Origin of the sequence: Roseomonas sp. KE0001 (assembly GCF_016107285.1) — a bacterium.
Classification (GTDB): Bacteria; Pseudomonadota; Alphaproteobacteria; order Acetobacterales; family Acetobacteraceae; genus Pseudoroseomonas.
On the sequence record NZ_RCVQ01000004.1, the window covers coordinates 110,661 to 165,527 of the forward strand.

Here is a 54,867-nt window from a genome sequence, read left to right on the forward strand (position 1 = left end):
GGTCTCGCTCGGCGCCGGCCGGCTGGTGGTGCGCCGCACCGATGGGCGGGGCCGGCTGGAGGTGGCGGAGCTCGACCCCTACTGGAGCCGGGTGGAATGGAGCGAGCGGGAGGGGCTGGCACTTCGGCAGCGCGGCCGCCGGGTGGCGATCGGCCGCTACCTCTCCGAGCCCGAGCAGCGGGACCTGGCCGATGCCCTCGGCGCGGCGCTTGCCGCCTACCGCTCGCCGGTCTTCGACAATCCGCAGCTGCGCGAGCCGGGCTGAGCGCGGGCGCACAACCCGGCGGCGGCCGGCGCGTTACGATTGTTACTTCGCGCATTTCCGGAAAGGCCGCCGATGACCTTCGATCCCAGGAGCGGTCCCCGCGCCCTCCGCCACGCCGGTGCCGTCGTCACGACGCTCGATCAGGCGCGCCGGGTGGTGCAGGCGCGGCTGTCCGCCGAGGCGGCGCAGGGCCGCACGCCGCTCGCCAACGGCCTCGAGGCGGCGCGGATGGTGCCGGAGAAGATGCTGGCCTTCTCGGCCGGCGGCATGGCCCTTGCGCAGGGCGGGGCGGATCTGTCCCGGCGCGCGCTGGAATACTCCCTGACGGAGATGGAGGCGGCCCACCGCGCCATGCTGCGCGCCGCCGCCAGCCGCTCGCCGCTGGGATGGTCGATGGCGCAGATGGAATGGGCGGCGGGGGCGATGGGCCGGGCCGCCGGCTTCGGCACCGCCTGCGTCACGGCGGGCCTCGGCGTGGCGGAGGCCTCGCTGCGCCCGGTCCGCCGGACGGTGGCCGGCAATGTCCGGCGCCTGCGCTGAGAGCACGGCGTCCGGGGCGTCGTCGCGAGATCGGCGGGCGGTCATGGAGAAGGCGCCGGAGGTCTCCCCCCGGCGCCTGTTGCGGTCCTGGGCGGTGGCCTCAACCGAGGCGTTCGCCGTGCAGCGAGACGTCGAGGCCCTCGCGCTCCTCCTCCTCGGTGACGCGCAACCCGATCACCACATCGACCACCTTGAGAAGGATCCAGGTGCCGATGGCGGTGAAGATGAAGGTCGCGACCACCGCGTAGAGCTGCAGCATGAACTGCGCGAAGGAGCCGGCGATGCCTTCCGGCAGGCCCGGCGTGGCCGAGAGTGGGCCATAGGCGAAGATGCCGGTCAGCAGCGCGCCGACGATGCCGCAGATGCCGTGCACGCCGAAGGCGTCCAGGCTGTCGTCATAGCCGCACCAGTGCTTCAGCGCCGTGGCGCCCCAGAAGCCGGCGAGGCCGGCGACGACGCCGATGATCAGCGCCGGGAAGGGCAGCACGAAGCCGGCGGCCGGGGTGATGGCGACGAGGCCCGCCACCGCGCCCGAGATGGCGCCCAGCACCGAGGGCTTGCCCTTCAGCATCCACTCGGCGAACACCCAGGCGAGGGTGGCGGCGGCGGCGGCGATCTGCGTCACCAGCATGGCCATGCCGGCGCGTCCGCCGGCCGCCGCGGCGGAGCCGGCGTTGAAGCCGAACCAGCCCACCCACAGCAGGGCAGCGCCGATCACGGCCAGGGACAGGTTGTAGGGCGACATGTTCTCGGTGCCGAGGCCGATGCGCTTGCCGAGCACCACGGCGCCGACCAGGCCCGCCACGCCGGCATTGATGTGCACCACCGTGCCGCCGGCGAAGTCGAGCGCGCCGAGGCCGAAGATCCAGCCGTTCGGATGCCAGACCCAGTGCGCGACCGGGCTGTAGATCAGCAGCGACCAGAGGATGGTGAAGACCACCACGGCCGAGAACTTGGCGCGGTCCGCCCAGGCGCCCGTGGCCAGCGCCGGGGTGATGATGGCGAAGGTCATCTGGAACATGATGAAGACGGTCTCGGGCACGGTGAAGGCCACCGCGCCGTCGCCGCTGCCCAGGGTGAAGGGCTGGTCCCAGTTCGCCGCGACGCCCGAGAGGAAGACCTTCGACAGGTCGCCGATATAGGCGCCGCCCTCACCGAAGGCGATGCTGTAGCCGGCCACCATCCAGATGACGCTGCACAGCGCCGCCAGGAAGAAGGACTGCATCATGGTGGCCAGCACGTTCTTCTTGCGGACCATGCCCGCGTAGAAGAGCGCCAGGCCCGGGATGGTCATCATCAGCACCAGGGCGGTGCTGGTCAGCATCCAGGCGGTGTCGCCGGCGTTGACCGTGGCCTCCTCCTGCGCGAAGGCCGGCGCGGCCAGCAGCAGGACGGCGAGGGACGCGGATGCGCCGCGTGCCAGGATTCGCATGATCCTCGGTTCCACTTTCTTCTGCTTCTCGGGCTTCTGGGTCTCGGGGCGCGCGGTCACAGCGCCGAATCGTCGGTCTCGCCGGTGCGGATGCGGAGCGCGCGCTCCACATCGAGGACGAAGACCTTGCCATCACCGATCTTGCCGGTGCGGGCGGTGTTGGCGATGGCCTCGACCACCGCGTCCACCATGTCGTCGGGCACCGCCACCTCGATCTTCAGCTTCGGCAGGAAGGACACGTGGTACTCCGCGCCCCGGTAGATCTCGGTCTGACCCTTCTGCCGGCCGAAGCCCTTCACCTCGGTCACGGTCAGCCCCTGCACGCCGAGCGGGGTGAGCGCCTCGCGCACCTCGTCCAGCTTGAAGGGCTTGATGACTGCCATCACCAGCTTCATGCGCTGCGGCCCCCTCTGTTATCCGCGTAGCCGAAGCCGCCAATGCGAGCGGCGTGCCACACTGCGTAACAGGCGCCAGGACCCTCAAGGCCAAGCCAGGTACCTCCGAATGCCCGGAATTTAGGCAGATGCGCCTGCTTGTCGCGCTCGCCGGCCCTTGTTCCCGCCCCGGCCTTCCGGCGCCGGGTCCGAGGCGGCATCATGGGCCATGACCCAGAGCGACCCCGCATCCCCCGAGGCCCCGCCGCGCGCGGTGGATGTCTGCATCATCGGCGCCGGGCCGGTCGGCGCCACGCTGGCCACCGTGCTGGCCTCGCATGGCGTGACGGCCGCGGTGGTGGACAGCGCGCCGCTGCCGCCCATGGAACTGCCGGATTTCGATGGCCGCGCCTATGCCATCGCGCTCACCAGCCGCAACCTGCTGGAGGCGGCTGGGGTCTGGCCGCTGCTGCCCTGGGCGCCGGGGCCGATCGAGCGCATCCGTTGCGCCGATGGCCGGCCGGGGGAGAGCGCGAGCCGGATGGCGCTGCATTTCGACGCCGCCGAGACGGGGGAGGGGCCCTTCGGCTGGATGGTCGAGGCGCGGGCGCTGCGCATGGCGCTGAATGCCCGCATGGCGGCGCTGGCGCATCTGACGGTCCTCGCCCCGGCGCGGGCGGAGGTGTCACGCGGGCCGGCCGGGGTGGAGATCCGCCTCTCGACGGGGCAGCGGCTGCGCGCCCGGCTGGTCGTGGCGGCCGAGGGGCGGCGCTCGCCCCTGCGCCGGCAGGCCGGCATCGGTGCCGCCAGCTTCGACTACCACCAGACCGGGATCGTCGGCGCCATCGCGCATGAGCGGCCGCACGGGGGCACGGCGCTGGAGCAGTTCCTGCCGAACGGCCCCTTCGCCCAGTTGCCGCTGGCGCCGACGCCCGAGCACCCGAACGCCTCGGCCATCGTCTGGTCCGAGAAGCGCCATCTGGCCGAGCGCTTCCTGGCGCTGCCGGATGCCGCCTACGGGCACGAGATCCAGCGCCGCATGGGGGATCACCTCGGCCGCGTCACGCCGATCGGCCGCCGCTGGTCCTATCCGCTGACCGCCATGCAGGCGGCGCGCTATGCCGATACCCGCCTTGCCCTGGTGGGGGACGCGGCGCATGGCATCCATCCGATCGCCGGTCAGGGGCTGAACCTCGGCTTCCGCGACGTCGCCGCCCTGGCCGAGATGGTGATCGAGGCGGTGCGGCTGGGCGGGGACCCGGGCGCCCCCGGGCTGCTGGCCCGCTATCAGGCGGCACGGCGGCCGGATGCCATGCTGATGCTGGGCGCGACCCATGCGCTGGAGCGGCTGTTCGGCAACAGCCTGCCGCCGCTCCGCCTGGCGCGCCGCCTCGGCCTCGCCGCCGTGGAGCGGATGCCGCCGCTGAAGCGGTTCTTCGCCCGCGGCGCCATGGGCTTCGGCCCCGTCACCGGCGCGCTGATGCTGGGGTCCGGCGTGGCGCCGGCGCTGCCCCGGCCGGATGGCTGAGCGCCGGCCTCAGCCGGGGAGCTTCGGTTGCCCCGCGGCGAGCGCCCGGCGGCGCCCGACGCCGAGGCGGGGGAGCAGGCCGCGCAGCCGGGCGGGGATCTTGCGCAGCTTGTCCATCAGCATGGGGCCGAGCGGCTTGACCGGATGCCACAGCATGTCCGGCTGGCGGCCGATGACGAAGCGCGGCGGCGCGGCGACGAAGCTGCCGGCGGTGCCGGCGAGGTCCTGGGGCGCGTTGCTGTACCAGCGGCCCCGGTTGTCGGCCCGCACGAAGTGGCCGTCGCTGCCCAGATCCTCCACCGCCAGCCCGGCCTGGCGCAGGATGGTCGGCAGGGTGACCTCGGCATGGCCGGCCCAGCCCTGGCGATAGGCGAGGTCGATCGCCTGCATGGCGGAGCGGCTGAGCCGGTAGACCGGCAGGAAGCAGCACAGGCGGTCCTCCGGCGCCAGGGGCGGCACGGCCGGCGGCGTGCGCAGCGTGTCCCAGTAGAGCCAGTTCGGGTGCTCCGCGCCGCTGCGCACCGTGGTGGTCAGCAGATCCGCGGCCGAACTCTCGAAATGCTGCAGGAAGCGGGTCCAGGAGCCGGAGATGCGGACGTCGTACTCGATGATCCAGTAGTAATCGTATTCCGGATGCCGGGCGTGGAAATGCAGCGGCATCAGGTCAGAGTGGCCGTCGTCGCGCACGCTCCAGCCGGGCACCATCCGGCCTTCGGCGTCGATGCCGGCCTTGCGCCCATAGGCGGGCAGGCGGCACTCGGCGGTCAGCGCCACATGATGCCGCTCCCGCTCCAGCCGGGCCGGGATGCCCTTGCGGCTCGGCGTGTGCAGCAGCACGAAGGCGTCATAGCCGGGCGGGCACTCGGCCTTCAGCTTGCGGAACACGCGGGCGAGCGAGGGGTTGTAGAAGTGCGTCTGCAACAGGACGGCGCAGCGCCCGGGAGGGGCTGGGGGCGGGGACATGCTGCGCGGGCTCCATCGTCGCGATGGGGGCGTGAGAGTTGCGCCTCCCGAAACCAACCCTCCTATCGCAGATCGGGCCGGCCGCGCATCATTTATGATGCACCGCGAAACGAATCGCCAGAAAGTTAATCTTCAAGCAACAGGCTGTCCAGAAGGCTGCGCATCAGGCTCATGCCCTCCTGCACCCCTTCCAGCCGCAGCGGCCGCCCGGCCTCGCTGCCGGTGGCGCGGCTGAAGCTGCTGCGGTCCTGCGCCAGCTCGGTGGCGGAGAGCTTGCCGTCGCCGTCATAGTCCAGGCTCTCCAGCGTCAGCCGGGCGACGGCCATGCCGGCGATCACGCCGCCGCCTCCGGCCGCCACGAGCGCCTCCGGCGCCGCGTCCTCGGCGGCGGCCAGGACCCAGGCCATGCCGCGCACCAGGCGCGAGATCTCGGCCGGGGAGAGCAGCCGGTCCCCCGAGACGTCCGCCTCGCCCATCAGCGCGGCGATGCAGCCCGCCATGGAGGCGGCCGGACCGCCGCAGGCCGCCTCCAGCACCTCCAGGCTGGAGAGCACGGCCAGACCCTCGCCATGGCGGGCGGCGAAAGCCGGTGGCGGGATGGGGCAGCGCCGCCAGCTGCGGATCGGGGTCTCGCCCGGCAACCGGTCATCGCGCAGCTTGGCGTCCGGCTCGGCGCTCTCGAGGCTGGCGGGATCGCCGCGCAGCATCATCCGCGGCGCCTCCGCCCCCCGGCCGGTGCCGATGCTCCAGCCCTCCGCCTGCCGCATGCCGGTGAAGCGCACCAGCCGGGCCGGGCCATCGGCCGGCAGGCGGGCCACGGCGCGGGCGGTGACCTGGAGCATGGCGCCGGGGGCGGCGCAGTCGCCGGCGAACCAGGCCCCGCGCAGCCCCGCCGGGGTGGCCAGCGGCGGCGCCTCGGCGGCGGGCGCGGCCGGCTGCCCCCGGGCACCCTGGGGCGGGACGAGGCCGGCGAGGCAAAGGCCGAGCAGGAGGGGGCCAAGCAGGATGGGGAGACGAGCGCGGATCATGGCAGGTTCACCTCGGTGCCGGCGCAGAGGTCGAAATCCGGCCGGTCCAGCAGCCGCCCGTCGCGGAACACCCCGCGCAGGTGGACGGTGCAGCCCAGCCCGCCGGGCGGGGCGAAGTCCAGGGTCTCGCCGCGGCCGAGCACCGTGGCGCCCAGCCGGTCCGGCCCGCGGGGCGCCCCCGGCGCATCGGCATAGAGCTCGACCAGCGGCACGCCGCCGGTGTTGCGGAAGCGCACGCTGCCCTCGCGCGGCGGCCCCTGCTCCACCGGCCCGGCGCCCTGGCCGAGCCGCTCCGCCAGGGTCCAGCCCGGGCGCAGCACGATCAGGCTGTTCTCGCAGATGTCGAGGCCGCGCCGCTCCTCGGCGCCGCCATTGGCGAAGACGATGCGCAGATCCGCCTCGCAGGCGCTGCGCAGCACCAGCTCGGTGCGCGCACCGCGCTCCATCGGCCGCCCCTCCAGCCGGTCCTCGCCCCAGTCGCTGTCATTGACCGGCGAGGCGTAGATCTCCTGCACCGCGGCGCCGTGGCGGTTGACCAGGGTGACGGCGCGCTCGGGCGCGCGCGGGATGCCGCCGCCGTCGAAGCGGATGGCGCCGCCATCGCAGAGATCGACGCCGCTCTTCTCCTCGGCCGCGTCGTCCTCATAGACGGCGCGCAGGTCGGCGAGGCAGCTCCGGCTGCGCAGCCGCAGGCGCAGGCTCTCGCCGGAGTCGAGCAGGGTGGCGCCCAGCCGGTCGGGGCCCCAGCGTGGCCCGCCGCCCTCTCGCGCCCCCTCCGGCGCGCCCTCGGGCGCGGTGCCGCGGCCCACGGCGTAGAGATTGCGCATGGCGCGCCCGCTGGCGTTCTCGACCTCCGCCTGGCGCCAGGGGATGGCGGCGTCGCCGAAGCTCACCCGGCTGCGGCGGCAGAGATCGACACGCCGCTTCTCCTCGACCGAATCGTCCTCGAAGACCGCGGTCAGGTCGTAGAGGCACTGCCGGGCGCGCCCCAGGCGCAGCCGGAAGGTGGCCTCGGGGGCCACGATCTCGGCGCCCAGCCGGTCGGGGCCCCGTGCCCCCGCGCCGGCCGGCATGGCATAGAATTCACGGAGCGCCAGGTCGGTGTCGTTCACCACATCGGCTTCGCGCAGGGGCGCCGAGGGATCTCCCAGCGTCAGCCGCGGGTTGCGGCAGAGATCGACGCCACGCCGTTCCTCGACGCTGCCATCGGCCAGCACGCCGCGCACGTCGTGGAGGCAGAGCCGCGCGCGGCCGAGCGGCACGCGCAGGCTGGCGCCGGAGGGCAGGGTGTCGGAGGCGCCCAGCCGGTCCTCGCCCTGCTCGGTGCTGCCGGCCGGCACGACGTACAGCTCGCTCAGCGCCAGGCCCAGCTCATTGGCGATCACCGCCTCCGTCACGGCATCCGGGCGCGCCGGTGGCCGGGCGGGCGGCTGTGCCGGGCGCTGCGCCAGGGCGGGGCGGAAGGCGGGAAGGCTCCAGGGAAGGACGCTGCCGGGAAAACCGTGCCCGGCCGGTTGCGGCAAGGGTGCGGCCAGCAGCGCCAGCACCATTCCCAGACAAAGCCGCATTCAGCACACACCCCCAGACCGCGCGGCGGAGAATGCGGGGCGGGGAGGGGTGGCGCAAGCCGCAACCGGCGGTTTCCAAAACGCATTTTGCGCTTTGCCGGAAGTGTGGTTATCGCGCAACTTCGAACGCCAAGAAATCGTCCTGAGGAAGAGCCATGTTGCGCCGTGATCTCCTGACCCTCGCCGCCGCCGGCGCCGTCCTGCCCTGGCTCGGCGCCTCCCGGGGCGCGCCGGCCCTGGTGCAATCTGCCCTGGCGCAATCCGCCCAGCGCTACGCCTCGATGCACATCTTCATCCCCGGCGGCCCGGGCGGCGGCTGGGACGGACTCGGCCGCGCCATCGAGCAGGTGGCGCGCCAGGCCGGCATGGTCGGCAACTTCCAGTTCGAGAATGTCGGCGGCGCCGGCGGCACGGTGGGCCTGCCGCGCTTCGTCTCGCAGCGCCGCGGCCGCGAAGGCAGCATCATGGTGTCCGGCGGCGTCATGGTCGGCTCGGTGCTGGCCAACAAGTCGCCGGTCGGCCTTAGGGACGTGACGCCGATCGCGCGCATGACCACCGAGCCCGCCGTCATCGTCGTGCCGGCGAGCAGCGACCTGAAGGACCTGCCCGCCTTCCTGGCGGCGCTGAAGAGCAATCCGGGCGGCACCTCGGTGGCCGGCGGCAGCGCCGGCGGCATGGACCACATCATCCTGGGCCTGCTGCTGAAGTCGCAGGGCCGTTCGGCCAAGGAGGCCTCCTACGTCGCCTTCGCCGGCGGCGGCCCGGCCCAGGCGGCGATCCTCGGCGCGCAGGTGAAGGCCGGCATCTCGGGCATCTCGGAGTTCGCCGAGCAGATCAAGGCCGGGCGGATGCGGGCCCTGGCCACCACCGGCGAGACGCGCAGCCTCGAGGGCGTGCCGACGCTGAAGGAGAGCGGCGTCGATATCGTCATGGGCAACTGGCGCGGCGTCTTCGGCCCGCCCGGCATCAAGCCCGAGGCGCGCGAGGGGCTGGTGAAGTTCGTCACGGATCTGCATGCGCTGCCGGCCTGGAAGGAGATGCTGCAGCGCCAGGGCTGGGACGACGCCTTCCTCTCCGGCGACGACTTCGACGCCTTCCTGAAGCGGGACGAGGCCGCCACCGCCGAGGTGCTGCGCGAGATCGGGCTGATCTGACCATGGCACCCTCCAGCGGGACAGCGGAGCGCGGCGCTGACCTCGCCGCCAGCCTCTTCGTGACGCTGCTCGGCCTGCTCTGCATCTGGCAGGCCTGGGCCATCCCGGTCACGCCGCTCTATGCCCAGGTCGGGCCGAAGTTCATGCCCTACCTGATCGGCGGGCTGGTCACGCTGGTCGGCCTCGGGCTGGTCGGGACCGCGTTGCGCGGCGGCTGGTCCGCCTCGCTGGAGGAGGTGCGGGAGGCGCCGCCGGTCAACTGGCGCGCCCTCGGGCTGGTCGGCGCCGGGCTGGTGGCCAACCTGGCGCTGATCGACACGCTGGGCTTCGTCTTCGCCGCCACGGCGCAGTTCGTGCTGGTCGCCATGGGCTTCGGCAGCCGCCATCCGCTGCGCGACCTCGCCATCGGCCTCGCCGTGACGCTCGGCGCCTTCCTGGCCTTCGACAAGCTGCTCGGCGTGAACATCGGCGCCGGCATCCTCGACGGGATCCTCTAAGCCATGGACGTCTGGAGCGGACTGGCCTTCGGCTTCGGCAACGCGCTGACGCTGACCAATCTCGGCTGGGCGCTGCTCGGCTGCTTCCTCGGCACCGCGATCGGCGTGCTGCCGGGCATCGGCCCGGCGCTGACCATCGCCCTGCTGCTGCCGATCACCTTCCAGGTCTCGGCCACCGGCGCCTTCATCCTGTTCTGCGGCGTGTTCTACGGCGCCATGTACGGCGGCTCGACCACCTCGATCCTGCTCAACACGCCGGGCGAGAGCGGCTCCATCATCACCGCGCTGGAAGGCGCCAAGATGGCGCGGAACGGCCGTGCCGGGCCGGCGCTGGTCACCGCCGCCATCGGCAGCTTCGTCGCCGGCACCATCGGCACGCTGGGCATCTCCTTCCTCGGCCCGATCGTCGTCGAGCTGGCCCTGCAGCTCGGCCCGGCCGAGTACTTCGCGCTGATGATCCTCTGCTTCGTCACCGTCTCGGCGGTGCTGGGCGGCTCGGCGCTGCGCGGCCTGGCCTCGCTCGGCCTCGGCCTGACCATCGGGCTGATCGGCATCGACCTGCAGACCGGCCAGCCGCGCCTGACTTTCGGCATCCCCGAGCTTCTGGACGGCGTCGATGTCGTGCTGGTCGCGGTCGCGCTCTTCGCGGTGGGCGAGACGCTCTACCTCGCCTGGCGCCATGTCGAGGGCCGGCAGGAGGTGCGCGAGGTCGGGCGGCTGATGATGTCGAAGGAGGACTGGAAGCGCAGCATCGGCCCCTGGCTGCGCGGTGCCGGCCTCGGCTTTCCCTTCGGCGTGATGCCGACCGGCGGCAGCGAGATGCCGACCATGCTGAGCTACTACGCCGAGAGGAAGCTGGTGAAGCCCGAGCACCGGCACGAGTTCGGCACCACGGGCGCCATCGAGGGCGTGGCCGGGCCGGAGGCCGCCAACAACGCCGCCGCCGCCGGCATCCTGGTGCCGATGCTCACCCTCGGCCTGCCGACCTCGGCCACGGCGGCGATCATGCTCTCCGCCTTCCAGTCCTACGGCATCCAGCCGGGGCCCATGCTCTTCACCACGCAGGGCGAGCTGGTCTGGACGCTGATCGCCTCGCTCTACATCGCCAACATCATGCTCGTGGTGCTGAACCTGCCGCTGGTCGGGCTCTGGGCCCGCATCCTGAAGATCCCGACGCCGCAGCTCTACGCCGGCATCCTGGTCTTCGCCACCATCGGCACCTATGGCATCAGCAACAGCGTGGTCGACCTGATGCTGCTCTACGGCATCGGCATCATCGCCATGTTCATGCGGCGCTTCGACTTTCCCACAGCGCCGGTGGTGATCGGCATGATCCTGGGGCCCATGGCCGAGCAGGCGATGCGCCAGGCGCTGACCATCAGCCAGGGCGACTGGACCACCTTCCTGACCCGTCCGGTCTCGCTCTGCATCCTGATCCTGGCGCTGATCGGGCTGGTCGGGCCGAAGCTCTGGGCACTGGCGGCGCGGCGGCGCGCGGCCTGAGGGTCGGGCGCGGCTTGCCAGGCTAGGGCCTGGCCGTTCTCATGGAGCTGGCCGGACATGGCGGCACGGACCGCGCCGGCCCAAAGGATGATCCAGGAGGATGACGATGCCCAGACCCGCCCGCCGCATGGCCCTGGCCCTGCTGCCGCTCGCGACCCTGCTCCTGACGGCCTGTCAGGCGCCCGCTCCCGTGACCGACGCCACCGCGGCGGCGGCGCCCGACGACCGGGCCGCCATCGCCGCCCGTGTCGAACTGCACCCCTACGCCTCCCGCACGATGAGCGACGCCGACTTCCTGCGCGGCGCCGCGCGGGCCGGCACGCCCGTCACGGTGGCGGGCGAGTTCCGCATCGCCCAGGGGGAGAGCCAGGGGGAGAGCCAGGGGGAAGGGCGGCGGCCGGTCGCGGTGCTGATGCACGGCTCGGGCGGCATCGGGCCGAATATCGAGATGTGGTCGCGGCTGCTGAACGCCCAGGGCGTCTCGACCTTCGCGATCGATGGCTTCACCGGGCGCGGCCTGGTCAGCACCAGCGCCGACCAGGCGAGGCTCGGCCGGCTGAACCTGATCCTCGACATCTATGGCGCGCTCGACATCCTGGCCAGACACCCACGCGTCGATCCCGAGCGCATCATCCTGATCGGCTTCTCGCGCGGCGGGCAGGCCGCCTTCTACGCGGCGATGGAGCGCTTCCACCGCCTGTGGAACCACAGCGGCGCGCAGTTCGCCGCCTACATCCCCTTCTACCCGGATTGCGCCACGCGCTACATCGACGACACGAAGCTGGTGGCGCGGCCGGTGCGGCTGATCCATGGCGAGGCGGACGACTACAACCCGCTCCGCAGCTGCGCCGCCCAGGTGAAGCGGCTGCGCGCGGCCGGCGCGGATGTCACCATCACCAGCTATCCCGGCGCGCATCACGGCTTCGACACGCCGCTCTCCGACACGCACAGCCGCGCCGCGCGGTCGCAGTCGGTGCGGGATTGCAGCATCGAGGAGCGCCGGCCGGGCGTGCTGATCAACACCGCGACCGGGCGGCCCTTCGCCTATACCGACGACTGCGTGGTGCTCGGCCCGCATGTCGGCGGTCATCCCGAGGCCCGCGCGGCGGCGCAGCGGGACGTGCCGGCGATCGTCCGGGAGGCCGTCGGGCGATAGAGCAGATCCCGATCCGGTGGCATCACTGGATCGGGTGAAGATGCTCGCAAGAACAAATGGCCGGAGCGTTTGCCGTGAGCCCGTGCGAACGGAAGATGCTCCAGGGCGGCGCGGGAGGGGGCCCGCCCCCTCCCGGCGGCGGCTCAGCCCGCCAGCTCCCGCTCCACCAGGCGGGCGAAGTAGCCGGCGCCGATCGGCAGCAGGTTGTCGTTGAAGTCATAGGCCGGGTGGTGCACCGAGGTGGCGCCCTTCGCGCCCTCCGCCTGACCGACGAAGAGGAAGGCGCCTGGCCGCTTCTCCAGCATGAAGGAGAAGTCCTCGCCGCCCATCACCGGCGGCGCCTCGCGCAGCAGGTTCCGCGCGCCCACCACCTCGGCCGCCGCCGCGGCCGCGCGCTCGGTCTGCTCGGCATGGTTCGCGGTCGGCGGGTAGCGGCGGTTGTAGCGCAGCTCGGCCACGGCGCCGTGCGCCGCGGCGGTGCCGGTGGCGATCTCGCCGATCAGCCGCTCGGCCATGTCGCGCATCTCCGGCGTCAGCGTGCGCACCGTGCCGCGGATCTCGGCCTCGTCGGGGATCACGTTGTCGGCGCTGCCGGCGTGGAACTGCGTGACCGAGACGACGACGCTGGCCAGCGGATCGGCGCGGCGGCTGGCGATGGCCTGCAGCCCGCCGACGATCTGCGCGCCGATCAGCACCGGGTCGATGGCGAGATGCGGCATGGCGCCATGCCCGCCGCGGCCGCGGACGGTCAGGCCGAAGGAATCCGAGGCCGCCATGACCACGCCGGCGACGGCGCGGACCTGGCCGAGCGGCATGGTCGGGTCGTTGTGGATGCCGTAGACCGCATCGCAGGGGAAGCGGTCGAACAGCCCGTCCTCGATCATGGCGCGGGCGCCGGCCAGCCCCTCCTCGGCGGGCTGGAAGATGAAGTGCACCGTGCCGGCGAAGTTGCGCGTCTCGGCCAGGTACTTGGCGGCGCCGAGCAGCATGGCGGTGTGGCCGTCATGGCCGCAGGCGTGCATGGCGCCGGGGTTGGTGCTGCGGTGGGCGAAGTCGTTGATCTCCGGCATGGGCAGCGCGTCCATGTCGGCGCGCAGCCCGATGCTGCCGCCCCCCGCCTGGCGGCCCTTCAGCACGCCGACGAGGCCGGTCTGGCCGAGGCCGCGATGCACCTCGATCCCCCACCCCTCCAGCAGTCGGGCGACGGCCTCGCTGGTGCGCGTCTCCTGGAAGCCGAGTTCGGGATGGGCGTGGAAGTCGTGCCGCCAAGCGGTCATCTCGGGCACGAAGTCAGCGATACGGTTCGGGATCGGCATGGCAGGAGGGTCCCCGGTCAGGTCGGGCTGAAGGTCATGGGATCGACGGCGCGCAGGACATAGTCGTCGGCCTGCGGGGCGTAGTCGTGCCAGAGGCTGGCGAGGACGCCGATCGGATCGGCATCGCGGTCCACGCGCAGGTCGGCGTAGGGGAAGCTCTCGCGCCCGACGATCAGCAGCGCGGCGGAGAGCAGCGGGCGGCCCTCGCCACCCGCCGCCTCGCCGGCCCGGAGCGCCGCCACCAGCCGGTCGCCCAGCGGCGATTCGGGCGAGGCCAGGAAGGCCGCGACCATGGCGGCGGGCACCCCCTCATCGGCCAGGATATTGCCGATGGCGACGCAATCCGGGCCATGCGCGGCGCCGCGGGCGGGCTTCACCCGGGCGCCGTCGCGGTGGGCGGTGCGGCCGGCGGCGTCGATCACGGCGATCTGCCGCCAGCCGAAATCCGGCGTGCTGGCCTCCAGCGCGGCGGCCGTCTGCCCGGCATCGCAGCCGCTGCGCAGCAGGTCGAGGCCGCGCGGGCCGAGGCGGGGGTCGGTGCGATGCTGGGTCAGTACGCCGCCGAGCCCCGGCGCCAGGAAAGGCACACGGGCGCCGATGGCAAGGCCCGAGGTGGTGGCGACGGCGCCGAACTGGCCGCTGCGGGCGCAGCGACCGAGAAGCGAGAAGGTCATGGGCGGCATTCTTGGGGCGGCCCCCCGGCTTGTCCATCCACGCGCAAGCGATGGCGTCCCAGGCGGCGTCCCGATGGGCTTTCCGATGGCGGGGCGATGCAACCCAGGCTAGAATCACGCCATCGTGAAGATGACTCATCGCCTGTGCCTGGCGGGGCTCCTGCTGGCCGCCGCCGCCGCCCCGGCCAGGGTCGGGCCAGTCCGGGCCGAGGAGGTGCCGCCCAGCGGCGGCGACTGGGGCGGGGTGGGGCTGATCGAGACCCGCAACGCGCGGATGCGCGACGATGGCACCGTCGAACTGGGCGGCGCGCTGCGTCACCAGCGCCGCTTCTGGTTCGTCAATTTCCAGGCGCTGCCCTTCCTGGAGACCACCTTCCGGGTCAGCGAGCGGCTGAACGCCACCACCGGCCAGGGCATGACCACCGACCGCTCCTTCGACCTGAAGCTGCGGTTGGTCGAGGAGAGCGAATGGCTACCGGCCGTCGCGGTCGGCCTGCAGGACTTCATCGGCACCGGCCTCTACGCCGGCGAATACCTCGTCGCCTCGAAGCGGTGGCACGGGCTGGACCTGACCGCCGGGCTGGGTTGGGGGCGGCTCGGCACGGGCGGCGAATGGAACAGTCCGCTGGCCTCGCTGAGCGGCCATTTCCGGGACCGGCCGCGCGATGTCGGGCGCGGCGGCACGGTGCAGCGCAACTGGTTCCGCGGCGAGGAGATGGCGCCCTTCCTCGGCCTCGAATGGTCGGTGCCGCCGTTGCCGACGCCCTGGGGCCCGGTGGCGGGGCTGCGTGCCAAGGCCGAATGGAACGGCGACGCCCTGCGCGACGAGCGCGGCGGCTGGCCGGCGCGGCGGGTGGATTCGCGGGGGGAGGCGGCCTCCCGCGTCAACCTCGGCCTGCAATGGTCGAACGGCTGGATGGATGCCGGGCTGCACTGGGTGCACGGCACGGACCTGCTCTTCCGCCTGTCGCTGCGGATGAACCCGGCCGACCCTCCGCGCCTGCCGCCGCCGCCCATGCCGCCGCTGCCGGCGCGGGGCGCCGCCCTCGGCGCGGCGCCCGCCGGCGAGGCGGAGGTCGCGGCCGCGGTCTTCGCCGGGCTGGATCAGGCCGGGTTCCGCCCGCTCGCCTTCCGCCGGGAGGGGATGCTGGCCGAGATCGCGCTGGAAGGCGGCGATGCCCGCACCCCGGCGCAGATGGCGGCGCTGGCGCTCGGCGCGGTGCAGGCCGCCCTGCCGCCGGAGGTCGCGCTGCTGCGCCTGCGCTGGTGGCAGATGGGCGTCGAGATCGCCGTGCTGGAAGTGCCGCGGGCGGCGCTGGAGGCGGCGCGCGGCCCCGCCGGCAGCCCGGAGGAGGCCTGGCTGGCCAGCCGCCTCCTGCCGCCGGACGCCGCGCTGCCGCCCGGCACCCTGCATCCCGCCGGTCCCTCCCTGGCCAGCCCGGCCCTGGACTGGACCGTCGCGCCGACGCTCGCGCTGCAGCTGGGCGATCCCAGCCGGACGCTGCGCTGGCAGGCCGGCATCGGGGCGGGCGCGCGCCTCTCCCTCGGCGCCGGCTTCGCGCTGGCCGGCGGGGTGCAGCAGGCCCTGCTCGGCAATCTCTCCGGCGGCCTGCCGTCCGACAGCCGCCTGCCGCATGTCCGCAGCGACTACGCGCACTATGCCCGGGAAGGCCAAACGGCGATCACCGCCCTCTATGGCGAGCGGATCTGGAACCTGGCGCCGGATGTCTTCGCCCGCGCCTCGGCAGGCTATCTGGAGCCGATGTTCGGCGGCCTGTCGGGCGAGGTGCTGTGGCGGCCGCAGGAGCACGGCCTCGCCCTCGGCCTCGACCTGAACTGGGTGGCGCAGCGGGCATATGACCAGAAGCTCGGCTTCCTCGGCTACAGCGTCGCCACCGGCCACGCCTCGCTCTATGCCGACCTTCCCTGGTGGAACCTCTATGGCGTGCTGCGCGCCGGCCGCTACCTGGCCGGCGACTGGGGCGGCACGGTGGAGGTGGGGCGCCGCTTCGACAGCGGCATCGAGATCGGCGGCTTCTTCACCCTGACCAACGTCTCCGCCGCGCGCTTCGGCGAGGGCTCCTTCGACAAGGGCCTCTACATCCGCGTACCGCTGGAGCTTTTCGGCCGCCGCAGCCGGGCCGTGGGCGGGGCCGTGATCCGCCCGGTGCAGCGGGACGGCGGCCAGCGCCTGGCGGTGGACAATCCCCTTTGGGAGGTGACGCGGGCGGGGCGGGCGGATGCGCTGCGCCGCGACATCGGCGGCTTCCGCCCCTGAGCGGCGACCCGCTGAGCGGCGACCTGCTTGGCGGCGACCCGCTTGACCGGATGCCCGGCCGACACGATTTGTAGCGGGACCGCGCCCGCCGCCTGCGGGCGCCCCGGAGGATGCTCCCTCGGGGCTGCGATAGGAATCCATCGATGAGCGAACTCACCAAGGCCGTCAGCGACGAGAGCTTCAAGCAGGACGTCCTGGAGGCCTCCGGCCCCGTTCTGGTTGATTTCTGGGCCGAATGGTGCGGCCCCTGCCGCATGGTGGCGCCGATCCTGGACGAGATCGCCCGGGACTACGAAGGCGAGCTGACCATCGCCAAGGTCAATATCGATGAGAACCCCGGCACCCCGAACGAGTACGCGGTGCGCGGCATTCCCACGATGATCCTGTTCAAGGATGGCAAGCCGGTGGACACCAAGGTCGGCGCCCTGCCCAAGAGCGCGCTGAAGGACTGGCTCGCCGGCGCGCTGGGCAAGTAGTGCCTTGACGGCCGCCCGGGGCCTTCGTCGCCGCGGTGCCTTGGTCCTCGCCGGGGCGCTGGCGGCCCTGCTGGCCACCCCGGCCTGCGCCGAGGGTCTGCGCGGTGGCGGCGAGGTGGTGGAGAGCGAGGCCGCGCGCTTCCGCGTCACCACCTTCGCCGCCGGGCTGGAACACCCGTGGGGGGCCGCCTTCCTGCCGGATGGCCGGCTCCTGGTCACCGAGCGGCCGGGCCGGCTGCGGCTGATCGGGCGCGACGGCGCCGTCTCGCCACCGCTCTCCGGCCTGCCGGCGGTGGCGGCCGCCGGGCAGGGCGGGCTGCTGGATGTGCAGGTGGCCCCGGACTTCGCCACAACCCGCGAGATCTATCTCTGCCAGGCGGCGCGGATCCAGGGCGGCAACGTCATGCGCCTGACGCGGGCGCGGCTCGCCGCCGACGGCCGGGCGCTGGACACCGTCCAGCCCCTCCTCGACGCCACGCCGGCGCAGTCCGGCAACGGGCATTACGGCTGCCGCATCGCCTTCGCGCCGGATGGCAAGGTGTTCCTGACCAGCGGCGACCGCCAGTCGGAGCCGGAGCGGGCCCAGCGCCTGGACGACCTCGCCGGCAAGCTGCTGCGGCTGGAGCGCGACGGCCGCCCGGCCGCCGGCAATCCCTTCCAGGGCCGCGCGGGCGTGCGGCCCGAGATCTACGCCTATGGTATCCGCAGCCCGCAGGGCCTGGTCTTCAACCCGGCCACCGGCACGCTGTTCGAGATCGAGATGGGGCCGCGTGGCGGCGATGAGGTCAATATCGTCCGCCCCGGCGCCAATTTCGGCTGGCCCGTGGTCGGCCATGGCCGGGCCTACAGCGGCCTGCCGATCCATGAGGGCAGCTCGCGGCCGGACATGCAGGACCCGCTGGTGCACTGGACGCCCTCCATCAGCCCCTCCGGCGCCGCCTTCTACGAGGGCGCGGCCTTCCCTGGCTGGCGCAGCAACCTCTTCCTGGCGACGCTGAGCAGCGCCGGGCTGATGCGGCTGACGCTGGAGGGCGACCGCATCACCGGGCAGGAGCGCCTGCTCTGGGGCCAGACGCGGCTGCGCCATGTGGTGGCCGGCCCGGATGGCCTGCTCTACCTGCTGACCGATGAATCGCGCGGCCGCGTCCTGCGGCTGGAGCCGGCGCCATGACCGGCCCCGCGACCGGGACGGTGGACCCCTTCGGCCTCGCCCGCTTCCTCGAGGCGCAGGCCCCGGTCATGCCCCAGGTGCTGCGCGAACTGTCCGAGGGGCGCAAGCGCACGCACTGGATGTGGTTCGTCTTTCCGCAGCTGGCCGGCCTCGGGCGCAGCGAGATGGCGCAGCACTACGCCATCGCCTCGCTCGACGAGGCGCGGGCCTATCTGGCGCATCCGGTGCTGGGGCCGCGCCTGCAGGACTGCACCGCCCTGGTGAATGTCGAGCGGGCCCGCACGGCGCACGAGATCTTCGGCAGCCCGGACGACCTGAAGTTCCGCTCCTGCATGACGCTGTTCGACGCGGCGCGGCCGGAGGCGGAGTTCCGCGCCGCGCTGGAGCAGTTCTTCGGCGGCCAGGGCTGCCCGGAGACGCTGCGCCGCCTCGCCGGCTGAGGCGCCGCGTCTCCACGGCGTTCAGGCCCGCGCGGCGCGCGGCCGGCGGCGCCGGGTCAGCAGGAGGTCGGCCCCCAGCATCACCAGCAGCGACAGCCCGACCAGGGGGAAGAGCACGCCCCCCAGGGCCAGCAGCGCCACCACGCCCCGCAGCACCCCGGCCTCCTGCGGCGGGGGCGGCACGCCGAGGCGCCCGGCCGGGCGGCGCTTCCACCACATCACCGCCGCCGCGACGCAGAAGGCTACCGTGGCGAGGCAGACGGCGAGCAGCACGAGCTGGTTGGCCAGCCCCCATTGCTGGCCGAGATGGATGTTGATGCCCCATTCCAGCAGCCGCCCGAGCGGCCCGTAATCGGCGTAGCTCATGTCGAGCAGCGGCTGGCCGGAATACTGGTCGAGGTGGATCACCCTCTGGCGCTCCAGCTCCGCCGGATAGACCGAGCCGGTGAAGACGCCCTGCGGGCCGCCCGGCAGGGCCACCGCGTAGCCCGGCGCCAGGCCCAGCGCGTCGAAACGCGCCACGGCGGCGTCCAGGCCGATCGGCTGGCCCTCGCCGGCCGAGAGCGGCAGGCGCGCCTGTTCCAGGCTCCAGCTGGTCGGGCCGGCATGGGCCAGGTGCTCGTCCGACATCGGCAGCGCCACGCGCAGCCCCGCCGGGTAGCCGAAATTGTGTCCGTTGGCCCATTCATTGGCGTAGCGGCCCCAGACCGACGACCAGGGCATGCCGGTGATCGCCAGGAACAGCAGCACGCCGCCGATGGCGGCACCGGTCACGGCATGCAGGTCGCGCCAGAAGACGCGTTCGCGCGGCCGGCCGCGCAGGGTGACGACGCCGCCGGTTCCGGCGCGCCGCGGCCACCAGAGATAGAAGCCGGTCAGCACCAGCAGGATGGTCCAGCCGGCGGCGACCTCGATCAGCGCATTGGCCAGCGGGCCGGCCACCGCCAGGCTGTGCAGCCGGCGGACGAAGCCCATGGCGGTGCCCTTGTCGGAGAGGCTGCCGAGCACCCGGGCCTCGTGGGGATCGACATAGACGACGGTGCGGGCCCCGTCCGGCGCCTTGATCCCCACCTCGGCGGCGGCATCGGGCGCGGCGGGCGGGATGTAGCGGAAGGCCGTGCCGGGGCTGGCGGCCAGCGCCGCCGCCACCTGCTCGGAGGGCGGGCGGGACGGCGTGGCGCGCGCCTCCACCCGCATGAGATCGGCATGGATCAGCGGGTCGAGCTGGGCGCGGAACAGATAGACCCCGCCCGTCACGGCCAGCAGGATCAGGAAGGGCAGCACCAGCAGGCCGGCATAGAAATGCCAGCGCCAGACGGCGCGGTAGAGGTCGGAGGGCCCGGCGGCGGCGCGCGCGGCCGCGCGGCGCGGGGCGGTGTGCGAAAGGCTCATGGAAGGCCTGGCTCCCAGGGGACGGCGGGGGCGCGCGACAGGCGGCGCCGCCTCGCCGGCCGGATGGCGGAAAGCGGGTTGGGGGCGCGGGGATCAGGCCAGGGCGGGAGGGGCGCGGGCGTATCGCGGCGGCCGCGCGGCAGGCGGAGGCGGGGTGGGGCGGAAGGCGGCGGCGGCCGGCCCGGCGCGCGGCGGCGGCAGGAGATGCGGCGCGCCCGCGGGCAGGGCCGGCAGGGCCAGGCCGGCCTGACAGGCGAGCTGGCAGCAGAGCGCGTGCTGCGGCTCGCCCGCCGGCGCGTCCGGGAGCGGCGCCGTGTCATGCGCCGGGAAGGCGCAGAGCGCGGACATCGGGTCGAAGGCGGCGGGGCCGGCCAGGGTCGCCCTGGCGACGGGCGGGCCCTGCAGCAGGAGCGCGAGCAGCAGCAGGGCGGCGATGAAGTCCCGCCCCGTCTGCCGCCACATCTCCCGCCCGGCCTGTGCCACGCCCACCGTCCTGTCCCGCGTCCCGGAGGCTAGGGCGCGGCGGCGGCGGAAGGCAAGCGGCGCCACCTCCCCGCCGGCTTCTACCCGCCGGCCCGGAAGGTCAGCACCAGCACGTCGCGGTGGCCGGGGCGCGCGGGGTCCAGCGGCACCACCGGCGTCACCCCGTGCCAGACGCGCCGGTCATCGAGCAGCACGCTGTCCATCGGGTCGCGCAGGGCGAAGCTGGCGGCCTCGCCCTCCTGCCCGTCGACGCGGATGCCGGTGACGCCACCCTCGACATTCTCCCGGCCGATCAGCGTCACGAGGACATAGTCGACGCCATCGCGGTGCATGCCCTCGGGAGTGGGCCGGCCGGCCTCCTCGGGGCGGGCCTGGATGCGGAACTGGTGCGCCTCCACCAGCCAGTCGCTGCGCGGGCGCATGACGTCGAAGACGGCGCGGGCGCCGTTCAGCAGGGCGGTCATCGCCGGCCCCTCGCCGACCGCTGCCTCGACCGGCGCGAACCAGCGCTCCCGGCCACCATTCAGCGGATTGAAGTCGAGGCTCTGGAAATGCGGCCGGTGCGGCGCGCGGGTGATGCCGGCATGGCCATGCTCCAGGGTGTAGACCGCATGGCGGCGCAGCCGGTAGCGGCCGCGATCGGCCATGTGCTCGTCCGGCCGGAGATCCTCCCAGGAGGCGGCGAACCGCGCCCAGCCGGGCCCCTGCAGGGCCTCGCCCGAGGCATCGAAGCCGGCCCGGGCCAGGGCCGAGGGCAGCAGGACATAGCCGTCCCGGCGCAGCAGGGGCGCGGGCGTGACCGGCATGGGGGCCCGCGAGGGCGTCTGGGTCTGCATCACGCCGGGAAGCAGACCAGCCCGCCCGGGCGGCGTCCAGACGAGGCCTTGCGCGCCAGATGCGCCGATTCGGCATGGCCCCCCATGGCGCTGTCCGGGGCACGCTATCCGGGCGCCAGGCCCTTGCGCCGCGCCGCGCCCGGGGTGAGGCCGAAGGCGGCGCGATAGGCGGCGCCGAAGGCCGGGGCGCTGGCATAGCCGACCGCCGCCGCCGCCTGCGCCGGCGCCAGGCCGCGGGCCAGCAGGGCGGCCGCCTCGGCCAGCCGCCATTGCTGCCGCCACTGGGCGAAGCTCATGCCGGTCTCGGCGCGGAACAGGCGGGAGAGGGTGCGTGGGCTGGCGCCCACCGCCTCGGCCCAGCCCTCCAGGGAGAGGTCGCGCGCGGGATCGGCCCGCAGCGCCTCGGCCAGACGCAGCAGGCGGGGGTCGCGCGGCTGCGGCACGCCGAGCGGCAGGGTGGGGGCATGGGCGATCTCGTCCAGGATCAGCGCCGCCAGATGGCCGCCCCGTCCGCGCGGGTCCCAGTCCGGCGGCTCGTCGCAGGCGGCCAGGATCAGCTCGCGCAGCAGCGGCGGCACCACCAGCACGGCCACGGCGGGCGGCCCGGCGCGGGCGGCGTCGCCGCGCAGGAACAGCGCCCGCATGGCGACCTCGCCCTGCATCGCCACGCTGTGCGGCGTGCCGCCCGGCACCCAGAGCGCGCGGCCGGGCGGCACCACATAGGCGGTGTTGTCGGTGGCGATGCGCATCACGCCATGGGTCGCGTAGATGAGCTGAGCGCGGCGATGGGCATGGACGATGGTGGTGTCGCCATCCGCGTAGTCGCGGCGGAAGCCGGCCAGGGGCCGGTCCACCTCGTCCTGCGGCAGATCCTGCCGGATGGGCACGACTTGGCGCGATGGCGACATAATCTGGCCGAACGTCGATAAGCGGACAGGCTATCCTCGCCGGCAAGCAACAGCAAGCACCGAGACCCGGCCATGGCCCTGCATCCCGCCACACGGCAGATCGCCTTCATCAACACCGCGCACGGCATCACCCATTTCAGCCTGCTGATCCTGGCCACCGCGGTGCTGAGCATGGTGCGGCAGGAGACCGGCACCTTCGGCGTGGAATACGGGCCGATCCTGGCGCTCGGCACCGCCATGTTCGTCCTCTACGGCGTCGGCTCGCTGCCCATGGGCTGGCTCGCCGCGCGCTTCGGGCGGCGCAACCTGATGCTGGCCTTCTTCCTCGGCACCGGGGGATGCATGGCGCTGGCGGGGCTGATGCAGTCCCCGCTCGGCCTGGCCCTGGCGCTGGCCGGGATGGGCGCCTTCTCCGCCATCTACCATCCCGTCGGCACCGCCATGCTGGTCGAGGCGGCGGGCGACAAGGTGGGACGCGCCGTCGGGCTGAACGGCGTGTTCGGCAATCTCGGCGTGGCCACGGCGCCGGTGCTGACCGCCTTCCTCGCCATCACGCTCGGCTGGCGCTGGGCCTTCCTGGTGCCGGGCGTGCTGACCGTGCTGGCCGGCCTGCTCTACTGGCGCGAGCCGCCGATCGACATGGCCACGGCGCGCGGCGCGGCGCGGTCCTTCCCGGCCATTCCCCGCCCCGTGGTGCGGCGGGCGGTGATCGTGCTGCTCTCCATCGCCGCCGCCTCGGGCTTCGTCTTCAACGCCTTCACCCTGCTGCTGCCGAAGCTGATGCAGGAGCGGCTGGCGGGCAGCCCCGACCTGCTGCCGGTGATCGGCCTGCTGGCCTTCCTGGTGACGCTCTGCGGCGGGCTGACGCAGTTCACCGTGGGGCGGATGATCGACCGCACCACGCTGAGGCGCGTTTTCCTGCCGATGGCGCTGATCCAGTTGCCGGCCATGCTGGCGCTCTCGGTGGTGCAGGGCTGGATGGTGCTGCCGCTGGCGGCGATCCTGGCCGCCTCGATCTTCGGGCAGGTGACGGTGAACGAGACCATGACCGCCCGCTACATCGCGCCGCCGCTGCGGGTGAAGCTCTACTCCATCCGCTTCTTCGTGGGCTTCCTCGGCGCCGCCGCGGCCTCGCCGCTGGTCGGCCTGCTGCACCAGGCGACGGGAAACCTGACCCTGACCATCCTGGTGCTGTCCGGCTTCGGCAGCGTGACCCTGGTCTGCGCCCTGTTCTTCCCCGACCGTCAAGAGGAGCTGCGGCCCGAGCTGTGGCCGGCGGCGGCGCCCGCCCCGGCCGAGTGAGGGCGGCCGCTCAGTCCTCGCCGCGCCGCCGCCCGCGGAAGACCATGACCAGGGCGGCGAGCGCCAGCAGCAGCCAGACCAGGATGGGCGGCGCGCCGAAGCCTTCGGCATAGAGCTGCGGCAGCCAGGCCAGCAGGGCCAGGATGGCGGCGGCGAGGGCGATGTAGGTGAGCATCGGCGCCGCTCAGCCCAGCGCCCGGGCCAGGAAGTCGAGGCTGCGCCGCAGCGCCAGCGCGTCCGCCGCGGCATCATAGGCGGCCCGCTCCTCGCAGGCGAAGCCGTGGCCGGCGCCGGGATAGGTGTGGATCTCCACCTCCGGCCGCGCCGCGCGGATCGCCGCCACGTCGTCCATCGGGATGCCGTGGTCGGTTTCGCCGAAATGCAGCTGCACCGGGCAGTTGGGCACCTCCTCGCGCGCCGCCGCGATGCCGCCGCCATAATAGCCCACCGCCGCGGCGAAGCTCTGGCTGCGCGTCGCGCCATGCCAGGCGACGGTGCCGCCCCAGCAGTAGCCGATGATGCCGCGCCGCGCCGCCATGGGCAGGGCGGCCGCGGCGGCCTCGATGTCGAGCAGCGTATCGGCCGGGTCGATGCGGGCGCGCAGCGCCTGGCCGAGCTTCACCTCATCCGGCGTGTAGCCCAGCTCCACCCCTGGCTCGGCGCGGTCGAACAGGGCGGGGGCGATGACGGCATAGCCGCGCCGCGCGAAGCCCTCGCAGACATGCCGCATATGACGGTTCACGCCGAAGATCTCCTGCACCACGACGAGCGCCCGGCTGGCCTCCTCCGGCCCGTCCCGCCAGGCGGAGAGGCGGTGGCCATCGGCGGCGGCGAGTTCGATCTGCATGGCGGCTTCCCTGGAACAGGGCGGCGGGATTCTCCCCGGGGCCCGTTTCATCCTATCCTCGGCGCATGGCAGAGATCATCAATCTGAACAAGCACCGGAAAGCCGCGGTTCGTGGCGCGGCGGAGCGGCAGGCCGCCGTCAATCGCGCCAGCCACGGGCGCAGCAAGGCGGAGAAGGAGCGCGACAGGGCCGAGGAGGCGCGCCGCCAGGCGCTGCTCGACGGGGCCCGCCGCGCGGAGGACCCGCCCGGCGAGACCGACGCGGAGCCCGCGCCTCCCGGCCGGCCACCTCAGGCGCGCTGAGGCTCCGGCTGGGCGAGGTCGTGCGGCATCGCCGGCGATCCGGCGGCCGGCCAGCGCTGCACGGCGGCGAGCAGGCTCTGCCGGTCCACCGGCTTGGCGAGATGGCCGTCCATGCCCGCTGCCAGACAGGCATCGACATTCTCCTGCTCCAGTTCGCCGGTCAGGGCCAGGATGCCGATCCGGCGCCGGGACGGGTCCGCCCGTTCCGCCGCGCGGATGTGGCGGGTGGCCTCGAGGCCGCTCATTCCCGGCATCTGCACGTCCATCAACACCAGGTCGACGGGCTCCCGCGCCAGCAGGGCCAGCGCCGCCTCGCCGCTCGCCGCCTGCCACACGACATGTCCCGCGGCCTGCAGCAGCGCCTGGGCGACCATGCGGTTCACCGCCACGTCGTCCACCACGAGCACACTGCACAGGCCGTTCATGACCGACGGCGGCGGCTGGGCGGCGGCGGTGCGGGGCGGCGTGGACGGCTGAAGCGGCAGCTCCACCCAGAAGTGGCTGCCCAGCCCGGCCACGCCGGCGGCGACGCCGATCCGCCCGCCCATCGCCTGGGTCAGGCCGGCGCAGATCGCCAGGCCGAGGCCATGTCCCTCCTGCGAGGCGGTAAGGCTTTCCGCGCTGTCGAGCCGGCTGAACTCGGCGAAGAGCCGAGCCTGCTGGTCGGGCGGGATGCCGGGGCCACTGTCGATGATGCTGATGCGAAGGCCCTGTGGTGCGAGCGGCCTAACCACCAGGCGAACCTGGCCGCGGGGCGGCGTGTACTTCACCGCGTTGCCGAGCAGGTTGAGCAGGATCTGGCGCAGCCGGCGATGATCCGCCCGCACCGAAGGCGCGGCCTCCGCCGTGACCTCGGTCTCGACGGTGAGGGTCTTGCGCTGGATCTCCGGCCGCAGCAGCTCCAGCGCCTCCTCGAGCAGCGGCCGCACCGCGACCGCCTCCTCGCGCAGGGTCAGGCGGCCGGCCTCGACCAGGGCGATGTCCAGCACATCGTTGACCAGGGAGAGCATGTGCTGCCCGGCGCGGCCGATCACCGCCGCCTGCTCGCGGGCGGCGGGCAGCAGCGCGCCGTTCTCGCGCAGCGCCTGCGACAGCCCCAGCACGCCGTTCAGGGGCGTGCGCAGCTCGTGCGACATGCGGGCGAGGAAGCGCGATTTCGCGGCATTGGCCTGTTGCGCGGCGTCGCGGGCCGTGGCCAGGGCGAGGCGGATCTCCTCATCCTGCCGCTCGCGGGTGGCGAGGAGCAGCGCCATGGTGGTGACGATGCCCTGCAGCGCCGTCAGCAGCATGACCAGCTGCACCGCCATGTCGCTGGGCAGCTGGCTGCCCGCCTGCCATTGCGGGCGGAGGAGGGCGAAGGGCACGCGGCCCAGCACCAGCAGGCCGTGCAAGGTGAAGGAGAGGGAGAGGAACAGGCGCAGGCCCCAGCGGATGCCGGCCGCCCGCCAGAAGGCCAGGCCGGCCGCCAGCAGGAGCAGGCCGCACAGCAGGGAGGCCAGGATCACCCGCGCCTCGACCGTGTCCATCGCCCCGGGGAACTGCCGCAGCGTGAGCCAGAGCAGCGGCGCCGGAAGCACGATCCAGAGCCGCGCCGTGCGGCCGCTGAAGCGGCGGGCGCCGACCCAGCAAAGGCCGCAGCCGCCGAGCACCAGCGCATTGGCCAGCGAGATGGAAAGGGCGTCGCTCAGCAAGCCGCGCAGCCCGGCCAGGGCGCTGCCGAGACCCAGCGCGATCAGCGCCGCGCCCCATTCCCCGTAGCCCTCGACGTGGTTGCGCGCGCGCGACAGCAACATGCAGCCGATGCCCAGGGCGAGGCAGATCAGCGTGCTGAGGAGCAGAAGTGTTTTACTGTCCAACGCCACGGATGTGCTGGCCGCCCGGTTTCCCGCTGTGTTCCGGAACCCTTTTCCGAAGCGGCCATTCTACGTGGCGGTGCCGCTCTCAACTAGAGGAAAGAGCGAGAATCGGCACCGTAAATTGCAATGACAGGTTGAATGCAATCAAACGTTGAATCGAAAAAGCATGATATCGCCGTCCTTGACGAGGTACTCCTTCCCCTCGACGCGCATCCGGCCGGCTTCCTTAGCGCCCTGCTCCCCGCCCAGCGCGATATAGTCCTCATAGGCGATGGTCTCGGCGGCGATGAAGCCGCGCTCGAAATCGCCATGAATCACGCCGGCGGCCTGGGGGGCCTTCATGCCTTTGACGATGGTCCAGGCGCGGGCCTCCTTCGGTCCCACGGTGAAATAGGTGATCAGGCCGAGCAGCCCGTAGCCGGCGGCAATGACGCGGTCGAGACCGGAATCGGCCAGGCCCAGCCCTTCCAGGAACTCGCCCCGGTCCGCCTCGTCCATCTGGCTGATCTCGGCCTCGATGGCGGCGGAGACCACCACCGCCTTGGCGCCCTCCAGCGCCGCGCGGGCGAAGACCTTCTCGCTGTGCGCGTTGCCGCTGGCAGCGTTCTCCTCCTCCACGTTGCAGACGTAGAGCACCGGCTTCGAGGTCAGCAGCTGGAGCCGGCGGACCGCCTCCTCCTCGCCCTTCGGGATCGAGGCGCGGGCGGGCCGGCCCTCGCGCAGCCCGGCCAGGATCGGCTCGATCAGCGCCATCTGCGCCGCCGCCTCCTTGTCCCCGCCGCGCGCCCGCTTCTGCAGGCCCGTCTGCCGCTTCTCCAGGCTGTCGAGGTCGGCCAGCATCAGCTCGGTCTCGATCGTCTCGGCATCGCGGATCGGATCGACGCTGCCCTCGACATGGGTGACGTCGCCATCCTCGAAGCAGCGCAGCACATGAACGATGGCGTCGCATTCGCGGATGTTGCCCAGGAACTGGTTGCCCAGGCCCTCGCCCCGGCTGGCGCCGCGCACCAGGCCCGCGATGTCGACGAATTCCAGGCTGGTCGGCACGATCTTCTGGCTCTTGCCAATGCGGGCGATCTCGTTGAGACGAGGGTCCGGCACCGCCACGCGGCCGACATTCGGCTCGATGGTGCAGAAGGGGTAGTTCGCGGCCTGGGCGGCGGCTGTCTGGGTCAGCGCGTTGAACAGGGTGGACTTGCCGACATTCGGCAGCCCGACGATACCGCAGTTGAAACCCATGACAGTCCTCGGAACGGCAGGAGAAGCCGGCCGGGCGCGGCTGTCGCCCGGCCAGTGGTGGAGCTCGGTGGGACGCTAGCCCTCGCCGGCCAGGGCGGCCGCGATGTCCTGGGCGATCTGCGCGGCGGCGATGCGGGCGGCCGCGTCGTCGGTGGGCAGGCTGAGGGCGGCGGCGCGGAGCTGCGTCACGGCGCCGGCCTGCGAGACATCCAGCGTCCCGGCGGCGGCGCGGATCAGCCCGGCCCGGGCCGGGCCCTTGGCCTCCGACACCGCCTGGGCGATGGCCAGCGCCAGCGCGGCGCGGGCGGCGGCGGCCTCGATCGCCCCGCCATGCCCGGTGTCGCTGGCTTCCAGGGCGGCGGCGGTGCTGGCCAGGGTCTGCGCCTGGGCCAGCAGGGCGGCGGCGAGCGCCGCGGCGCCGTTCGCCAGATCCTCGGGGCCGGGGCCGCCGAACTCGGCCGCCAGATCGGCGGCGGCGTCTTCGATCGCCATGGTATCAACTCTCCTGGGTCAGCAAGGCCACGCGGGTCATGAAGGCCTCCCGCTCGCCCCGGACCAGGAGCGGCGCGGCCTCCGCCACCGCATCCAGCATCGGTTCCAGCCAGGTGTCCACCTTGGCGAAGTTGCCGAGGACATGGCCGGTGACCTTCTCCTTCATCCCCGGATGGCCGATGCCGAGGCGGACGCGCCAGTAGTCCGGCGTGCCGAGCCTGCGATCCATGTCGCGCAGGCCGTTATGGCCGGCGGCGCCGCCGCCCTGCTTCACCCGGATGCGGCCGGGGGCGAGGTCGAGCTCGTCATGGAAGGCGGTGATGTCGGAGACGGGGATCTTGTGGAAGGCGGCGGCCGGCTGCACCGCCTCGCCCGAGAGGTTCATGTAGGTCTGCGGCTTCAGCAGCAGCAGTTTCCGCCCGGCGATGACGCCATCCGATACCAGCCCCTTGAAGCGGCTGCGCCATGGCGGGAAGCCATGGCGCCGCGCGATGGCGTCGAGCGCCATGAAGCCGATATTGTGCCGGTGCCGCGCCTGGCCCGGCTCCGGATTGCCGAGGCCGACCCAGAGCAGCACCGCGCGGCCTCCTTACTTCTTGCCCTTGCCCTTGCCCTTGGCCTCGGGGGCCGGCGCGGCGGGGGCCTGGACGATGACCTCTTCCTCGACCGTCGGGGGCGCGATGGTCGCCACGACGAAGTCACGGCCGACGATCACCGGCTTGGTGCCCTTGTGGTCCAGCACGTTGGACCAGCGGAGGCTGTCGCCGATGGCGGCGGCGCCCATGTCGATCTCGAACTGGTCCGGCACCTGGTCGGGATCGGACAGCACCTCGAGCTCGCGGCGGACGACGTTCAGCACGCCGCCTTCCTTGATGCCCGGCGCGGTCTCCTCGTTGAGGAACACGACCGGCACCTTGACGCGGATCAGCTGGCCCGGCGCCAGGCGCTGGAAGTCCACATGCAGCGGGCTGTCCTTCACCGGGTGGAACTGCACGTCGCGCATCAGCGTGCGCACGGTCGGGCCGTTCTTCACCGCCACCTCGTAGAGGTGCGACTGCCAGCCGCCCTTGTGCAGCTCCTTCATCACGTCGCGCGGGTCGAGGGCGATCAGCGTCGCCTCCTCCTTCGCGCCGTAGATGACGGCGGGAACCAGCCCCGCCCTCCGAGTCGCGCGCGCCGCCCCCTTACCGGCCAACTCGCGCGCCTCGGCCTCGATCCGAATCGTCTGGACCATCTGTCCGTGCTCCGCTTGTCTCTCGGGCTCGTCGGGCACCGCGCCGGCTCGCACCGGGGCGCCCCGCCCACCGCTCCCGGACCCATGCCCGAAAACAGTTGCGCCGGCCTCCAGGGGTGCCAGCGCAGCGCGGGCCATTAGGGCATTTCCGACGGGGAGGCAACGGATAGCTGGCATTCGCCGCCGGGGGCCGCCGCTCAGGGCCTTCCGGGACGGGCGCGGCTCAGCCGGGGTTGCGCAGCGCCACGGCACTCGGCGCCGGCGCCGCCTCCAGCCGGGCGAGGCCGCCCTCCAGCCGCACCCGGCCCGCCGCCAGCCAGGCCAGGGCGGCGGGGTAGAGGCGGTGCTCCTCGGCCAGGACGCGGGCGGCGAGCTCGGCCTCGCCGTCGCCGGGCAGAACCGGCACGGCGGCCTGGGCCAGGATCGGCCCCTCATCCACGCCCGGCGTCACCAGATGCACCGTGCAGCCATGCAGGCGGACGCCCGCGGCGAGGGCCCGCGCATGGGTGTCGAGGCCCGGGAAGGCGGGCAGCAGGGAGGGGTGGATGTTCAGCAACCGGCCCTCCCACCGGGCGGTGAAACCCTCGGTCAGCACGCGCATGAAGCCGGCCAGGGCGATCAGCTCCACGCCGTGCTCCGCCAGCACCGCCTCCATCGCCGCCTCGAAGCCGGCGCGGTCGCGGCCGAAGGGGCGGGATTCCACCACCGCCACCGGGATGCCGGCCTCGGCGGCGCGGGCCAGGCCGGCGGCGTCGGCGCGGTTCGACAGCACCAGGGCGATGGTGGCCGGATAGGTCGGGTCGGCGGCGGCGGCGAGCAGGGCGGCCATGTTGCTGCCCCGGCCCGAGATCAGGATCGCGGTGCGGCGCCGCGCGGGGGCGCCGCCGGTCACGGGGTGGACCGGGGGAGGGGCCAGCCGGCCGGCAGGTTGTCGATCCGCACCTCGGGCGCCGCGTCCGCCGCACCGGCGGCGATGGCACCGAGGCGGAACACCGTCTCGCCGGCCCCGGCCAGCAGCTCGGTCGCCGCCGCCGCATCGGCCTCGCGCACCACGAGGCACATGCCGATGCCGCAGTTGAAGACGCGCAGCATCTCCTCGGGCGCGACATGGCCCTGGCGCGCCAGCCAGGCGAAGACCGGCGGCACCGTCCAGGCGCCGGCATCCAGCACCGCGACCGTGCCGCGGGGCAGCACGCGCGGCAGGTTGCCGGGCAGGCCGCCGCCGGTGATATGCGCCGCCGCCTTCAGCAGCCCGGCGCGGTGCAGCGCGAGGACCGACTTCACATAGATGCGCGTCGGCGCCAGCAGCGCCTGGCCGACGGTCTGGCCGGCGGCGAAGGGGGCGGGGGTGTCGATGCCCTGGTTGGTCCCGGCCAGCACCCGGCGGACCAGCGAGAAGCCGTTGGAATGCACGCCGGAGGCGGCCAGCCCCAGCACCACGTCGCCGGGGCCGACATCCGGCTTCGGCAGCAGCGCGCCGCGCTCGGCGGCGCCGACCGAGAAGCCGGCGAGGTCGTAGTCGTCCTTGGCGTACATGCCGGGCATCTCGGCCGTCTCGCCGCCGACGAGCGCGCAGCCGGCCTGGCGGCACCCCTCGGCGATGCCGGACACCACGGCGCTGGCCTGCTCCAGCCGCAGCTTGCCGGTGGCGAAGTAGTCGAGGAAGAACAGCGGCTCGGCACCCTGCACGACGAGGTCGTTGACGCACATGGCGACGAGGTCGATGCCCACCGTGTCGTGCAGCCCGGCGTCGATGGCGAGGCGCAGCTTGGTGCCGACGCCGTCGGTCGAGGAGACCAGGACCGGATCGGCGAAGCCCGCCGCCTTCAGGTCGAAGAGCGCGCCGAAGCCGCCGAGGCCCCCCATCGTGCCGCTGCGGTCGGTGGAGCGGGCCAGCGGCTTGATGGCGTCCACGAGGGCATCGCCGGTTTCGATATCCACGCCGGCATCACGGTAGGTCAGACTGGTCATCAGGGGGCCCGATCGGCTATGCGCAAAAGACCCGGGCGCAGTCAGACCGCTATGCCGGGCCATCCAAGGGGGCGGAATGCAACACTTTCGGCGTCTCGCCGCAACCATTGTCCTGGGAACCCTGATCGGCGCGGGGATCGGTGCTGCCCCGGCGGGCGCCCAGCTGCCCAATCCGCCTTCTCCCCTGCCGGCGGACACGGCGGCGGCCGGCGCCGCGCCGATGGCCGACCCGATGGCCGCCTACACCCAGCGCGGCGTTCCGGCGGAGGCCACGGCGGAGAACGCCGTGGTGGCCCGCACCCGCGCCATCGCCTCGGCGCAGCGCCTGGCCTATGAGCGGATGGCCAGCGAGCTCGGCCTGCCGCGCGGCGTCAGCGATTCGCAGATCGAAAGCATGGTCAGCAGCATCGTGGTGGAGCAGGAGCGGACCACCCGCACCGGCTATACCGGCCGGCTGACGGTCAACTTCAATCCCAACCGGGCGGGCGGCCCGGGCCGCAGCCTCGCCAGCGGCGGCACCGCCGGCGCGGCCCCGAGCGACGCGGCGCCGCCGGTCATGCCGCACAGCGGCCCGGCCGCCAGCCATATCGAGGCCCGGGCCCGCTTCCTCGGCCTGAGCGAATGGCTGGAGCTGCGCCGCCGGCTGGCCGCCAGCCCGGAGATCGCCTCGGTGCAGATCCAGGCCATCGCGGTGGATGGCGCCCGGCTGCGCATCGGCCTGCGGCAGGGGGCCGAGCAGGCGCAGCAGGCGCTGAACGCCACCGGCCTGGCGCTGGTGCCCCCAGCCGTCACCATGCCGGCGCGGCCCGCCGGGATGCTGGCCCCCCCGGTGCCGATCGGCGGGGCGGCGCTGCCCGTCCCGGCGGCGCCCGGCGCTACCGCGGGCGGCGCGGCGGGGATGTGGCACATCGGCCTTGCCGGCGGCGCCTGAGCCGGAGCCGCTCCCGCCGGCGGAGACGGGCCGCGGCGGGCCCGGGGAAGGGGCTGCTCCGCCCCGGGACGCCGGCGCCCTCACTCTTCCCAACGCCATCACCCTGGCGCGGCTCTGCGCCGTGCCGGCCGCCGTCTGGCTGATCCTGCACGCGCGGCTGGACATCGCCTTCTACGTCTTCGCCGCCGCCGGCCTGTCGGACGGCATCGACGGCTGGCTGGCGCGGCGCACGAACAGCCGCTCGGCACTCGGCGCCATGCTCGATCCGGTGGCCGACAAGGCCCTGCTGGTCTGCACCTATGTCACCCTGGCCGTCATCGGCGTGCTGCCGGACTGGCTGGCCATCCTGGTGGTGTTCCGCGACGTGCTGATCCTGGGCGGCGTCGCCCTGCTCAGCCTGCTCGGCCCGCCGCCGGCGATCCGGCCGTTGCTGATCTCGAAGGTCAATACCCTGGGGCAGATCCTGCTCGCCGGGCTGGCCCTTTTCCTGCATGGCTTCGGCCTGCCGGCGCCGGGCCTGCTGCTGGTCGCGTGCTGGCTGGTGGCCGGGCTGACGCTCGCCTCCGGCATCGCCTATCTCCTCAACGCCCTGCGACCCGGAGCGCCCCCGTGAGAGTGCCGCCTCAGAGTGTCACCGCGAGGCCGTCGCCGTGAAGCTGCCGCCCGCCGCGCCCCCCATCTCGCCCCCAGACCTGCGGCAGCCGCCGCGCCTGACGACGCCCCCGCCGGCGCCGGCGGGGCCACGCAGCGCCACGCGCAACCAGCGCCTCGGCCTGGTGCTGGGCCTGCTGGCGGCGGGGCTGTTCCTGCTCTGGCTGTTCTCGGCCATCCTGACGCCGTTCGTCCTGGCCGGCTGCATCGCCTATTTCCTGGACCCGGTGGCGACGCGCATGGCGCGCCTCGGCCTGCCGCGCGGCTTCGCCTCGCTGCTGCTCATCGCCGGGCTGATGGCCCTGGCGCTGCTCGGCCTGCTGCTACTCTATCCGCTGATCATCGGCCAGGTCGGCACCCTGCTGGCGCGGCTGCCGAGCTACATCGCCGGCGTCGGCGCCGCGGCGCAGGAGGCGATGACGGCGCTGGAGACGCGGTTCGGGCCGGAGGTCTTCGACGCCCGGCTGCGCGACCTCGCGGTCAGCCAGCTCGGCGCCATCCTCTCCTATCTCGGCACGGCGGCGACGCGGCTGATCGGCGGCGGCTATGCCCTGGTCAATGTCTTCACCCTGGTGGTGGTGACGCCGGTGGTCGCCTTCTACCTGCTGCGCGACTGGCCGCGCATCATGCTGCGTCTCGAGAGCTGGCTGCCGCGCCGCTCCGCCGCCACCCTGCGCCAGCTGGCCATGGACACCGACCGCGTGCTCTCCGCCTGGCTGCGCGGGCAGCTGATCTGCTGCGCCCTGCTCGCCGCCTACTACGCCATGGCGCTCTCCGCCGTCGGGCTGGAGCTCGGGCTGATGGTCGGGCTGGCGGCGGGCTTCCTGACCTTCATCCCCTATGTCGGCTCGATGACCGGCCTGGCCGCCGCGCTGCTGCTGGCGGTCGGCCAGTTCGGCACCTGGAACGGGGTCGGCCTGGTGGCGGCGGTCTTCGTCACCGGGCAGATCGTCGAGGGCTATATCATCTATCCCAGGCTGCTGGGCGACCGGGTGGAGCTGCACGCGGTCTGGGTGATCTTCGCCCTTTTCGCCGGCGGCGTCGCCTTCGGCTTCCTGGGCGTGCTCCTGGCGGTGCCGATGGCGGCGACGCTCGGCGTGCTGGCGCGCTACTGGCTGCGGCGGTATCTGGAAAGTCCGCTCTACCTGGACCCGCCCCGCACCGGCCCGTGATGTCCGCCCCCGGCCATACCCCGACCCGCCAGCTGGCCCTGCCGCTGGATCTGCCGCAGGCCTTCCGCGGCGAGCTGCTGGCCGATCCCTCCAATGCCACGGCGCGCGCCTGGCTGGCGCGCCACGAGGCCTGGCCGGCCGGGCGGCTGGCGGTCTTCGGGCCCGAGGGGGTGGGCAAGTCGCACCTGCTGCGGCGGGTGGCGGCGGAGCGCGGCTGGCGGCTGCTGCAGGGCCCGCTGCTGCGCGGCGTGCCCGAGCCGGCGCCCAGCGTGCTGGACGATGCCGACTGCGTGGCCGAGGAGACGGCGCTGTTCCATCTGATCAACGCCTGCGCGGCGCAGGGCCTGCCGCTGCTGCTGGCCGGCCGTGCGCCGCCGGCCCGCTGGCCGGTGGCGCTGCCCGACCTGCGCTCGCGGCTGCGCGCCACCACCGCGGCCGGCATCGGCGAGCCGTCGGACGCCCTGCTGGCGACCCTGCTGGCGCGGCATTTCGCCGAGCGCCAGCTGCGCGTGCCCGAGGCGGTGCAGGACTGGCTGCTGGCCCGCCTGCCGCGCGAGGCCGCGGCCATCGCCGCCGCCGCCGCCCGGCTGGACCGCGCCGCCCTGGCCGCCGGGGGCGCCGTGACCCGGGCCCTGGCCCGCGCCGCGCTCGCCGACTGGCCCGGCTTCGAGCCTCTCGATGACGTTTCCATGGAATCCGGCGAGGCCGGCTCCCTCGACACGCCGGCGCTGTTGTAGTCTCGCTCCATGGACGCTCCAGACGCCACCCTCCCCGCCGATGCGGAACCGCCCGCCGAGGCCGCCGCCATCGCCACCTCGCCCGAGCGGTTCATCAACCGCGAGCTCTCCTGGCTGGACTTCAACGCCCGGGTGCTGGAGGAGGCGGCCAATCCGCAGCACCCGCTGCTGGAACGGCTGCGCTTCGTCGCCATCTCGGCCTCGAACCTGGACGAGTTCTATTCGGTGCGCGTCGCCGGGCTGGTTGGGCAGGAGCGCTCGGGCATCCTGCCGGCCTCCCCGGACGGGCTGACGCCGGGCCAGCAGCTGGTCGCCATCCATGCCCGCGCCGCGGCGCTGATCGACGAGCAGCAGGCGACCTGGCGCGAGCTGCGCGCCCGCATCCGCGAGGCGGGCATCAGCGTCGCCGGCATCGAGGAGCTGTCGGAGGCGGACCGCGCCTGGCTCGAGAGCTGGTTCCTGGAGCGCGTCTTCCCGGTGCTGACGCCGCTGGCCGTCGATCCGGCGCATCCCTTTCCCTTCATCAGCAACCTGGCGCTCTGCATGGTGCTGAAGCTGGTGCGGGAGGAGGATGGCGGCACCATGCGCGCCCTGCTGCCGCTGCCGCCGCAGATCGAGCGCTTCGTCCGCCTGCCGCCGGCCGATGACGCGCCGCAGATCACCCCCGGCACCGGGCCGATCCGCTTCGTCGTGCTCGAGGACCTGATCACCCTCTTCCTGCCGCGCCTCTTCCCCGGCTTCATCAATGCCGAGCAGGGGCTGTTCCGGCTGATCCGTGACACCGACGTGGAATTCGAGGAGGAGGCGGAGGATCTGGTCCGCTCCTATGAGAGCGCGCTGAAGCGGCGCCGGCGCGGCCGCGCCATCCAGCTCTCGGTCGATGCCGGCATGCCGGCCGATCTGGTGGATTTCGTGGTCGAGGAGCTGGACGCGCCGCGCGCCGAGATCTTCGTCGTCGACGGGCTGCTCGGCATGGCCGACCTCAAGCAGCTGATCGTCGACGACCGGCCCGATCTGCTGTTCACGCCCTATACGCCGCGCTTCCCCGAGCGCATCCTGGATTTCGGCGGCGACTGCTTCGCGGCGATCCGCGCCAAGGACATCGTCGTCCACCACCCCTACGAATCCTTCGATGTGGTGGTGCAGTTCCTGCGGCAGGCGGCGCGCGACCCAAATGTCGTGGCCATCAAGCAGACGCTCTACCGCACCAGCCGCGTCAGCCCGATCGCCCGCGCGTTGATCGAGGCGGCCGAGATGGGCAAGTCCGTCACCGCCATGGTGGAGCTGAAGGCCCGCTTCGACGAGGAGCGCAACATCGCGCTGGCGCGCGAGCTGGAGGCGGCCGGGGTGCAGGTCGTCTATGGCTTCGTCGATCTCAAGACCCATGCCAAGGTCAGCCTGGTGGTGCGGCGCGAGGGCGGCTCGCTACGCTCCTACGCGCATTTCGGCACCGGCAACTACCACCCCGTCACGGCGCGCATCTACACCGACCTCAGCTACTTCACCGCCGACCCGGCGCTGACGCGGGACGCGCAGAAGCTGTTCAACTACATGACCGGCTACGCCCGCCCCGAGACGATGGAGAAGCTGGCCTTCTCGCCGCTGACCATCCGCCCCTCGATCCTCGGTTTGATCGAGCAGGAGATCGCCTTCGCGCGGGAGGGCAAGGCGGCGCAGATCTGGCTCAAGATGAACTCCCTGGTCGACCAGCAGCTGATCGACGCGCTCTACCGCGCCAGCCAGGCGGGGGTCAGGATCGACTGCGTGGTGCGCGGCATCTGCTGCCTGCGCCCCGGCGTGCCGGGCCTCTCCACCAATATCCGGGTGAAGTCGATCGTCGGCCGCTTCCTGGAGCATTCGCGCATCCTGGTCTTCGGCAATGGCCACCGGCTGCCCTCGCGCCGGGCGCGGGTCTTCATCTCCTCGGCCGACTGGATGGCGCGCAACATGGACTGGCGGGTCGAGACCATGGTGCCGGTCGAGAACGCGACCGTGCATGCGCAGATCCTCGATCAGATCATGGTGACCAATCTGCGGGACACCGAGCAATCCTGGCAGCTGAGGCCGGACGGTTCCTGGCGGCGCCTGCATCCGGGGGCGCAACCGGTGTCCGCCCACGAGTATTTCATGACCAACCCGTCGCTGTCCGGCCGGGGCAGCGCCCTGCAGCGGACCGCCGCCCGCGCGCGCCGGCGGCAGGACCGTGTCTCCCAGGACTGACTCCACAGAAGGAAGCCCGCGTTTGGATCTGCCGCATATCGCCGCCGCCGTGGGAATGGGGCCGGATGCCCGCTGCGGCATCGTCGACCTTGGCTCGAATTCCGTGCGTCTGGTGGTCTTCGAGGGGCGCGGGCGGAACCCGGCCGCCATCTTCAACGAGAAGGCGGTCCTGGGTCTCGGCCGGGGGTTGCAGACCACGGGGCGGCTGAACGAGGAGGCGGTGCCGCAGGCGCTGATGGTGCTGGAGCGTTACCACGCCGTGGCCCGCGCCATGGGGGCGGCGCCGCTGGAGGTGCTGGCCACCGCCGCGGTGCGCGATGCCGAGAACGGTCCCGCCTTCGCCGCCGCCCTGGCCGAGCGGATGCCGGGCGTGCCGGTCAAGATCCTGAACGGGCAGGAGGAGGCGGCCTATTCCGCCGAGGGGGTGCTGCTGGGCTTTCCCCAGGCAGACGGCATCCTGGGCGATCTCGGCGGCGGCTCGCTGGAGGTGGTGGAACTGACCCAGGGCCGCGCCGGGGCCAGCGAGTCCCTGCCGCTCGGCGCCATCCGCCTCTCCGACCGCGCCGGCGGCGATGTCGGCCGGGCGCGCGGCATCGCCGAGGCCGAGCTGGGCCGGCTGCCCTGGCTGGCGCATGGCAAGGACCGCGACCTTTACCTGGTGGGCGGCGCCTGGCGCGCGCTGGCCAAGATCCACATCGCGCAGACCTCCTATCCGCTGTCCATCGTGCATCACTACGTGCTGCGGCGGGAGGAGGCGCGCGACCTCTGCGGCCTGGTGGCGGCGGCGACGCGGCGGACCCTCGAGAAGCTGCCCGGGGTTCCCTCCAAGCGGCTCCAGGACCTGCCCTTCGCCGCCGTGGCGCTGCGCCGTCTGCTGCGCGCCACCGGCGCCTGCCGCGTCGTCTTCAGCGCCAACGGGCTGCGGGAAGGCTGGTATGCCCGCCACCTGGCGCCCGAGGTGCGGCGTGAGGACCCGCTGCTGGCCGCCGGGCGCGAGATGGCGGCGCGCTACGGGCGCGACACGGCCCTGCCCCTCGCGCTCGCCGCCTGGACCGCGCCGCTCTTCCCCGAGGAGCGCCCGGCCGAGGCGGCGCTGCGCGAGGCCGCCTGCTGGCTGTCCGACATCGGCAGCCACGACCATCCGGACTATCGCGCCGAGCAGTCCTTCCTGCGCGTGCTGCGCCAGCCGGGCATCGGCCTCGACCACCACGAGCGCGCCTTTCTCGCCCTGGTGGTGGCGCTGCGCTACGAGCCCGAGCTGGCCGCCCCCTGGCTGGCCACGGCGCGCATCCTGCTGGACAGCGTGACGCTGCGCCGGGCGGAGGTGCTGGGGGCGGCGCTGCGCCTCGCCTATACGCTTTCGGGCGGCACGCCGGCGCTGCTGGGCGAGGCGCGGCTGGAGATGACCGGCGAGGAGCTTCGCCTGCGGCTGGTGCAGGGGGGTGGCGTCTTCGCCGGGGACAGTGTGCAACGCCGCGTCGAGGCCCTGGCGGCGGCGCTCGGCCTGACCGCGGTGGTGGAACTGGCGGCCTGAGGCGCGGGCGGAGGGCGTCATGATGGCGCGGATCGGCCGGGGGCTCGGAGGGGCGCTCGGAGACTGGATCAGCTTCCGGGGCCGGATCCCGCTCGGCCGCTACTGGCTGACCTATGTGCTGCCCCTGACCGCGCTCCAGCTCGCCGCCATCCTGGCCGATATCCTGCTGTTCGGCTGGAACGCGCGGAGCCTGGGGCCGGAGATCGTGCCGACGGCCCGTGCGGCGCTGGAGGGGACCTATCGGCTCCACGCCACCACGCTGACGCTGCAAGGACCCCTCTCGGGTCTCTGGTGGTGGGTCTTGCTGGTGCCCGGCTTCGCCGGCATGACGAAGCGCTGGCACGACCGTGGCGCCAGCGGCTGGTGGAGCCTGCTGTTGCTGGTACCGGTGCTGGGCTGGATCTGGGTCTTCGTCAGCCTGTGTTGCCGCGATGGCCAGCGCGGCCCCAACCGCTATGGGCCCGACCCTCTGGAGCCGGCGCCGCCGGCGGCCTGACGGATCCCCCCCTCACGGCCGAGGCCCCGCGGCAGTCCCGGCCTGGAGCGTCTGTTTTTCTCGAGCGTCCTCACCCGATCCGGTGATTCCACCGGATCGGGTTCCGCTCTAGCTCGGGATCAGCTTGACCTTGCGGCCCTCGACGCCCAGGGCCAGCCGCCCGCTCTTCAGCGACACCGCCGCCTGGCCGAAGATCTGGCGCCGCCAGCCATGCAGGGCGGGGATCTGCGGCTCCGCCTCGGTGGCCAGCCGCTCCAGCTCGTCGCTGCTGGCGATCAGGCGCGGGGCGACATGATGCTCCTCGGCCTTGGCCGCCAGCAGGACCTTGAGCAGCGCGATCAGCGCCGGCGAGGCCGGCGGACCCTGGCGGTTGTCGCGCTGCGCCTCGGGCAGTTGGGCCTCCGGCAAATCGCGGGCCGCGGCCAGCGCGGCCAGCAGACCGGCCCCGGCCTTGCCGTCGGCGAAGCCCTTGCTGATGCCCCGCGCGCGGGACAGTTCGGCGGGGGAGGCGGGGCTGGTGGCGGCGATCTCCAGCAAGGTCTCGTCCCGCACCAGCCGCTGGCGCGGGATGTTCACCCGCTGGGCCTCCCGCTCGCGCCAGGCGGCGGCGGCGCGCACGGCGGCGAGGAAGCGGCGGTTGCCGCTGCGGGGCTTCAGCCGTTCCCAGGCGCTCTCCGGGTCCTGGCGGTAGGTGGCGGGGTCGGTCAGCTCCGCCATCTCCTCGGCCACCCAGGAGAGCCGGCCCTCCTCGGTCAGGCGCTCGACCAGCGCCGTATAGACCCGGCGGAGGTGGGTGACATCGGCCGCCGCATAGGCGATCTGCGCGGCGGAGAGGGGGCGCGCCGACCAGTCGGAGAAGCGGTGCGCCTTGTCGATCGAGGCATTGGCGAGGCCGCGCACCAGGCTGTCATAGCTCGCCTGGTCGCCGAAGCCGGCCACCATGGCGGCGATCTGCGTGTCGAAGAGGGGGCGGGGCGGGGCGCCGAAGCGGAGGATGCAGATCTCCACATCCTGCCGCGCCGCGTGGAACACTTTCGTGACCTTCGGATCGGCCAGGAGCTCGCCGAGGGGGGCGAGGTCCAGCCCCTCGGCCTGGGCGTCGATCACGGCGACATCCCGGGCGCCGCCGAGCTGCACGACGCAGAGCTCCGGCCAATAGGTCTTCTCCCGCATGAATTCGGTGTCGACCGTGACGAAGGGCTCCTCGCGCAGGCGCGCGCAGAGCGCGGCGAGGTCCTCGGTACGGGTGATCAGGACGGGGTCGGCGTCCTGGGCCTGGCTGCGTCGGCTCATTGTCAGCGTTCTAGCGAAGCGCGCGGGCGGCGCAAAGTCCGGCCCTGGCCGGACCGATTCGCCAGGCGGCGCAACTCGCCCTTGACAGGGGGCCGCCCGGCGCCCCTTCTGCGGCCCTTTCCGACTGACGCCGCGTCCTTATCCAGCCTGGGGTTTACCGACCGATGCACGCCTACCGCACCCACACCTGCGGCGCGCTGCGCGCCAGCGACGCGGGGCAGACCGCCCGCCTTTCCGGCTGGGTGCACCGCAAGCGCGACCATGGCGGGCTGCTGTTCATCGACCTGCGCGACCATTACGGCATGACCCAGTGCGTCTTTCCCTCCGGCTCGGAGGTCTTCGCGGCGGCCGACGCGGTGCGGCCCGAGAGCGTGATCACCGTCACCGGCGAGGTGGTGGCGCGCGAGGCGGGCACGGTGAACGACAGGCTGCCGACCGGCGCCATCGAGCTGCGGGTGAAGGCGCTGGAGGTGCAGAGCCCGGCCGAGGTGCTGCCGATCCAGGTGGCGGGCGAGCAGGAGTTCCCCGAGGAGCTGCGGCTGAAGTACCGCTTCCTCGACCTGCGGCGGGAGAAGCAGCACCGCAACATGATGCTGCGGGCGGGCGTCATCGCCTCGATCCGGCGGCGGATGATCGAGCAGGGCTTCACCGAGTTCCAGACGCCGATCCTGACCGCCAGCAGCCCGGAGGGCGCGCGCGACTTCCTGGTGCCTTCGCGGAACCACCCCGGCACCTTCTACGCCCTGCCGCAGGCGCCGCAGCAGTTCAAGCAGCTGGCGATGGTGGCGGGCTTCGACCGCTACTTCCAGATCGCGCCCTGCTTCCGCGACGAGGCCTCCCGCGCCGACCGCAGCCCGGGCGAGTTCTACCAGCTCGACTTCGAGATGAGCTTCGTCACCCAGGAGGACGTCTTCGCGGCGATCGAGCCGGTGATGCAGGGCGTGTTCGAGGAGTTCGGCGGCGGGCGCAAGGTGACGCAGGCGCCGTTTCCGCGCATCGCCTATGACACCGCCATGCTGGATTATGGCTCCGACAAGCCCGACCTGCGCAACCCGCTGAAGATCACCGACGTCACCGAGAGCTTCCGCGAATCCGGCTTCGGCCTCTTCGCCAGGGTGGTGGCCTCGGGCGGCATCGTCCGCGCCATTCCGGCCCCGGGCGCCGCCGCCAACCCGCGCGGCTTCTTCGACAAGCTGAACGAGTGGGCGCGCGCCGAGGGCGCCGGCGGCCTCGGCTACATCCAGTTCGCCGAGGACGGGCCGAAGGGCCCGATCGCCAAGAACCTGGAAGCCGACCGCGTCGAGGCGATCCGGAGCGCCTGCGGCCTGAAGCCGGGCGATGCCGTCTTCTTCGCCGCCGGCAAGGCGGACGAGACGCCGAAATTCGCCGGCAAGGTGCGGACGAAGCTGGGCGAGGAGCTGAAGCTGATCGAGGAGGGCGAGTTCCGCTTCTGCTGGATCGTCGACTTCCCGATGTACGAGCTGAACGAGGAAACCGGGCGGGTCGATTTCAGCCACAACCCCTTCTCCATGCCGCAGGGCGGGCTGGAGGCGCTGAACACGATGGACCCGCTGGAGATCAAGGCCTTCCAGTACGACATCGTCTGCAACGGCATCGAGCTCTCCTCCGGCGCCATCCGCAACCACCGCCCCGACATCATGGTCCGCGCCTTCGAGATCGCCGGCTACACGGCGGCCGATGTCGAGGCCCGCTTCGGCGGCATGCTGAACGCCTTCCGCTACGGGGCGCCGCCGCATGGCGGCTCGGCCCCCGGCATCGACCGCATGGTGATGCTGCTGGCCGACGAGCCGAACATCCGCGAGGTCATCCTGTTTCCGCTGAACCAGCAGGGGCAGGACCTGATGATGGGCGCGCCCTCGCCGGTCGAGCCGGCGCGGCTTAAAGAACTGTCCATCAAGCTCGATCTGCCGCCGGCCAAGGGTGCCGCGGTGCCGAAGGCTTCCTAACTCTGCATGACGCCCGCGCGGCACCCGCCGCGTGGCCTGCCTGACGATGCCCGGCGGCACCCCCGCCGGGCCAGCCCGAGAAGGACTTGCAGATGCGGCTGAGCGACGCCCTGGCCGGGGCCACCTTCCTCTCCGCCCCCGTCTCCGCCCCGGCCTTGCTGGCCCTGGCGCTGGCGGCCCTGCCCGCGGCCCCCGCGGCGGCGCAGCCACCGGCCGTGGCGGCCGCCGCCGCCGCTCTGCCCGGCAGTGAGGCCATGGCGCCGCACCGTGCCGCCTACCGCCTGTCGCTCGACAGGGCGCGGCAGGGGAGGGAGGTGGTGCAGGCCGATGGCGCCATGCTCTTCGAGGTGCTGGACGCCTGCGACGGCTGGACCACGCGCCAGCGCCTGCAGCTCACGGTGATCGACCGCGCCGGCCAGACGGTGGAGACCGCCTCCGACTACTCCACCTGGGAGAGCAAGGATGGCCGGCGCCTGCGCTACACCCTGACGCAGTCGGCGCAGGGGGCGGTGACGCAGCGCATTTCCGGCGAGGCCGAGCTGGACGGCGAGAAGGGGGGCACCGCCCGCTACGAATCGCCGGCCGCGCAGCAGGTGGCGCTGCCCCCCGGCACGCTGCTGCCCATGTCGCACACCATCCGGGCGCTCGAGATGGCGCGCTCGGGCCAGCGGATGCTGGTGGCGCCGCTCTTCGATGGCACCAGCGAGGACGGCGCGCAGGACAGCACCACCCTGCTCTCGCCCTGGACGAAGCCGCTCGCCGAGCCGCGCTTCGCCCTGCTGAAGGGCCAGGACAGCGCCCGGATGCGCATCGCCTTCTTCTCCCGCGAGGCGGCGGCAGGCGCCAGCGCGCCGGAATACGAGGTCGGGCTGCGCTACTTCGCCAATGGCGTGGCCGACGAGATGAAGATGGATTTCGGCGACTTCGCCGTGGACGCGCTGATGCAGAGCCTGGACCCGGTGCCGGCCGCCTGCTGAGGTCCGGCGCCGGGGAGCCCCCGACACCCCGGCGCCTTCAGTAGGTCGCGAAGATCCGCTCGATCTCCGCCGGGTCGCGCGTCACGGTCAGCGCATAGGCCAGCAGGATACGCGCCTTCTGCGGCGTCAGGTTGTCGGCCGCCAGGATGCCGCCCTCGCGCATCCTGTGGCCGCGCACCACGCGGCCGCTGCCGACACGGGTGGATTGCACCACGGCCACGCCCTCCTTCACCGCCTCGGCCAGCGCCTCGGCCTCGGCCGGGGTGGGCGCGCCCGGCGCGAAGCCGGCGCTGACGATGCCCCGGGCGCCGGCCGCCACGAAGGCGCGGATCGCCGTGCCGTCGGCATCGGCGTGGGAATAGGCGATGTCCACCCGCGGCAGGGCGGCCAGGCCCGCCAGGTCGAATTCGGTGTCCGGCGCGGCGCGGCGCAGCGGCTTGCGGTAGAACACCACCCGGTCGCCATCCGCCTGGCCGAGGGCGCCGAAATCCGGGGTGCGGAAGGTCTGCATCCGCCAGGTCGAGGTCTTGGAGACGTCGCGCGCGGCGTGGATCTCGTCGTTCAGCAGGGTCAGCACGCCGAGGCCGCGCGCCTCCGGGCTGGCCGCGGTGCGGACGGCGTTCAGCAGGTTCATCGGCATGTCGGTGGAGAGGCCGGAGGCCGGGCGTTGCGCGCCGACCATGACCACCGGCACCGCGACCCGGAGGCCGAGGGAGAGGGCATAGGCGGTCTCCTCCAGCGAGGAGGTGCCATGGCCGATGACGATGCCGGCGAGGTCCGGGATCTCGGCCACGGCGCGGGCGCATTCCCGCGCCATGCCCTGCCACTTGCGGAAGCCGATCCGGCTGGAGATCAGGGCGCTGAAGGGGCGGGCCACCACCTCGGCGACCATGGCGAGTTCCGGCACCCGCGCCAGGATCTCCTCCGCCTCCATGACCTTGCCGAGCACGCCGTAGTCCTGGATGTCCAGCGGATCGCGGCCGAGCGAGGCCATGGTTCCGCCGGTGCCGATGAAGGCGACCTTGGGCTTGGGGGCGGTAGCGGTCATATCCGGCATCCTGGCTGCGGAGACAGAGCCAAGCTGTAGGCCGGACGGGGCGGGGCCGGAAGAGGGCGTCAGGCCGGGCGCGGTGCCAGGTGGCGGGCCCGCAGGCCGCCCCGCCGCGCCATGCGGGACCAGCGCAGCGTCATCAGCACCGCCACCATCGCCAGCCCCGAGGCCAGGCCGATCCAGACGCCGAGCGGCCCCCAGCCGGCGGGGAAGCCGAGGCCGAGGCCGATCGGCAGGCCCAGCCCCCAGTAGCCGAGGGCGGCGAAGAGCATCGGCATGCGGGTGTCCTTCAGCCCGCGCAGGGCTCCGGCGGCCACGGCCTGCACCCCGTCGGCCAGCTGGAACAGGCCGGCCATCATCAGCAGGGTGACGGCGAGGGCGCGCGTCTCCGCCAGATCGGCGGCGAGGAAGAGGCCGGCGATGGCCTCCGGCAACGTCAGCAGCAGCAGCGCCGTCAGCACCATGAAGCCGGCGCCGAGGCCGATGGCGGTCCAGCCGGCGCGCCAGGCCCCCGCGGCGTCGCCGGCCCCGGTGGCGAGGCCGACGCGGGCCGTGGCGGCCTGCCCGATGCCCATCGGCACCATGAAGCAGGCGCTGGCCACCTGCAGCGCCACGGCATGCGCCGCCACGGCGCGCGGGCTGAACCAGCCCATCACCAGCGCGGTGGCGCTGAAGATGCCGATCTCGAGCAGCATCGAGCCGGCGATGGGCAGGCCGACCAGCACGATCTCGCGCATGCGTCGCCAGTCGGCGCGCCAGAAGCGGCCCGCGAGGCGGAAGCGCGACAGCCGCCGGTCCAGGCCGATCCAGAGCGCCAGGCCCAGGAACATGCTGGCATTGGCGGTGGCCGAGGCGATGCCGGCGCCGAGCACGCCGAGCGCCGGCATGCCGAGGCCGCCGGCGACCAGCCCGTAGTCGAGCAGGCCGTTGAGCAGGATCGCGGCACCGGAGATCCAGAGCGCCGGCGCCGGCCGCTGCAGCGCCGCCAGGAAGCCGCGCAGCAGCATGAAGCCGAAGAAGAAGGGCATGCCCCAGAGGAAGGCGCGGTTGTAGATCTGGGCCGCGGCGGCCAGGTCCGGGTCCTGTCCGCTGGCCAGCAGGATGGCGCCCGTGTGCCAGAGGCCGAAGCCAAGCAGGACGAAGATCGGCACGATCAGCCAGAAGGCCTGACGGACGGTGCGCCGCATCTCCCGCATATGCCGCGTCACCCGACCGCGCTCCTGCGCCAGCATGGCCGAGGCGGCGAAGGCGAGGCCGAAGGGCAGCGACATGGCGATGAAGTAGAGGTTGCCGCCGAGCGTGGCCGCAGCGAGCGGGATCTCGCCCAGCTGGCCCAGGAAGAAGGTGTCGGTGAGCACCAGCGCGATCTGCGACAGGTTGGTCAGCGCCAGGGGCCAGGCCAGCGCCAGCATGGCGCGGGCCTCTCCCGCCCAGCTGTCGCGCGGGCGGGGGGGCTTCGGAGTCGTCTGCATAATGCGTGGGCGAGTAGCACAGGATTGAGGCGAAGGCTCGCGACGTTCCCGTGTCCATGGCGAAGGCAGCCCCTGTCGTGCCTGCGGCGTTAGCCTGTGATCGCGGGCTTCCCCGACGGCCAGAAGGAGACACCGAACATGACCGAGAGCGAACTGCTGACGAAGGATTTCCTCAGGGCCGCGGGCGACGAGTTGGCGCGGACCGGCTTCCTGACCGACGAGCATGACTTCGTCCCGCCCGGCGCGCATGTGGCGGGGCATTGCGGCGCCCTGCAGGACGCGCTGCGCGAGGCCGGCAACCCCGTCCGGCTGGAGGAGGTGCCGATCAAGCATCTCTCGCGCGGGCTGTTGGTCTGCCTCTATGACGCCGGGCGCTTCCCCCGCAGGGCGGAGGCCTATCAGGCCATCCATACCTGGCTCGACACGCGCTACGAGCAGTCCTGAGGCACCCGCGCCGCGTCGGGGCTCCCCGGTCCCGCCGGCGATGCTCTAGCCTGCGCCACACGACCGCCCCCGGAGAGGCGGCCGATTCGGGAGGTCTGTGCCATGCTTCGCCGTACCGTGCTTGCCGCCCCCGCGCTCCTGGCCGCGCCGTCGCTGCGCGGCCCGCATCCCGCCGCCGCGCAGCCGGCCGGCGTCACCTTCGAGGAGATGCTGGTCCCGGGCGGCGATCCGGGCATCCAGCTCTATCTGCGCAACAAGCGCGGGGCCTCGGCACCGGCGCGGCCGGACCGCACCGTGCTCTGCGTGCACGGGGCCACCTATCCGGCCAGCACCGGCTTCGACCTGCCGCTCGGCGGCCTCTCCTGGATGGACTACATGGCCGCGCGCGGCTTCGACGTCTGGTGCCTGGACCTGCGGAACTATGGCCGCTCGACGCGCGAGGCGGCGATGGCCCAGCCGGCGGAGGGCGCCGCGCCGCTGACCCCGGGCGAGGTGGCGCTGCGCGACATCGCCGCCGCCGCGGCCTTCATCCGCGAAAGGCGAGGCGTGCCGAAGCTGGTGCATCTCGGCTGGTCCTGGGGCAGTTCGCTGATGGCGCGCTTCACGGCGGAGAATCCGGCGCTGGTCGAGCGGCTCGTGCTCTACGCGCCGCAATGGCTGCGCGAGGGGCCGAGTCCGGCGGCGGCGGCGGGGGCGGCGGAGGCCCTGGGCGCCTATCGTCGCGTCACCCGGGCGCAGGCGCGCGAGCGGTGGCTGAACGGCGTGCCTGAGGCGCGGCGCGGTGCCCTGTTCCCCGCGGGCTGGTACGAGCACTGGGCGGACGCGACCTTCGCGACCGATCCGGAGGGCATGCGGGAGGTGCCCTCGGTGCTGCGCGCGCCGAACGGCGTGCTGGCGGATTCCCGGGCCTTCTGGCAGGCCGGCCGGCCCTGGTACGACCCCGCCGCCATCACCGCCCCCACCCTGATCGTGCTGGCGGAATGGGACCGCGACACGCCCCCCTCCATGGCCCTGGCGCTGTTTCCCCTGCTGACGCGCAGCCCGGGCAAGCGGCTCGTCCTGCTGGGCGAGGGGACGCACGGCATCATGCTGGAGCGCAACCGCGGCGCCCTGTTCCAGGCGGTGCAGCTGTTCCTGGAGGAGGCCGGGCCCGGATAGAGGGGCGGGAATTGTCTTGTGGATCGCCCCGGGCGCCCCTACATTGCAGGTGTCGACTGTTTTGGTTCGGCTTGCTGTCCCAGCTCGCCTATCCCCGCCCCTCGGGGTGGGGCACTGCGTGCCTGGTGCCCGTTCCCATTCGAAGTTGATCCGCCGTGCATGTTGCGCGGTGGCAACGCATTCTGACGGAGCACCGCGATGCCCATCGGTACCGTGAAGTGGTTCAACCCGACCAAGGGTTTTGGTTTCATTCAGCCGGAAGACGGCTCGAAGGATGTGTTCGTGCACATCTCCGACGTCCAGCGCGCCGGCCTGCAGGGCCTGAACGAGGGCGAGCGGGTGGAGTTCGAGATGCAGCGGGGCCGTGAGGGCCGCCTCTCGGCCGGCAATCTGAAGCAGGTCTGAGCCTGGAAGGGGCCGGGGCAGAGCTGGCCCGGCCCGACCCTCCGGCCCGCCGCCGACCGGTGGCGTGGCCGGTTCTCTTCCGCCCCGCGCGGGTGGCATCCACCCCTGGGCGTACCTCTTCCCGGATCGTCGCGTCGCCCCCGCGGGCCGGTTTCCGGCCGCGTCATGGTGCCGTCAGGATACCGGGCGCCAAAGCGGAGACGCGACCATGGCACGCACCCCCAATTACGGCCTTGCCCGGGCTGACCGGAACCGCTCGAAGCAGGACAAGGCCGAGGCCAAGGCGCAGCGGCGCGAGGCCGAGCGCGCCCGTCGCCAGGCCGCGATCGACGCCGGGCTGGACCCCGATCTCGGCGAACCCGTCACACTCGACGCGGAGGATGAAACCTCCGGCCGCGAGGAGCGATAGGCCCTGGCCGGGGCCATGATGGCCCGTGGCATGGCAGGATATCGCGGCATGGCGAAGCAGAACGGCACCTACGTCTTTTTCGACGTCCAGTACGAGGATGGCAGCCGGCGCTCCAACCGCAAGGTCCCGACGGAGCTGCTTGGCGGCCTGGACGGCGACCTGCCGGCGCGCCGCTACATCGAGGCGCAGGACGAGGAGATCTCCAAGGCCTCGGGCCTGCCCCGGCCGGTGATCGCGACGCTGCAGCGCTCGCCGCAGCCCAAGCCCGCCAAGCCGCCCCGGCGCTGATTCCGCCTCCAGCCCACGCCCCTCCAGCCCACGATTGACATAGCGAGGGCCGCGACGGACGCTTCACCCCAGCGGGAGAAGCGGAACCGGACGCCATGGATCAGACCAAGAAGCCTTTCAAGCTGCGCAGCCAGCGCTGGTTCGATGACCCGGAGGATCCGGGCATGACGGCGCTCTACATCGAGCGCTTCCTGAATTTCGGCCTGACGCGCGGCGAGCTTCAGTCGGGCAAGCCGATCATCGGCATCGCCCAGACCGGCAGCGACATCGCCCCCTGCAACCGCCACCACCTCGCGCTGGCGGAGCGGGTGAAGGCCGGTATCCGCGACGCTGGCGGCATCCCGCTGGAATTCCCCATCCACCCGATCCAGGAAACCGGCAAGCGCCCGACGGCGGCGCTCGACCGCAACCTGGCCTATCTGTCGCTGGTCGAGATCCTGCACGGCTATCCTCTGGATGGCGTCGTGCTGACCACGGGCTGCGACAAGACCACCCCCGCCTGCCTGATGGGCGCGGCGACGGTGAACATCCCCGCCATTGTCCTCTCCGGCGGGCCGATGCTGGACGGGCACTGGAAGGGGCGGCTCTCCGGTTCCGGCACCATCGTCTGGGAGGCGCGCAAGCTGCTCGCCGCCGGCGAGATCAACTATGACGGCTTCATGCAGATGGTGGCCTCCTCGGCCACCTCGGTCGGCCACTGCAACACCATGGGCACGGCGCTGTCCATGAACTCGCTGGCCGAGGCGCTCGGCATGTCGCTGCCGGGCTGCGCCTCCATCCCCGCCGCCTATCGCGAACGCGGGCAGATGGCGCATGCGACGGGGATGCGCATCGTCGACATGGTGCGCGAGAACCTGCGCCCCTCCGACATCATGACGCGCGAGGCCTTCGAGAACACCATCGTGCTGGCCAGCGCCATCGGTGCCTCCTCGAACTGCCCGCCGCACCTCGTCGCCATCGCGCGCCACATGGGCGTGGCGCTGACCACGGAAGACTGGCAGACCATCGGCGCCGAGGTCCCGCTGCTGGTGGATTGCCAGCCCGCCGGTCGCTTCCTGGGCGAGATGTTCTATCGCGGCGGCGGCGTGCAGTCGGTGATGAAGGAGCTGGCCGATGCCGGCAAGCTGCATACCGGCGTGAAGACCGTCACCGGGCAGACGCTGGCGGAGGACCTGAAGCGCGCTCCGCTGCCCGACCGCGAGGTCATCCGCCCCTATGCCGAGCCGCTGAAGGAGCAGGCCGGCTTCGTCGTGCTCTCGGGCAATCTCTTCGACAGCGCGGTGATGAAGGTCAGCGTCATCGACGCCGAGTTCCGCAAGCGCTTCCTCTCCAACCCGGAGGACGTGTTCGAGGGCAAGGTGATCGTCTTCGAGGGGCCGGAGGACTACCACGACCGCATCGAGGACCCCGATCTCGGCGTGGACGAGCGCACCGTGCTGGTGATCCGCAACTGCGGCCCCGTGGGCTATCCGGGCAGCGCCGAGGTGGTGAACATGCAGCCCCCCGGCGCCATGATCAAGGCGGGGCTGCAGAGCCTGCCGACCATGGGCGACGGGCGGCAGAGCGGCACCTCCGCATCGCCCTCCATCCTCAACGTCTCGCCGGAAGCGGCCGTCGGCGGCGGCCTCGCGCTGCTGAAGTCGGGCGACCCGATCCGCATCGACCTGAAGACCCGCAAGGTGGACGTGCTCATCCCGGCCGAGGAGCTGGAGGCCCGCCGCGCCGCCTGGACGCCGCCGAAGCTGCAGCACAAGACGCCATGGGAGGAGATCTACCGTTCCATGGTCGGGCAGCTCGGCACCGGCGGCTGCCTGGAGCCGGCGACGCTCTATCTCAACATCCTGGAGACGCGCGGCGAGAGCCGGCACAATCATTGAAGCGCGGCAGGCGTTGAAACGCGGCGGGGAGGAGGAAGGATGGCCGGAAGGCTGCAGGGCAGGCGCTGCTTCGTCACGGCGGCGGGGCAGGGGATCGGACGCTGCGCGGCGCTCGCCTATGCGCGCGAGGGCGCCGCGGTGGTCGCCACGGACCGCGACGCCGCCAAGCTCGAGGGGCTGGCGGCGCACGGCATCACCGCGCTCGCGCTCGACGTGCTCGACGATTCCGCCGTGGAGGCCACCATCCTGGCGAACGGCCCTTTCGACGTGGTGTTCAACTGCGCGGGCTTCGTGCACCAGAACGACGTGCTGAGCTGCACCGACGCCGAATGGGACTTCGCCTTCGCGCTCAACGTCCGGGCGCAGTGGAAGGTGATCCGGGCGGCGCTGCCCGGCATGCTGGAGAAGGGGGGCGGGGCCATCGTCAACATGGCCTCCGCCGCCGGCTCGGTGAAGGGCGTCGCCAATCGCTTCGTCTATGGCACGACCAAGGCGGCGGTGGTGGGGCTGACCAAGAGCGTCGCCGCCGATTACGTCGCCAGAGGCATCCGCTGCAACTGCGTCTGCCCCGGCACGGTGGACACGCCCTCGCTCGGCGAGCGCATCGCCGCCAACGCCACGGCGGCGGGCGGGCTGGACGCGGCGCGCGCGGCCTTCGTCGCGCGCCAGGCGATGGGCCGGCTCTCGACGCCGGAGGAGATCGCCGAGCTGGTGCTCTATCTCTCGGCGCCCGAATCGGCTTTCGTCACCGCGCAGGCCATCGTCATCGACGGTGGCTGGACGAACTGAACTGGTCTTGTCTGATCGTGCGCCCCGCCGTTCGCGGGCGCAGTCAAGGGGAACGCTGCACCATGAAGCTGTTGCGCTATGGCCCGCCCGGCCAGGAGAAGCCCGGCCTGCTCGACGATGCCGGGACGATCCGCGACCTCTCCGCCGAGATTCCCGACCTGGCGGGCGAGGCGCTTTCGGCCGCGGGCCTGGCCAGGCTGGCGTCGCTTGATGTCTCGGCCCTGCCGGCCGTGTCCGGATCGACCCGCCTCGGGCCGCCGGTCGCGGGGATGAAGAACTTCGTCTGCATCGGCCTGAACTACGCCGACCACGCGGCGGAGACCGGCGCCGCCATTCCGAAGGAGCCGATCATCTTCCTGAAGTCGCTCGGCGCGCTCCAGGGGCCCGATGACGACGTCGTCATCCCGAAGGACAGCGTGAAGACCGACTGGGAGGTCGAGCTGGCCGTCATCATCGGGGAGAAGGCGAAGAACGTCTCCGAGGCGGAGGCGATGGATTTCGTCGCCGGCTACACCATCTGCAACGATGTCTCCGAGCGCGAATGGCAGACCGAGCGCGGCGGCACCTGGGACAAGGGCAAGGGCGCCGACACCTTCGGCCCGCTCGGCCCCTGGCTGGTGACCAAGGACGCGGTGCCGGACGCGCAGAACCTCGCCATGTTCTGCGAGATCGACGGGCACCGCTACCAGGACGGCTCGACGCGCACGATGATCTTCGGCGTGGCCAAGCTGGTCTCCTACGTGTCGCACTTCATCACGCTGCACCCGGGCGATGTCATTACCACCGGCACGCCGCCGGGCGTCGGCATGGGGCAGAAGCCGCCGGTCTTCCTGAAGGCGGGGCAGAGGATCCGCCTCGGCATCGAGGGGCTGGGCGAGCAGAACCAGAAGACGGTGGCGGGCTGACGGCGGGAGGGGGGCCTCCCCCCTCCGCTAACCGGCGAGCGCGTCGCTTCGCAGGAAGCGCACACCCTTCGCGCGCAGCCGCCGCGTCCCTTCCGCCGTCGCCTCCGGCGTGATGCCGCGGCAGGCATCCTCGATCAGCACCACCGCGTAGCCCAGCTCCGCCGCGTCCTCGGCGCTGAAGTCGGTGCAGTAGCCCCGCGCCAGCCCGGCGATGAAGAGGCGCGTGATGCCACGGGCCTGGAGATAGCCGTGCAGCCCCGTTGCCGTGCGTCGGTCGTTCTCGCGGAACGCCGAATAGCTGTCGATGGCGCGCCGGACGCCCTTGCGCAGGATCATCTGGATGCCGCGCGTCTCCAGCGCCGGATGCAGCGCGGCGCCGGGCGTGCCCTGGACGCAGTGATCGGGCCAGAGCACCTGCTCCCCGTAGGAGAGGGTGACGGTCTCGAAGGGGGCCTTTCCGGGGTGCTGGCTGGCGAAGGAGGCATGGTCGGCCGGGTGCCAGTCCTGGGTCGCGACGATATTGCCGAAGCGCGGCATCAGCCGGTTGATGACCGGCAGCACCGCGTCGCCCTCCGGCACGGGCAGCGCCCCGCCGGGCATGAAGTCCGGCTGCACGTCGACGACAAGCAGCAGGTCGGTGGGCGCGCTGGTGAAGGGGCTGGAGGTCGGCATGGCGGCGCAGCCTGCCACAAGGCCCGGCGGGCGGTCACCCCCCGTCGAGCACCCGCACCGCCAGCGCCGTGGCCGAGGCGCGGTTCTCGACGCCGAGCTTGGCGAAGATCCCCTCCAGGTGCTTGTTCACCGTGCGCGGGCTCATCACCAGGATCTCGGCGATGTCGCGGTTCGACTTGCCGCGGCCGAGCCAGAGCAGCACCTCGGCCTCCCGCGCGGTCAGGCCGAGCCGCTCGCGCAGCACCGATTCGGCGCGGCCCGGATCGGTCGCGGTGACGCGCAGCAGCAACTCGTCCGGGGCGATCTGTCCGACATGGTGGAACTCCAGCCGCCGCCCGTCGGCCAGCGCCACCGGGCCGAGGCGCGGCGCCTCGCCCTCGGCCAGCGGCGGCCAACCGGGGAGGCGGGGGCCCGCCGGGCCGGGGGCGATGTCCCCGGCGCCGGCCTCTTCCGGCGGCAGGGCGGCACGCAGCAGGGCGGTGGCCTGCGGCGTGGCCCAGAGCACCAGCCCCTCGCGGTCCACCGCCAGCAGGAAGCGGCCGGCGACATCGAGCGCGGCATGCGCGCTGCGCGTCAGCCGGGCATTGGCCAGGTGCGCGCTGATCCGCGCGAGGACCTCGTCCGGCACCACGGGCTTGATCACGTAGTCGATGCCGCCGGCATCGAAGCCGCGCACCACGTCCTCGCTCTCGGTCAGTCCGGTCATGAAGATGACCGGCACGGAGATCAGGCTCGGCCGGCGCTTCAGGCGGCGGCAGGCCTCGAAACCGTCCATGCCGGGCATCATCGCGTCCATCAGCACGATGTCGGGGGTGATGCGCTCGGTCACGGCCAGGGCGGCGGCGGCGGATTGCGCCACCAGCACCATGTAGCCGGCACCCTCCAGCGTGTCGTTCAGCAGGCCGAGCGTGCCGGGCGCGTCATCCACGACCAGCACGATGTCGCGGCGCTCGATCATGCCTCCTCCTCCGGCAGGGCCGCCAGGAAGGCGTCGAGCCGGTACTCCGAGATGTAGCCGCGCAGCTCGGCGATGGCCGGCGCCGCCTCGGGCGCCTCGGCCTCCAGCGCGTCCAGCCGTTCGCGCAGGCCACCGACATAGCCGATGGCGGCGAGCTGGCGCAGGCTGGCCGCCTGGGCCGGGGTGAGCCGCGCGCCGGCGGCGGCGGGGCGCGGCGGCGGCGTGTCGGCGAAGGTCCAGGTGATGCCGAGCAGCAGGCCGATCTTCTCCAGCAGGGCGGTGAGGGAGACCGGCTTGGGCAGCACGTCGTCATGGTGCCGGCCCTCGCCGCCGGGGCCCAGCTCCAGCGCATTGGCCGAGATCATGACGATCGGCGCGCGCCGCCCCTGCGCCTCGCGCAGCCGGCGGGCCAGCTCCCAGCCGGTCATGCCCGGCATGGCGATATCCAGCAGGAAGAGATCCGGCGCCTCCTCCTCCGCCAGGGCCAGCGCCTCGGCCCCGTCCGCGGCGAGGCGGAGCTGGAAGCCGAGCGGTTGCAGCAGGTCGGAGATCAGGGCGCGGTGCGCGGCATCGTCATCGGCCACCAGCACGCGGAGCGGCCGTGTCGCCGCATCGGCGCGGCCGGTGACGGGCCGTTCCACCTCGGAGGGCAGGGCGCTTTTGCCCGAGAGCAGCAGGCGCACGCGGAAGCGGCTGCCCTCGCCGAGCCGGCTGGTGACGGAGACCTCGCCGCCCATCACCTCGGTCAGCGTCTTGGTGATGGTGAGGCCGAGGCCGACACCGGGTGTCGAGGGCGCGTGTGAATTGCCGCCGCGCTGGAAGGGTTCGAAGATGCGCGACAGATCCCCGGGCGCGATGCCGATGCCGGTGTCGATCACCTCGAACTCGGCTACCTCGGAGCGGAAGCGCAGCCGGAAGGTGACGCCGCCCTGGCGGGTGAACTTGATGGCGTTGGAGAGCAGGTTGATCAGGATCTGCCGCAGCCGCCGCTCATCGGTGTGCACGATGTCCGGCAGGCGCGGCGGCGCGTCGAAGGTGAAGGCGATGCTCTTGGCCTCGGCCTGGAGGCGCAGCATCTGCACGATCTGGTCGAGGAACTCCGGCAGGCGCACGGCGTCGCGGTAGAGCTCGATACGCCCGGCCTCGATCTTGGAGATGTCGAGCAGCCCCTCGATCAGCGCCGCCAGGTGCTCGCCCGAGCGGCGGATGGTGCGCACCCCGTCGCGCCGCCGCTCG

The 54,867-nt window shown here is 72.8% G+C and carries 56 protein-coding genes (2 of these 56 running past the window's edge); 30 read left to right on the top strand and 26 right to left on the bottom strand.

Annotation, left to right across the window (positions count from 1 at the left end; genetic code table 11):
- Positions 1-265 carry the 3' portion of a DUF2244 domain-containing protein gene (locus D9598_RS09800; RefSeq protein WP_198366291.1) on the top strand. The gene continues 236 nt to the left of window position 1, outside the view, so the window shows 265 of its 501 coding nt (coding positions 237-501); its start codon lies beyond the left edge, outside the window; its stop codon occupies positions 263-265.
- Positions 266-337: 72 nt separating this feature from the next.
- Complete coding sequence (locus D9598_RS09805; protein ID WP_198366292.1) at positions 338-805, top strand: hypothetical protein; 468 nt, start codon at positions 338-340, stop codon at positions 803-805.
- Between the two features lie 100 nt (positions 806-905).
- Here D9598_RS09805 and D9598_RS09810 read toward each other — a convergent pair whose 3' ends face one another.
- The gene (locus tag D9598_RS09810) at positions 906-2,237 is read right to left on the bottom strand and encodes an ammonium transporter (protein ID WP_198366293.1); all 1,332 of its coding nucleotides are present in this window, start codon (positions 2,235-2,237) and stop codon (positions 906-908) included.
- Positions 2,238-2,293: 56 nt separating this feature from the next.
- Positions 2,294-2,632, bottom strand: a complete 339-nt coding sequence (locus tag D9598_RS09815) for a P-II family nitrogen regulator (protein ID WP_198366294.1) — start codon at positions 2,630-2,632, stop codon at positions 2,294-2,296.
- Between the two features lie 208 nt (positions 2,633-2,840).
- Here D9598_RS09815 and D9598_RS09820 point away from each other — a divergent pair, with 208 nt between their 5' ends.
- Positions 2,841-4,139 carry a UbiH/UbiF/VisC/COQ6 family ubiquinone biosynthesis hydroxylase gene (locus D9598_RS09820; protein ID WP_198366295.1) on the top strand — a complete coding sequence of 433 codons (1,299 nt, stop codon included), beginning with the start codon at positions 2,841-2,843 and terminating at the stop codon, positions 4,137-4,139.
- A 9-nt stretch (positions 4,140-4,148) separates the two neighbouring features.
- Here D9598_RS09820 and D9598_RS09825 read toward each other — a convergent pair whose 3' ends face one another.
- The 3 genes from D9598_RS09825 to D9598_RS09835 form a co-directional block, all read right to left on the bottom strand.
- Positions 4,149-5,102 (bottom strand): DUF3405 domain-containing protein, encoded by a 954-nt coding sequence (locus tag D9598_RS09825; protein ID WP_198366296.1) that lies wholly within the window; start codon positions 5,100-5,102, stop codon positions 4,149-4,151.
- A 125-nt stretch (positions 5,103-5,227) separates the two neighbouring features.
- Complete coding sequence (locus D9598_RS09830; protein WP_198366297.1) at positions 5,228-6,130, bottom strand: hypothetical protein; 903 nt, start codon at positions 6,128-6,130, stop codon at positions 5,228-5,230.
- Positions 6,127-7,698 carry a hypothetical protein gene (locus D9598_RS09835; RefSeq protein WP_198366298.1) on the bottom strand — a complete coding sequence of 524 codons (1,572 nt, stop codon included), beginning with the start codon at positions 7,696-7,698 and terminating at the stop codon, positions 6,127-6,129. The genes D9598_RS09830 and D9598_RS09835 overlap by 4 nt, the downstream gene beginning before the upstream one ends.
- 155 nt (positions 7,699-7,853) lie before the next feature.
- Here D9598_RS09835 and D9598_RS09840 point away from each other — a divergent pair, with 155 nt between their 5' ends.
- The 4 genes from D9598_RS09840 to D9598_RS09855 all read left to right on the top strand — a co-directional run bounded on the left by D9598_RS09840 (position 7,854) and on the right by D9598_RS09855 (position 12,008).
- A complete protein-coding gene (locus D9598_RS09840) occupies positions 7,854-8,852 on the top strand; it encodes a tripartite tricarboxylate transporter substrate binding protein (RefSeq protein WP_198366299.1) in 999 nt (332 codons plus the stop codon).
- A gap of 2 nt (positions 8,853-8,854) precedes the next feature.
- Positions 8,855-9,349, top strand: a complete 495-nt coding sequence (locus D9598_RS09845; protein ID WP_198366300.1) for a tripartite tricarboxylate transporter TctB family protein — start codon at positions 8,855-8,857, stop codon at positions 9,347-9,349.
- A gap of 3 nt (positions 9,350-9,352) precedes the next feature.
- The gene (locus D9598_RS09850; RefSeq protein ID WP_198366301.1) at positions 9,353-10,852 is read left to right on the top strand and encodes a tripartite tricarboxylate transporter permease; all 1,500 of its coding nucleotides are present in this window, start codon (positions 9,353-9,355) and stop codon (positions 10,850-10,852) included.
- A 106-nt stretch (positions 10,853-10,958) separates the two neighbouring features.
- Positions 10,959-12,008, top strand: coding sequence for a dienelactone hydrolase family protein (locus tag D9598_RS09855; RefSeq protein WP_232477098.1), 1,050 nt, complete (start codon positions 10,959-10,961; stop codon positions 12,006-12,008).
- Positions 12,009-12,151: 143 nt separating this feature from the next.
- On the opposite strand, the gene D9598_RS09860 is transcribed toward D9598_RS09855, so the two are convergent.
- Together D9598_RS09860 and D9598_RS09865 are read right to left on the bottom strand one after the other, a co-directional pair.
- The gene (locus tag D9598_RS09860) at positions 12,152-13,324 is read right to left on the bottom strand and encodes a M20 aminoacylase family protein (RefSeq protein ID WP_198366303.1); all 1,173 of its coding nucleotides are present in this window, start codon (positions 13,322-13,324) and stop codon (positions 12,152-12,154) included.
- Between the two features lie 17 nt (positions 13,325-13,341).
- Complete coding sequence (locus tag D9598_RS09865) at positions 13,342-13,998, bottom strand: DUF1028 domain-containing protein (RefSeq protein ID WP_198366304.1); 657 nt, start codon at positions 13,996-13,998, stop codon at positions 13,342-13,344.
- Between the two features lie 130 nt (positions 13,999-14,128).
- On the opposite strand from D9598_RS09865, the gene D9598_RS09870 reads away from it, so the two are divergent.
- The 4 genes from D9598_RS09870 (at position 14,129) to D9598_RS09885 (ending at position 18,363) form a co-directional block, all read left to right on the top strand.
- Positions 14,129-16,276, top strand: coding sequence for a YjbH domain-containing protein (locus D9598_RS09870; protein ID WP_198366581.1), 2,148 nt, complete (start codon positions 14,129-14,131; stop codon positions 16,274-16,276).
- Positions 16,277-16,419: 143 nt separating this feature from the next.
- Positions 16,420-16,752 (top strand): thioredoxin TrxA, encoded by a 333-nt coding sequence (trxA, locus tag D9598_RS09875; RefSeq protein WP_198366305.1) that lies wholly within the window; start codon positions 16,420-16,422, stop codon positions 16,750-16,752.
- Between the two features lie 4 nt (positions 16,753-16,756).
- Positions 16,757-17,923, top strand: coding sequence for a PQQ-dependent sugar dehydrogenase (locus D9598_RS09880; RefSeq protein ID WP_232477099.1), 1,167 nt, complete (start codon positions 16,757-16,759; stop codon positions 17,921-17,923).
- Positions 17,920-18,363 (top strand): DUF1810 domain-containing protein, encoded by a 444-nt coding sequence (locus D9598_RS09885; RefSeq protein WP_198366306.1) that lies wholly within the window; start codon positions 17,920-17,922, stop codon positions 18,361-18,363. Before D9598_RS09880 ends, D9598_RS09885 begins: the two co-directional genes overlap by 4 nt.
- 21 nt (positions 18,364-18,384) lie before the next feature.
- On the opposite strand, the gene D9598_RS09890 is transcribed toward D9598_RS09885, so the two are convergent.
- From D9598_RS09890 to D9598_RS09905, 4 genes are all read right to left on the bottom strand, one after another.
- Positions 18,385-19,755 (bottom strand): PepSY domain-containing protein, encoded by a 1,371-nt coding sequence (locus tag D9598_RS09890; protein ID WP_198366307.1) that lies wholly within the window; start codon positions 19,753-19,755, stop codon positions 18,385-18,387.
- Positions 19,756-19,848: 93 nt separating this feature from the next.
- Positions 19,849-20,304: a hypothetical protein gene (locus D9598_RS09895; protein WP_198366308.1), complete on the bottom strand. Its 456-nt coding sequence runs from the start codon at positions 20,302-20,304 to the stop codon at positions 19,849-19,851.
- A 14-nt stretch (positions 20,305-20,318) separates the two neighbouring features.
- Positions 20,319-21,074 (bottom strand): 2OG-Fe dioxygenase family protein, encoded by a 756-nt coding sequence (locus tag D9598_RS09900; protein ID WP_232477122.1) that lies wholly within the window; start codon positions 21,072-21,074, stop codon positions 20,319-20,321.
- A 104-nt stretch (positions 21,075-21,178) separates the two neighbouring features.
- Complete coding sequence (locus D9598_RS09905; protein WP_370591984.1) at positions 21,179-21,961, bottom strand: helix-turn-helix domain-containing protein; 783 nt, start codon at positions 21,959-21,961, stop codon at positions 21,179-21,181.
- Between the two features lie 93 nt (positions 21,962-22,054).
- Between D9598_RS09905 and D9598_RS09910 the strand changes: the two genes are divergently transcribed.
- The gene (locus tag D9598_RS09910; RefSeq protein WP_198366310.1) at positions 22,055-23,284 is read left to right on the top strand and encodes an MFS transporter; all 1,230 of its coding nucleotides are present in this window, start codon (positions 22,055-22,057) and stop codon (positions 23,282-23,284) included.
- A 10-nt stretch (positions 23,285-23,294) separates the two neighbouring features.
- On the opposite strand, the gene D9598_RS09915 is transcribed toward D9598_RS09910, so the two are convergent.
- Together D9598_RS09915 and D9598_RS09920 are read right to left on the bottom strand one after the other, a co-directional pair.
- Positions 23,295-23,459, bottom strand: coding sequence for a hypothetical protein (locus tag D9598_RS09915; protein WP_198366311.1), 165 nt, complete (start codon positions 23,457-23,459; stop codon positions 23,295-23,297).
- 9 nt (positions 23,460-23,468) lie between these two features.
- Positions 23,469-24,131 carry a dienelactone hydrolase family protein gene (locus tag D9598_RS09920; protein WP_198366312.1) on the bottom strand — a complete coding sequence of 221 codons (663 nt, stop codon included), beginning with the start codon at positions 24,129-24,131 and terminating at the stop codon, positions 23,469-23,471.
- A 65-nt stretch (positions 24,132-24,196) separates the two neighbouring features.
- Between D9598_RS09920 and D9598_RS09925 the strand changes: the two genes are divergently transcribed.
- The gene (locus D9598_RS09925; RefSeq protein ID WP_198366313.1) at positions 24,197-24,433 is read left to right on the top strand and encodes a DUF4169 family protein; all 237 of its coding nucleotides are present in this window, start codon (positions 24,197-24,199) and stop codon (positions 24,431-24,433) included.
- Here the strand turns inward: D9598_RS09925 and D9598_RS09930 are convergent.
- The 7 genes from D9598_RS09930 to purM form a co-directional block, all read right to left on the bottom strand.
- Positions 24,421-26,289, bottom strand: coding sequence for an ATP-binding protein (locus tag D9598_RS09930; RefSeq protein WP_198366314.1), 1,869 nt, complete (start codon positions 26,287-26,289; stop codon positions 24,421-24,423). The two genes, D9598_RS09925 and D9598_RS09930, sit on opposite strands and share 13 nt — an antisense overlap.
- Before the next feature lie 144 nt (positions 26,290-26,433).
- Positions 26,434-27,528, bottom strand: coding sequence for a redox-regulated ATPase YchF (ychF, locus tag D9598_RS09935; protein ID WP_198366315.1), 1,095 nt, complete (start codon positions 27,526-27,528; stop codon positions 26,434-26,436).
- Between the two features lie 75 nt (positions 27,529-27,603).
- On the bottom strand, positions 27,604-28,020 hold the full coding sequence (locus D9598_RS09940) for a hypothetical protein (protein WP_198366316.1): 417 nt from the start codon (positions 28,018-28,020) through the stop codon (positions 27,604-27,606).
- A gap of 4 nt (positions 28,021-28,024) precedes the next feature.
- A complete protein-coding gene (pth, locus tag D9598_RS09945; RefSeq protein WP_198366317.1) occupies positions 28,025-28,597 on the bottom strand; it encodes an aminoacyl-tRNA hydrolase in 573 nt (190 codons plus the stop codon).
- Positions 28,598-28,609: 12 nt separating this feature from the next.
- Complete coding sequence (locus tag D9598_RS09950; RefSeq protein WP_198366318.1) at positions 28,610-29,254, bottom strand: 50S ribosomal protein L25/general stress protein Ctc; 645 nt, start codon at positions 29,252-29,254, stop codon at positions 28,610-28,612.
- A gap of 223 nt (positions 29,255-29,477) precedes the next feature.
- A complete protein-coding gene (gene purN / locus D9598_RS09955; protein ID WP_198366584.1) occupies positions 29,478-30,083 on the bottom strand; it encodes a phosphoribosylglycinamide formyltransferase in 606 nt (201 codons plus the stop codon).
- A 59-nt stretch (positions 30,084-30,142) separates the two neighbouring features.
- Positions 30,143-31,225: a phosphoribosylformylglycinamidine cyclo-ligase gene (purM, locus tag D9598_RS09960; protein WP_198366319.1), complete on the bottom strand. Its 1,083-nt coding sequence runs from the start codon at positions 31,223-31,225 to the stop codon at positions 30,143-30,145.
- 76 nt (positions 31,226-31,301) lie between these two features.
- On the opposite strand from purM, the gene D9598_RS09965 reads away from it, so the two are divergent.
- From D9598_RS09965 to D9598_RS09995, 7 genes are read left to right on the top strand one after another with little or no spacing between them, the layout of a single operon-like run.
- On the top strand, positions 31,302-32,156 hold the full coding sequence (locus tag D9598_RS09965) for a hypothetical protein (RefSeq protein WP_198366320.1): 855 nt from the start codon (positions 31,302-31,304) through the stop codon (positions 32,154-32,156).
- Positions 32,140-32,769, top strand: coding sequence for a CDP-alcohol phosphatidyltransferase family protein (locus tag D9598_RS09970; RefSeq protein WP_198366321.1), 630 nt, complete (start codon positions 32,140-32,142; stop codon positions 32,767-32,769). The genes D9598_RS09965 and D9598_RS09970 overlap by 17 nt, the downstream gene beginning before the upstream one ends.
- A 37-nt stretch (positions 32,770-32,806) precedes the next feature.
- Positions 32,807-33,979: an AI-2E family transporter gene (locus D9598_RS09975; protein WP_370591985.1), complete on the top strand. Its 1,173-nt coding sequence runs from the start codon at positions 32,807-32,809 to the stop codon at positions 33,977-33,979.
- Complete coding sequence (locus D9598_RS09980; RefSeq protein WP_370591991.1) at positions 33,979-34,716, top strand: HdaA/DnaA family protein; 738 nt, start codon at positions 33,979-33,981, stop codon at positions 34,714-34,716. The genes D9598_RS09975 and D9598_RS09980 overlap by 1 nt, the downstream gene beginning before the upstream one ends.
- A gap of 9 nt (positions 34,717-34,725) precedes the next feature.
- Positions 34,726-36,936, top strand: a complete 2,211-nt coding sequence (locus D9598_RS09985) for an RNA degradosome polyphosphate kinase (RefSeq protein WP_198366323.1) — start codon at positions 34,726-34,728, stop codon at positions 36,934-36,936.
- Between the two features lie 55 nt (positions 36,937-36,991).
- A complete protein-coding gene (locus tag D9598_RS09990) occupies positions 36,992-38,470 on the top strand; it encodes a Ppx/GppA family phosphatase (protein WP_198366586.1) in 1,479 nt (492 codons plus the stop codon).
- 19 nt (positions 38,471-38,489) lie between these two features.
- Entirely contained in the window at positions 38,490-38,966 is a 477-nt protein-coding gene (locus tag D9598_RS09995) for a DUF805 domain-containing protein (protein WP_232477100.1), read from the top strand.
- A gap of 108 nt (positions 38,967-39,074) precedes the next feature.
- Here D9598_RS09995 and rnd read toward each other — a convergent pair whose 3' ends face one another.
- Positions 39,075-40,259, bottom strand: coding sequence for a ribonuclease D (gene rnd / locus D9598_RS10000; protein ID WP_198366324.1), 1,185 nt, complete (start codon positions 40,257-40,259; stop codon positions 39,075-39,077).
- 164 nt (positions 40,260-40,423) lie between these two features.
- On the opposite strand from rnd, the gene aspS reads away from it, so the two are divergent.
- Positions 40,424-42,226, top strand: coding sequence for an aspartate--tRNA ligase (aspS, locus tag D9598_RS10005; protein ID WP_198366325.1), 1,803 nt, complete (start codon positions 40,424-40,426; stop codon positions 42,224-42,226).
- A gap of 92 nt (positions 42,227-42,318) precedes the next feature.
- A complete protein-coding gene (locus tag D9598_RS10010) occupies positions 42,319-43,203 on the top strand; it encodes an EipB family protein (protein WP_198366326.1) in 885 nt (294 codons plus the stop codon).
- A gap of 37 nt (positions 43,204-43,240) precedes the next feature.
- Here D9598_RS10010 and D9598_RS10015 read toward each other — a convergent pair whose 3' ends face one another.
- Together D9598_RS10015 and D9598_RS10020 are read right to left on the bottom strand one after the other, a co-directional pair.
- On the bottom strand, positions 43,241-44,251 hold the full coding sequence (locus D9598_RS10015; protein WP_198366327.1) for an asparaginase: 1,011 nt from the start codon (positions 44,249-44,251) through the stop codon (positions 43,241-43,243).
- Between the two features lie 68 nt (positions 44,252-44,319).
- Complete coding sequence (locus D9598_RS10020; protein ID WP_198366328.1) at positions 44,320-45,666, bottom strand: MATE family efflux transporter; 1,347 nt, start codon at positions 45,664-45,666, stop codon at positions 44,320-44,322.
- Between the two features lie 198 nt (positions 45,667-45,864).
- Here D9598_RS10020 and D9598_RS10025 point away from each other — a divergent pair, with 198 nt between their 5' ends.
- The 8 genes from D9598_RS10025 (at position 45,865) to D9598_RS10060 (ending at position 52,001) form a co-directional block, all read left to right on the top strand.
- Positions 45,865-46,170, top strand: coding sequence for a hypothetical protein (locus D9598_RS10025; protein WP_198366329.1), 306 nt, complete (start codon positions 45,865-45,867; stop codon positions 46,168-46,170).
- Positions 46,171-46,272: 102 nt separating this feature from the next.
- The gene (locus tag D9598_RS10030; RefSeq protein ID WP_198366330.1) at positions 46,273-47,328 is read left to right on the top strand and encodes an alpha/beta hydrolase; all 1,056 of its coding nucleotides are present in this window, start codon (positions 46,273-46,275) and stop codon (positions 47,326-47,328) included.
- A 198-nt stretch (positions 47,329-47,526) separates the two neighbouring features.
- Entirely contained in the window at positions 47,527-47,733 is a 207-nt protein-coding gene (locus D9598_RS10035; RefSeq protein ID WP_198366331.1) for a cold-shock protein, read from the top strand.
- Positions 47,734-47,941: 208 nt separating this feature from the next.
- Complete coding sequence (locus tag D9598_RS10040) at positions 47,942-48,142, top strand: hypothetical protein (RefSeq protein WP_198366332.1); 201 nt, start codon at positions 47,942-47,944, stop codon at positions 48,140-48,142.
- 48 nt (positions 48,143-48,190) lie between these two features.
- A complete protein-coding gene (locus D9598_RS10045; RefSeq protein WP_198366333.1) occupies positions 48,191-48,430 on the top strand; it encodes a hypothetical protein in 240 nt (79 codons plus the stop codon).
- A 95-nt stretch (positions 48,431-48,525) separates the two neighbouring features.
- Positions 48,526-50,307: an IlvD/Edd family dehydratase gene (locus tag D9598_RS10050; protein WP_198366334.1), complete on the top strand. Its 1,782-nt coding sequence runs from the start codon at positions 48,526-48,528 to the stop codon at positions 50,305-50,307.
- 39 nt (positions 50,308-50,346) lie between these two features.
- Entirely contained in the window at positions 50,347-51,096 is a 750-nt protein-coding gene (locus D9598_RS10055; RefSeq protein ID WP_198366335.1) for an SDR family oxidoreductase, read from the top strand.
- Positions 51,097-51,158: 62 nt separating this feature from the next.
- On the top strand, positions 51,159-52,001 hold the full coding sequence (locus D9598_RS10060; RefSeq protein ID WP_198366336.1) for a fumarylacetoacetate hydrolase family protein: 843 nt from the start codon (positions 51,159-51,161) through the stop codon (positions 51,999-52,001).
- Between the two features lie 27 nt (positions 52,002-52,028).
- On the opposite strand, the gene pncA is transcribed toward D9598_RS10060, so the two are convergent.
- The 3 genes in view from pncA to D9598_RS10075 are tightly spaced (at most 34 nt apart) and all read right to left on the bottom strand, a layout consistent with a single transcriptional unit that may run on beyond the window.
- Entirely contained in the window at positions 52,029-52,673 is a 645-nt protein-coding gene (pncA, locus tag D9598_RS10065; RefSeq protein ID WP_198366337.1) for a bifunctional nicotinamidase/pyrazinamidase, read from the bottom strand.
- 34 nt (positions 52,674-52,707) lie between these two features.
- A complete protein-coding gene (locus D9598_RS10070) occupies positions 52,708-53,631 on the bottom strand; it encodes a response regulator (protein ID WP_198366338.1) in 924 nt (307 codons plus the stop codon).
- Positions 53,628-54,867, bottom strand: the 3' portion of a protein-coding gene (locus tag D9598_RS10075; protein ID WP_198366339.1) for an ATP-binding protein. It continues 2,093 nt past the right edge of the window; only the last 1,240 of its 3,333 coding nucleotides appear in the window; its start codon lies beyond the right edge, outside the window; it ends in the stop codon at positions 53,628-53,630. Before D9598_RS10075 ends, D9598_RS10070 begins: the two co-directional genes overlap by 4 nt.

Coding starts and splice junctions, on each gene's coding strand:
- D9598_RS09805 (WP_198366292.1), top strand. CDS start 338: ATGACCTTCGATCCCAGGAGCGGTCCCCGCGCCCTCCGCCACGCCGGT.
- D9598_RS09810 (WP_198366293.1), bottom strand. CDS start 2,237: ATGCGAATCCTGGCACGCGGCGCATCCGCGTCCCTCGCCGTCCTGCTG.
- D9598_RS09815 (WP_198366294.1), bottom strand. CDS start 2,632: ATGAAGCTGGTGATGGCAGTCATCAAGCCCTTCAAGCTGGACGAGGTG.
- D9598_RS09820 (WP_198366295.1), top strand. CDS start 2,841: ATGACCCAGAGCGACCCCGCATCCCCCGAGGCCCCGCCGCGCGCGGTG.
- D9598_RS09825 (WP_198366296.1), bottom strand. CDS start 5,102: ATGTCCCCGCCCCCAGCCCCTCCCGGGCGCTGCGCCGTCCTGTTGCAG.
- D9598_RS09830 (WP_198366297.1), bottom strand. CDS start 6,130: ATGATCCGCGCTCGTCTCCCCATCCTGCTTGGCCCCCTCCTGCTCGGC.
- D9598_RS09835 (WP_198366298.1), bottom strand. CDS start 7,698: ATGCGGCTTTGTCTGGGAATGGTGCTGGCGCTGCTGGCCGCACCCTTG.
- D9598_RS09840 (WP_198366299.1), top strand. CDS start 7,854: ATGTTGCGCCGTGATCTCCTGACCCTCGCCGCCGCCGGCGCCGTCCTG.
- D9598_RS09845 (WP_198366300.1), top strand. CDS start 8,855: ATGGCACCCTCCAGCGGGACAGCGGAGCGCGGCGCTGACCTCGCCGCC.
- D9598_RS09850 (WP_198366301.1), top strand. CDS start 9,353: ATGGACGTCTGGAGCGGACTGGCCTTCGGCTTCGGCAACGCGCTGACG.
- D9598_RS09855 (WP_232477098.1), top strand. CDS start 10,959: ATGCCCAGACCCGCCCGCCGCATGGCCCTGGCCCTGCTGCCGCTCGCG.
- D9598_RS09860 (WP_198366303.1), bottom strand. CDS start 13,324: ATGCCGATCCCGAACCGTATCGCTGACTTCGTGCCCGAGATGACCGCT.
- D9598_RS09865 (WP_198366304.1), bottom strand. CDS start 13,998: ATGACCTTCTCGCTTCTCGGTCGCTGCGCCCGCAGCGGCCAGTTCGGC.
- D9598_RS09870 (WP_198366581.1), top strand. CDS start 14,129: ATGACTCATCGCCTGTGCCTGGCGGGGCTCCTGCTGGCCGCCGCCGCC.
- trxA (WP_198366305.1), top strand. CDS start 16,420: ATGAGCGAACTCACCAAGGCCGTCAGCGACGAGAGCTTCAAGCAGGAC.
- D9598_RS09885 (WP_198366306.1), top strand. CDS start 17,920: ATGACCGGCCCCGCGACCGGGACGGTGGACCCCTTCGGCCTCGCCCGC.
- D9598_RS09890 (WP_198366307.1), bottom strand. CDS start 19,755: ATGAGCCTTTCGCACACCGCCCCGCGCCGCGCGGCCGCGCGCGCCGCC.
- D9598_RS09900 (WP_232477122.1), bottom strand. CDS start 21,074: ATGCAGACCCAGACGCCCTCGCGGGCCCCCATGCCGGTCACGCCCGCG.
- D9598_RS09910 (WP_198366310.1), top strand. CDS start 22,055: ATGGCCCTGCATCCCGCCACACGGCAGATCGCCTTCATCAACACCGCG.
- D9598_RS09915 (WP_198366311.1), bottom strand. CDS start 23,459: ATGCTCACCTACATCGCCCTCGCCGCCGCCATCCTGGCCCTGCTGGCC.
- D9598_RS09920 (WP_198366312.1), bottom strand. CDS start 24,131: ATGCAGATCGAACTCGCCGCCGCCGATGGCCACCGCCTCTCCGCCTGG.
- D9598_RS09925 (WP_198366313.1), top strand. CDS start 24,197: ATGGCAGAGATCATCAATCTGAACAAGCACCGGAAAGCCGCGGTTCGT.
- ychF (WP_198366315.1), bottom strand. CDS start 27,528: ATGGGTTTCAACTGCGGTATCGTCGGGCTGCCGAATGTCGGCAAGTCC.
- D9598_RS09940 (WP_198366316.1), bottom strand. CDS start 28,020: ATGGCGATCGAAGACGCCGCCGCCGATCTGGCGGCCGAGTTCGGCGGC.
- D9598_RS09950 (WP_198366318.1), bottom strand. CDS start 29,254: ATGGTCCAGACGATTCGGATCGAGGCCGAGGCGCGCGAGTTGGCCGGT.
- purN (WP_198366584.1), bottom strand. CDS start 30,083: ATGGCCGCCCTGCTCGCCGCCGCCGCCGACCCGACCTATCCGGCCACC.
- purM (WP_198366319.1), bottom strand. CDS start 31,225: ATGACCAGTCTGACCTACCGTGATGCCGGCGTGGATATCGAAACCGGC.
- D9598_RS09965 (WP_198366320.1), top strand. CDS start 31,302: ATGCAACACTTTCGGCGTCTCGCCGCAACCATTGTCCTGGGAACCCTG.
- D9598_RS09980 (WP_370591991.1), top strand. CDS start 33,979: ATGTCCGCCCCCGGCCATACCCCGACCCGCCAGCTGGCCCTGCCGCTG.
- D9598_RS09985 (WP_198366323.1), top strand. CDS start 34,726: ATGGACGCTCCAGACGCCACCCTCCCCGCCGATGCGGAACCGCCCGCC.
- D9598_RS09990 (WP_198366586.1), top strand. CDS start 36,992: ATGGGGCCGGATGCCCGCTGCGGCATCGTCGACCTTGGCTCGAATTCC.
- D9598_RS09995 (WP_232477100.1), top strand. CDS start 38,490: ATGATGGCGCGGATCGGCCGGGGGCTCGGAGGGGCGCTCGGAGACTGG.
- rnd (WP_198366324.1), bottom strand. CDS start 40,259: ATGAGCCGACGCAGCCAGGCCCAGGACGCCGACCCCGTCCTGATCACC.
- aspS (WP_198366325.1), top strand. CDS start 40,424: ATGCACGCCTACCGCACCCACACCTGCGGCGCGCTGCGCGCCAGCGAC.
- D9598_RS10010 (WP_198366326.1), top strand. CDS start 42,319: ATGCGGCTGAGCGACGCCCTGGCCGGGGCCACCTTCCTCTCCGCCCCC.
- D9598_RS10015 (WP_198366327.1), bottom strand. CDS start 44,251: ATGACCGCTACCGCCCCCAAGCCCAAGGTCGCCTTCATCGGCACCGGC.
- D9598_RS10020 (WP_198366328.1), bottom strand. CDS start 45,666: ATGCTGGCGCTGGCCTGGCCCCTGGCGCTGACCAACCTGTCGCAGATC.
- D9598_RS10025 (WP_198366329.1), top strand. CDS start 45,865: ATGACCGAGAGCGAACTGCTGACGAAGGATTTCCTCAGGGCCGCGGGC.
- D9598_RS10030 (WP_198366330.1), top strand. CDS start 46,273: ATGCTTCGCCGTACCGTGCTTGCCGCCCCCGCGCTCCTGGCCGCGCCG.
- D9598_RS10035 (WP_198366331.1), top strand. CDS start 47,527: ATGCCCATCGGTACCGTGAAGTGGTTCAACCCGACCAAGGGTTTTGGT.
- D9598_RS10040 (WP_198366332.1), top strand. CDS start 47,942: ATGGCACGCACCCCCAATTACGGCCTTGCCCGGGCTGACCGGAACCGC.
- D9598_RS10045 (WP_198366333.1), top strand. CDS start 48,191: ATGGCGAAGCAGAACGGCACCTACGTCTTTTTCGACGTCCAGTACGAG.
- D9598_RS10050 (WP_198366334.1), top strand. CDS start 48,526: ATGGATCAGACCAAGAAGCCTTTCAAGCTGCGCAGCCAGCGCTGGTTC.
- D9598_RS10055 (WP_198366335.1), top strand. CDS start 50,347: ATGGCCGGAAGGCTGCAGGGCAGGCGCTGCTTCGTCACGGCGGCGGGG.
- D9598_RS10060 (WP_198366336.1), top strand. CDS start 51,159: ATGAAGCTGTTGCGCTATGGCCCGCCCGGCCAGGAGAAGCCCGGCCTG.
- pncA (WP_198366337.1), bottom strand. CDS start 52,673: ATGCCGACCTCCAGCCCCTTCACCAGCGCGCCCACCGACCTGCTGCTT.
- D9598_RS10070 (WP_198366338.1), bottom strand. CDS start 53,631: ATGATCGAGCGCCGCGACATCGTGCTGGTCGTGGATGACGCGCCCGGC.